Genomic DNA, 54,872 nt, shown 5'->3' on the forward strand with positions numbered 1-54,872 from the left:
GAGCGCGTTCAAAGAGCTCAAGACGACGTTCGACCCCGACTGGCGGATGAACCCCGGAAAGGTCGTCTTCCGGGACGACGCGGACATGCGCGAGCACCTCCGGTACGGCGCCGAGTACTCCTCCGTCGAGCCGACCACCGTGCAGGACTTCTCCGAGGAGGGCGGTTTCTCGCACCTCGTGGAACTCTGCAACGGCTGCGGCACCTGCCGCCAGACGGGGAGCGAGACGATGTGCCCCTCCTACCGCGGGATGAAAGACGAGATGGCGACCACGCGCGGGCGCGCGAACCTCCTTCGGGCCGCCATCAGCGGCGAGATTCCGACCGAGGAGCTGTTCACCGACCGGTTCCAGAACGAGGTGTTGGACCTCTGTCTCGGCTGCAAGGGCTGCGCCCGCGACTGCCCGACCGGCGTCGACCTCGCCAAACTCAAGGCCGAGGTGAAACACGCCAAGCACAGGAAGGAGGGCGCGAGCCTCCGCGACCGCCTGTTCGCCGACATCGACCGCGTCTCGGCGCTGGGAAGCGCGCTCGCCCCCGTCTCGAACTGGGCCGCGAAGCTTCCGGGCGCGGACTACGTCGCCGAGAAGGCCTTCGGCATCGCTCCCGAGCGCGACGTTCCCCGATTCCGCAGGGAGACGCTCGCGGATTGGTTCGACGCGCGGGGCCCCCGAATTCCCGCGGACGTCGCAACCGAGCGCGTCCTCCTCTTCCCGGACACCTTCACGAACTACAGCCACCCCGCCCCCGGCAAGGCCGCCGTCCGGGTGCTCGAAGCCGCGGGCGTCCACGTCGAGGTTCCGACCGACCTCGCGCCGAGCGGTCGGGCCGCGTACTCGGAGGGTTTCCTCGATAGAGCGCGCGAGCAGGCCGAGGCGAACGTCGCCGCCCTCGAATCGCGCGTCGCCGACGGCTGGTCGGTGGTGTTCGTGGAACCCTCCGACGCCGTGATGTTCCAGGACGAGTACCGCGACCTGCTCGCGGACTCGCCGGTGGCGGGGGCCGTCGAGGAGGTCGCGGCGAGCGCCTTCGGCGTCTGCGAGTTCGTCGACCGCAGGCGACTGGACGACGACATCGAGTTCGACTCGGTGGACGAGTCGCTCGCCTACCACGGTCACTGCAACCAGAAGGCCCTCCGCCGCGACCACCACGCGGTCGGCGTCCTCCGGCGCGCGGGCTACGAGGTCGACCCCCTCGATTCGGGTTGTTGCGGCATGGCGGGAAGCTTCGGCTACCGCGCGGAGCAGTACGACCTCTCGCAGGCCATCGGTCGAATCCTGTTCGACAAGGTCGAGGAGAGCGACGCGGAGCGCGTCGTCGCGCCCGGCGCGTCCTGCCGGACGCAACTCGAAGGGTACGAGACCCGTCCGCCCCACCCCATCGAGAAGGTCGCCGAAGCGCTGAACCGACCGTAACTTTTTATCGGAGAACGCTCCACCTTCGGCCATGTCAGCCGACACCGTCGCCGCCTTCCGAGAGTCGCTCCGGGAACTCGGCGTCGAGTTCGTCCGGACGACGAGCGCGGACGCGAACGACGCGCTCCGCGAGCGCGTCGTCGAACCCGCGGTCGGGACGCCGCTTCCCTTCGACGGCGTCTCGCTCCCCGCGTCCGTCACGCGCGACCCGACGCTGGACGAGTTGGAGCGGGCGCGGACGGGAATCACGCCCGCGACCTTCGCCGTCGCGGACTACGGAACGGTCGTCGTCCAACCGACCGACGCGGGCGAGGACAGCGCCAGCCTCCATCCCGACCGCCACGTCGCCGTGGTCGCCGAGAGCGACGTGGTGCCCGGCATGACCGCCGCGTTCGACCGCCTCGCCGACGCCGCGGCGTCGGGCGGGAGCGCCGTGTTCGCCACCGGGCCGAGCGCGACCGCCGACATGGGCGCGCTCGTCCGCGGCGTCCACGGCCCGAAAGAAGTCCACGTCCTCCTCCTCTCCGACCGATGAGCCGAGCCGACGCCATCCGCGAACTGCTCGCGACCGAGGGCGGGAGCGTCGAGACCAACACCCGGACGTTCAACGAGGGGCGGTACGAGTCGGTCGCCGACCTCGAGGAGTACGAGGCGCTGAAAGACCGGGCGCGGGAGATAAAGGAGGACGCCATCGAACGCCTCCCGGAACTCGTCGAGCGGGTGCGCGAGTCCGTCGAAGCAAACGGCGGGACGGTGTACCTCGCCGAGGACGCGGACGACGCGAACCGGTACGTCGCCGACGTCGCCGACGACGCCGAGGTGCTGGTCAAGAGCAAGACGATGACCGGCGAGGAGATAGCGGTGAACGACCGCCTCGAAGCCGCCGGAGTCGACGTGTACGAGACCGACCTCGGCGAGTTCGTCCTCCAAGTGGCCGACGAGGCCCCCTCCCACCTCGTCGCGCCCGCCATCCACCGCTCGCGCGAGGACATCGCCCGCCTGTTCGAGGAGCAGTTCGACGCGGACGAACCGCTCGAAACCGCAGGGGACTTGACCCGGTTCGCCAGCGACTACCTCGGCGAGCGAATCCGCGAGGCCGACGTGGGATTGACGGGCGCGAACTTCGTCGCGGCAGAGACGGGGACGCTCGCGCTCGTCACGAGCGAGGGCAACGCGCGAAAGACCGCCTCGGTACCCGACACCCACGTCGCGGTCGCCGGGGTCGAGAAACTCGTTCCGACGGTCGCCGACCTCCAACCGTTCGTCGAACTCATCGGGCGCTCCGCGACGGGTCAGGACATCACCTCCTACGTCTCGTTTCTGACGCCGCCGGTCGAGACGCCGACGTTCTCGGGCGACGACCGGGACTTCCACCTCGTCCTGCTGGACAACGGCCGGACGGCGATGCGCGAGGACGACGTGCTCCGCGAGACGCTGTACTGCGTCCGCTGCGGCGCGTGCGCCAACTCCTGTGCAAACTTCCAGCACGTCGGCGGTCACGCCTTCGGCGGCGAGACCTACACCGGCGGCATCGCGACCGGGTGGGAGGCGGGCGTCCACGGACTCGACAGCGCCGCCGAGTTCAACGACCTCTGCACCGGTTGTTCGCGCTGCGTGAACGCCTGCCCGGTGAAGATCGACATCCCGTGGCTGAACGCCGCCGTCCGCGACCGCATCAACCGCGAGGGGGACGACGGACTGGACTTCGTCTACCGCGGTCTCACGCCGGACGACGAACCCTCCGGCCCCGACCGCCAGAAGCGACTGTTCGGCAACTTCTCGACGCTCGCCAGACTCGGCAGTCGGTTCGCGCCGCTCTCGAACTGGGTCGCGGACTCGACGCCGGGGCGTCGACTGCTGGCGCGGGCGTTCGACGTCGACCCCCGCCGCGAACTGCCCCGATTTCGACGCGAGACGCTGGTCGACTGGTTCGCCGGGCGCGATCCGCTTCCCGCGGACGTGGCGGAGCGCGAGGCCGTCCTCTACCCCGACCCCTCCACGAACTACATCCACGTCGAACGCGGGAAAGCCGCGGTGCGGGTGCTCGAATCGCTCGGCGTCGCGGTGCGCGTTCCCGAGTTGCCGCCGACGGGGCGCGCACCGCTCTCGCAGGGGATGGTCGAGACGGCGCGGGGGCACGCCCGCGACCTCGCGGACGCGCTCTCCCCGCACCTCGACGCGGGGCGGGACGTGGTCGTCGTCGAACCCAGCGACCTCGCCATGCTCCGGCGCGACTACGACCACCTCCTCGCCGACCCCGACCCCCTCCGCGAGAACAGCTACGAACTGCTGGAGTACGTCTACGGCCTGTTGGAAAACGGCGCGAACGCGGGGATCTTCTCGCCGCCGGACGGCGAGCGACGGGTCACCTACCACGCCCACTGTCAAGCGCGAACGCTCGGCCTCGAACCCTACACCGTCGCCGTGCTCGAACGGCTGGGCTACGACGTGGCGACGACCGAGGCGGAGTGCTGCGGCATGGCGGGGAGTTTCGGCTACAAAGCCGACTACTACGAGTTGAGCGTCGCCGTCGGCGAGTCGCTGGCCGAAGAGATAGCCGACGAAATCGTGCTGGCGAGCGGCGCGTCATGTTCGGAGCAACTCGACGCGCTCCCCGTCGAATCGCCGCGTCATCCGGTGGAGCTCCTGAACCGCTGCATGGAATAATTTTAAATCCGATGACTGAATTGTAGTTGACGGATATCGGGGCCGACAGATCAGATGCAACCTATCGAAATCACCTATATCGTACTCAGCGTCGTCCTCGCGGCGACCGGTCTCACCATGGTGGGACTGGCGATGCGGGCGTACCTCCAGACCTCCCGTCGGTCGATGCTCGTCCTCTCGGTCGGGTTCTCGATTCTCGTCGCGGCCGCCATCGCCACCACCTTCAGCGCGTTTCTCTACAACTTCGAGAACAGCCGAGTGCTGTTGACCGTGAACTACGGCGTCTCGACGGTCGGCTACCTGTTCGTCATCTACAGCGTGACGGGTGCCGACTGACCGAGGAGAAACGACGGGTCGACCGAATCGCACCGGGTGGCTATTTTTCCCTCCCGCGCGTTCGACGGCGTATGAGCGAACTGAGACGAGCGGTGCGCGCCGGCGAGTCCGTCGTCGGGACGTGGCTCTCCGTCGGCCACCCGACGGTCGCGGAGTTGAGCGCCGAACTCGGCTTCGACTTCGCCGTCATCGACGCGGAACACACCTCGATGTCGATGGAGACGGTCGAGAACCTCGCCCGCGCGGTGGACGCCGCGGGCGGCGAGACGGAACCCGTCGCCCGCGTACCGGACGACGACCCGGCCCGAATCAAGCGCGTCCTCGACACCGGCGTTTCCGGTGTTATCGTTCCGATGGTGGAGACGGTCGAACAGGCCCGCGGAGTGGTCGAAGCGACGCGGTATCCGCCGGACGGGATTCGAGGCGTCGCCGGCGCTCGGGCCTCGACGTACGGACTCGGACTGGCCGACTACTTCGAGCGGGCGAACGACGAACTCCTCGTCGTCGCGCAGATCGAGACCGCGGAAGGAGTGGAGAACGCGGCCGCTATCGCCGCCGTGGACGGTATCGACGCCCTGTTCGTCGGCCCGGCGGACCTCTCGGCGTCGGTCGGCCGGTTCGGCGAGACCGACTCGTTGGACACCGAGATTTCCGCTGTCTTGGACGCGGGACGAGAGACCGACACGCCCGTCGGAACCATCGCGTTCGACCCCGACGACGTGGCGCGGTGGGCGGACGCGGGATTCGACTTCCAGGTGGTCGGCGTCGACGTCGGGTACGTCATCGACGGCGCGACTCGGGCGAAGCGAGCGTACGAGGAGGCCACGCGATGACGCTGGTTTGCTATCGGTGCGGCCGCGAAGCGGCGGCGGGCGCGCGCTGCGAGTGCGGCGAACCGCTCTGGACAGCGGTCGACGCCGGCGATTTCTCGTGGCCGGACTCTCGCCAGCGGGGGATGTGGCGCTACGCCGACCTGCTTCCCGCGGGGCCGCCGCCGGGCGTCGGGTCGGCGGCGGGCGGGACGCCGCTTTTCCGCGCGCCGCGTCTCGACGAGTACGCCGGGTGCGCGCTCTGGGTCAAAGACGAGGGGCGGAATCCGACGGGCAGTTTCAAAGACCGGGGGAGCGCGGTCGGCGTCGCCCGCGCCCTCGAAGCGGGCGACGACTGGGTCGGCACCGTCTCGCACGGGAACATGGCGATGAGCACGGCCGCCACCGCGGCCGGCGCAGGGCTGGACTGCCTCGTCCTCGTCCCCGACGACATCCCCCAAGAGCGACCCGCCCACATCGCGCGGTACGACCCCGAAATCGTGCGGGTCGAGGGTGATTACGGCCGACTCTACGACGAGAGCTTCGAACTACGGGGCGTCCGGTTCGTCAACTCCGACACCCCCGACCGAGTCGCGGGCCAGAAGACGACGGCGTTGGAGGTCTGCGAGGCGTTCGCTGACTCCCGCCCCTCGCGGCGTTCGTCGCGCGCCGACTCCGAGGAGACCGACGGGCGCGACGCTCCCGACGCCATCGTCGCCCCCGTCAGCAGCGGCGGGCACGCGAGCGCAACCTGGAAAGGACTGCGCGAACTCCGCGAGGCCGACTTACTCGACACCGTCCCGCGCTTCTACCTCGTGCAGGCGGCGGCCTGCGACCCCATCGCGCGGGCGTACCGCTCCGGCGCGAAGGAGGTGACGCCGGTCGACGGGGGCGAGACGGTGGCGTACTCCATCGCCAACGCCGACCCGCCGAGCGGTAATCGCGCGCTGGCGGCGGTTCGCGAGACGGGCGGGGCCGCCCTCTCGGTGTCGGACGACGCCATCCTCGACGCGAAGCGGCGATTCGCCCGCCGGGCGGGTCTCAGCGTCGAACCGGCCTCGGCGACGACGCTGGCCGGAATTCGTCGTCTCTCGGAGCGCGGCGAAATCGCGCCCGACGATCACGTCGTCGCGGTCGCGACCGGCACCGGCTTCCGCGAGCGGTCCGACGCGTCCGCGACTCCGCGAGAGGCTCGGATGGAGGACCTCTCGAGGCTGGTTCGGTCGCTCGTCCCCGGGTCGTCCGGATAGCAGCGCGCCGGGAGGTAGCCGGTCTCGATGCTCGCGCCGTTGCTCACCACCTCGACGCTCGTGAACACGAACTCGGGGCCGTACGGCTCGGTCACCGTCCCGTTCATCGGCCCGACCAGCGCCTTCCCCTCGTCGCCCGTCGCGGTGTCGCGGTAGGTGACGACGAGGCTGTAACTAACCCATTTCGGCTCGACCGACACGGTCACGTTTCGACAGGTGTAGTCGACGTCGGCCGTCGGCGAGACGACGTCGGGTTGGTTCGTCGCCGCGAGCGCGGAACCGAACCCGACCCCCGCGGCCGCCCCCACGGCCGCCACGACCAGCAGCGTCAGCGTCGCTCCCCCGGGTTGCATACCGCTAGCACGGCGCGAACGCAGTTAGCGATTGTTGCCGGTTCGGTCGGCGTCGGCTGCGACGTCGCTACTCGTCGGCGTAGCGAATCTCATCGACGACGCGGCGCTCGCCGTCCTCGTATCGGTAGACGACCCCCTCCTCCTCGTCCCTCGTCGCGCGGTGCGTTCCGTCGCAGAAGGGGTAGTCGTCCGAGAGACCGCACAGGCAGAGCGCGACGTTCCCTTTCTCGTCGTCGAAATCCTCCTCGTCGAGTTTCAGCGGACCGGTCGCGGCGTGCCGGACTTCGCGGGCCATGGTCCGGATTGTATCCCTCGGTACTTCAAACTCGCCGGACGCCGACCGGGTCGCGGGCGCTCAGTCCTCGGCGACCGCGTCTTCCGAAACGTCGTCCGCGACCGTTTCGTCCGCGACCGCCTCCTGAACCCTGATTCCTTTCGAGGCGAGGTGGCGCAACTGCCGGCGGGCGAACTCCTCCTCGCGGGTGCCGCGCGTGGCGAGCACGTACATTCTCGCGCGGCCGGCGGGTCGCATGGTTCGCCCGGCGCGCTGCGCCCCCTGCCGCCGGGAACCGCCGAGACCTGACGCGACGATGGCTAACTCGGCGTCCGGCAGGTCGATTCCCTCGTCGCCGACGCGGGAGACGACGAGGGTGTCGAGGCGGCCGTCGCGGAACGCCTGCAGGTGACGCTCGCGCTCGGCGTGGCGCATCTGCCCGCTGACGAAGGGGACGTCCAGCGCTTCGGCGATGTCGTTCCCCTGCTCCAGGAACTCCACGAACACCAGCGCCTTCGCGGTCGGGTGTTCGGCCAGCAGGTAGCGAATCTCGTCCACCTTCGCTGGGTTCGACGCCGCTATCTGGCGCTTACCGTGCTGGGTGGCGCTGGCGTACTCGCCGTGATACGCCTCGTCGTCCCAGCCGACGTACCGAATCTCGACTTCGGGTTCGGCGACGAAACCGGCCTCGAACAGGGCGTCCCAGTCCGTCCCGATGGGCGGGCCGACGAGCGTGAAGATGTCCTTCTCCCTGTCGTCCTCCCGGACCGGCGTCGCCGACAGTCCGAGTCGGTGTTTCGTCTGGAGGTCCGCGCTCCGGCGGAAGACCCGACTCGGAATGTGCTGGCACTCGTCGTAGACGATGAGCCCCCAGCGCCGCTGGTCGAACAACTGGCGGTGTCTGTCCATCCCTGCGGTCTGGTAGGTTGCGACGGTCACCGGTCGCACGTTCTTCTCGCCGCCGTGGTACTCGCCGACCTGTTCTCGGGAGAGGTCGGTGTGCGCGAGCAGTTCGTCGCGCCACTGCCCCGCGAGTTCTCGGCTCGGCACGAGTATCAGCGTCTCCCCGGAGACGGCTTCGAGGACGCCCATCGCGGCGACGGTCTTCCCGCTTCCCGGCGGGCCGACGAGGACGCCCGATTTCGCGTCGACGAACTCCTCGACCCACTCGCGCTGGTAGTCGCGCAGGTCGAGGCGGAGTTCGACGGGGAGTTCGTCGCCGGCGTCGAGGTCGCGCTCGTCCCGCACGGGGTAACCCGCCTCGTAGAGGATTCGCTTGACCTCGGCGACCTTCTCCTCGGCGACCCAGCTCTCGTCGTCGGCGATGGCGGCGCGCAGGTGGCTCTCGTCCAGTTTCTGTCGCGCGACGTTCCCCATCAGGTCGTCGCTCGCGGCCTGCAGGACGACGTAGCCGTCCTCGTGGGTGTAGAGGCGGAACTGTCTGGCGCGCTTCCACTGCTGTTCGACGAACGCCTCCAGGTCCGGCGACTGCTCCGGGAGCACCTGCCGAACCGTCCGCATCAGTTCGTCGAGCGAGTCGTAGGGGGCGGACCAGACGTCCTCCTGTCGGATCTCGTAGGAGTACCCCCCGGTCCGCGTCGTGTCGGTGAGGTGCGCGAACTGCGATAGCTGCGCGCGGGTGAACTGCCGAGGCTGGTCGGCGATTATCTCGCGGCGCTTCGGGAAGACGACGATTCGCTCGCGGTCGGCCAACTTCTCCCACTCTGTCGGGAACCAGACGACCGGGTCGCGCTCCACGTCGAGACGGGCCACCTCGCGCTCGTCGGCCAGGCGCTCCAGCGCGCGATTCGCCGCCTCGTGCGAGCAGTCGAGGGCGCGCGCCACCTCCTCGGCGGTGAGCACCGGTCGCCCGATCTCCTCGACGGCGTCGTAGAAGTCCGAAATCTCGTAGTCCTCGTCGGTCACTGTCGGGTGGTTGGGGCTCCCGCCGAATACCCGTTACGACTCCTCACGGTCCTCCGGTTCCGCTCGGCCGGACGCCTCCGCTCGGTCGTAGGCGCCCGCATCGCGGAGCGCCCCGCGCTCTTCGAGGACGCTCGGGGTTCGGCACACGCCGCGCGCGCCGGCCGCCTGCGGGACGGTGCAGTTGTTGCAGTTCTCGCAGACGACGGCGGTTTCGCGGGTTTCGGCTCCCCCGCCGAGGATTCGGGCCGGAAGCCGCGGTTCGGCGTAGAACGGCCGTCCCATCCCCACCGCGTCGCAATCGCCGGCGGACAGCAGGCGGTCGATTTGACTCCGGGTTCGAACGCCGCCCTCCGCGAGCACCGGCACCGAGACGCGCTCCGCGACCCGCCGGGTGTACTGACGGTTCCACGCCGGTTCGAAGTCGTACGCCTTGGACTGTATCCAGTTGAGCAGGGCGACCAAACCGGTTCGCGCCCGACTCCCGAACGCGTCGGCGTAGCCCGCGCGGAATCGGTCGTCGCGCCACGCGCGGTCGGGAAACTCGCCACGGACGATGCTCGCGTCCCAGAACACCGACACCTGCACCGGGACGAGGGCGTCGAACCCCGCTTCGGCGAGTCGCTCGCAGGTTCGCACGCCGTCCGCGAGCGAGATGCGCCGCCGGACGAACGGCGGCGCGGCCGTCTCGGCGGGCACCTTCGTCACGACCGGCACGTCCCGTCCCGCTCGGCTCCGTATCTCCTCGAGGACGAGTTCGAGGAACCGGGTTCGCGCGGCGAACGAGCCCCCGAACTCGTCGTCCCGTCGGTTGTAGAACGGCGACAGGAACTGCTGGACGATGCCCGCGTTCGCCCCGGCGATGTGGATTCCGTCGTACCCCGCCGCCACGGCGTACTCGGCGCTGCGCCCGAAATCGGCGGCGAGGTCGTACACCTCCTCGGTGTCGAGGACGCGCGGGTCGTAGTCGAGAAAGCCCACGCGGTCGAGCGCGCGAAGCGCGCGCGGCGGGCGCGAGACGGCGAGTTGCGTCAGGTGAGGGTGTTCGGCGCGGTAGCCCGCGTGCCACGTCTCCATGCTCCGCAGGCCGCCGTGTTCGAGTTGCAGGAAGATTCGACTCCCGTGGTCGTGGACGGCGTCGGTCAATCGCTCCAACCGCGCGACGAACGCGGGGTCGCTGACGCGGGTCATCCCGGGCGCGGCGCAGCCGCCTTCCTCGCGGACGACGGTCGCACCCTGGCATATCAACCCCGCCCCCGCCTCCGCGGCGGGTTCGAGCTCTCGAATCAGCGTGTCCACCGCGTCGGAGCCGTTTCCGGCGCATTCGAGAAGCGGCGCGCGATAGAGCCGATTTCGAAGTTCGACACCCCCGACGTCGAGCGGGTCTTCGAGTGCGGGCACTACGGATACACGTTCGGCGCGTTCGGGCGTAAAGGTTCGTGATAGTACGATACGATAGAGAATCCTCGCGCCGCCGATTCGTCGCCGACGGTCGCGCCCCTGCGGTGCTCCCCGACCTTCGTCTCACTCGCGAGCGATTCCGGCCACCGCGCCGTACAGCCACCGGAAGGGAACGAAGAGGAGGGCGGCGACGTCGACCAGCGCGACGACGAACGCGTCGCCGGCGACGTCGAAGGGAACGGTGACCGCGACGGCGATACCCAGCGTCAGCAGCAGGTAGGCGGTGAACAGCAGCGCTCGACCGGACCGCCCTTTCGTCGGGAACGCCGTCGACGCACACACCACGCTCCCGTCTTCGGGGCGAGACCGCATCAAGGTGACTCTCGCGTGCTCCGCCGCCAACGGTGTTTCGCGCGTATCGAACGCCGAGCGCTGCGAGTGCATTTATCCGTCTCGAAGTCGAGTTACCCTGTATGCGCTCCGTTCGCTTCCAACGCGCGTTGAGCCGTGCCCGTCACGCCGCCATCGGCGCGGCGATAGGCGGTGCCGTGGGTGGATTGATCAGCCGAGACGCCGCGAGCACCGGCGGTGCCGTCGGTGCGCTCGTCGGCGCGACGATCGGCGAGAAACGGGCGACCGCCCGCTCCCGTTTCGAGCAAGCGAAAGAACGCGGGCAAGTACGAATCGAACGGGTCCGCAGATAGAATCCGGAGCGGACCGCCGCGGTTGACGAAACCCTACTTCTTTCGCTCCCCGATTCCGAGGAACGCGAGGGCCGCACCAGCGAGCGCGGCGTTCTTGAGGAAGTGGTTTCGCTCGTTCTGTCGCTGCTGGCCCTCGTGGCTCCAGAAGTCGTGAATCGTCGGCGTGACGCCGACGAAGAAGGCCACGACGGAACTGGCCGCGAGCGCGGGATAGCGCCACAGGCTGATACCGACGCCGCCGACCAACAACAGCCAGTGCGACGCGACGACGGAGAGTTCCGGCTTCGGTATCCCCTTCGACTCGGCGTACCCGCTCTGGGCGTCGACGTTTCTGAACCCGGAGATTCCCGTCAGAATGAGCACGCCGCCGTAGAGCAGTCGAGCTATCCTGAAGGCGGTCGTGTCTGATACTTCGTCGTTCGTCTCGGACATGCGGATGCCGGTTGTCCGCGCTCGCGTAAAGGAGGCTCACAACCGGTCCGATTTACCGCCTCACTTCCACTTGATAGAACAGCCTCGCGAGGGCATGAACTCCAGGTCCACGTCCTCGCCCGCCAGCACCGAATCGATGGCGTCGCGGACGTAGAACTCGGTGGGTTCGTCGTCCGGATTGAGCGCGTCGTCCAGTCGCCCGTGGTACGCGAGGGTGAACGCGTCACCCTCGTTTCGCAGGAGGAAGGGGTCGGGCGTACACACCGCGCCGTACGCCTCCGCCACTTCCTGCGTCTCGTCGCGGAGGTAGGCGTCGTACCGGATGCGACCCTCCTCGACCCACTCCCGCATCGTCTCGAACGAGTCGTCGGGGTACTCCTCGGCGTCGTTCGGGTTGACGCCGACCACGGCGACGTCGTCGTACTCCGCCGCCACGTCGTTCAGCAGGTCGAACTTGGCCTGCGCGTAGGGACAGTGGTTGCAGGTGAACACGAGCAGCACCGCGTCGTACTCGGCGAAATCGGCGAGCGTGTACGTCTCCTCGTCCGTGCCTCGAAGTTCGAAGTTCGGCACCGGGTCGTCGCGCCCGATCTCCGCCTCGGACTCTTTCATAACCATACCAGAAAGTTCCCCCCGAGCGTAAAAATACGTTGTCCCGACCCCGCGGTCGCTCCCGGTCGTGTTCCGCCCCAAGTCGAGTCTCGGTCCCTCGAGACGATTCGCTTCGGGTCGCCTTCGCCGCGAACCGTCGGCTCCACAGCCTCTCTTCCGAAACTCGACCGATGCAGAGTTCGGAGGGTTTCGTCGGTAGAACCGGACAGAAATCTCTCCAGATAGCTTTTCGGATATCTCTTCGGATAGCTTTTCGGGAACCGCCGCGAATGCCCTCTCGGACCGGTGTTTTCGGTCCGTAGCGATCGGGCGCTCGAACCGGTCTTCTAGTCCCGTGCTACGGGTCCCGTGAACCGTCGCTACGCGCTCCGAACGACGACCGGTCGATTTCGCGGGCGCGCATCTCCTCGTCGAGCGATATCGTCACGGTGTCTCCCGACTCCTCGACGGTCAACAGCACCTCCAGCGGGTCCTCCGAGACCAGTTCCACGCCCTCGTCGGACGTGCAAAAATCGAGTTCCCAGTGCGGTATCTCGGTGATATCGACGCCTCGTTCGTAGAAGAACGCAACGACGGCGGGATGGTCGACGACGTTCTCGCCCGCGGTCGTTCGAAGGAACCCCCCGCAGCGGTCGCACGCGTGGGTGATGCGAACGGAGCGCGGAGAACCGTCGGTCGAATCGGTCGATAGTTCGTGGGTTACCGTGCTCGCACACCACGGACAGACGCCGTCGCCGAGGAGTCCTATCAGCCGCCGCGTCCATCGGTCGAACGCCCGAAGCCGCCCCTCGTCCGTTCGATTTTCGAGTCCCGCCGGGGGAAACGGCGAACTCAACACCGTCTCGCCGCACGCGGAACAGCGCGCGTAGAACACCTGATTCTCGTACGCCAGTTCGAGTTCTTCGTCGCACGCGGGACAGACGTCGCCGAGCGGAATCGAGTCGACGGTCTCCGGCCCCGCGACGCTTCCGAGCATCGCTCTGTAGAGGGCGATTCCCCCGGCGAGGTGGGCGTACCCGTCCTCGGTTCGGCGGACGAACGTTCCGGTCAGTTCGTTCAGGTGATACTGAAACTGGCCGCTGTCGCGCATCCCGACGGCCTCTTTCAACTCCGAAAACGTCGCCGTCCACTCCGGCGCGTTCCAGAGAGCGTGGAGAATCTCGAGCCTGGTTTCGCTCGCGAGGAGTTGAAAGGCGGTCCGAAGGCGCTCGTCGGTCGGTTCGGGCGTCGTTTCGTCCATCCTGAGCGGGGACGCGACGACCCGAACAAAAGGTATCGTATCGGCTTCGAGAACGACGCCGGAAACTGTCGACAATACAACTGAACGGATGTTCTACGAACCGTTATTAACTCCCGGAACTCGTGTTCGACCGCGAACTTCGTGTTCGCGATTCGACATCCATGAATCGGAAAGAATCGTCTCGATGCGACGTATCGGAGAGCGAGCCGTATCGGCGTGCTCGGGTGTGAGATGACGCGTCTCCGTTCCCTACGCCATCGGTTTTACGGGTATCGCGGACTCACCTCCGAGGGGTTCGTATTCCCCATCATCACGGTTCACGCGCTCGCGCAGGGACTCGACCTCGCGGGCGTCGGACTCGCCGCGGGGACGTTCTTCGCCGGAACCCTCCTCGGAGAGGTTCCGACGGGGTACGTCGGCGACCGAATCGGACGAAGAAACGGCCTCGTCGTCGGTTCGGTGCTCGTCTCCGTCACGCACTTCGGCTTCGCGTTCGCCGATTCGTTGTCGGCGTTCGTCGTCCTCTGGGGCTTCTGGGGCGTCGCCGCGACGTTTCGCTCGGGCAGCGTCGACGCGTGGCTCTACGATACGCTCGTCGACCACGGCGCGACCGATTCGTACGCTCGCGTCCGCGGTCGCGCGACCGCCGCGTTTTACGCTTCGGCGGCGGCGTCCGCCCTCGTCGGGGGTCTGCTCTACGAGCGCTGGGCCGCCCTGCCGTTCCTCGCGGCCGGAACGCTGACGCTCGCCGGCGCGTTCGTCGTGCTCTCGCTACCGGAACCCGAAGCCGCGCACTCGAACGAGGGTTTCTCGGTCGCCGAAGCGCGGCGCGCGCTTCGGGCGGTCGTTTCGAACCGACGCGTTCGGTCGTTCGTGCTCCTTTCGGGGGTCATCCTCGCGGTTCCGGAGACGGTCGACGTGTTCGTTCAACCGATCGCCCTTTCGATAGGATTCGATCCCTCCTCCCTCGGCTTGCTGTACGCGGGTCTCATGCTGGCCGCCGCTGTCGGTTCGGCGGTCGCCGCGCCGGTCGCTCGCCGGGTCGGAATCGACCGGTGGTTTACGCTCGGTCCGACGGTGCTCGCGGGCGTTCTGTTGGCCGCCAGCGCGACTCCCGTCGTGGCGCTGCCGGCGTTCTTCCTCTCCCGAGGGACGAACAGCGTCACCGATACGCTCGGGAGCGCGTTTCTCAACGACCGCGTCGCCTCGCACGGTCGGGCGACGACGCTCAGCGGCGTGTCCATGGTCCACGCGGTCATCTTCCTCCTCGCCCGAACCGCGGGGGGTGCGGTGGCGAACGCCACGACGCCGCTCTCCGCGCTCGCGGGGTTCGCCTGTATCGCGGTCGGGGCCGTCTTCTGCGTTCGGACGATGGCGAACCCGTTCGGGGAACGTTCGAAGGTGGCGGCCGGAGAAGTCCGATGAACGAGGGGCGGAGCGCGGTGGCCGACGGTCGGTCTACCCGACTTCGGGGTTCTACTCGTCTTCCGGTCGCGGGAGCGCGACGAACGACACCTGCTCGATGGAGAAGGGGTCGTACACCGACTGGTGGCACGGACAGTAAATCTCGTCCGCGGCGTTGAACTTCGCGCTCGTCGGGTCGGCTTTGAACAGCGGGACGCAACAGAAGTGCGTACACTTGTCCATGATGGCGATGAAGCCCTCCTCGGTGCTCGCTTGGAGCCACTGGTTGTTGTTCGCCATCTGCTTGACTTGCTCGCTTCTGATTATCTGCACCGGAATCGTCCCGCTGGCCGGGACGTCCTGCGAGCGCCACGTCGCCATCGCGGGTTTTCCGAGCCCCGATTTGCCGATACCGTTCCCCCACGACTGGTAATCGTCGAAGTCGGAGACGTTCACCCTGCTCCCGCCCGAAACTTCCTGCGACTGCCACTCGTACTGCGACGACGTCGTGTAGCGGAAGTAGTTGTCCTGGTCGGCCTCGGGGTCGACGCCGGGATACGTCTGCACCCCGCAGTACTGGAACCACTCCGAGGAGTAGGTGACGCCGCCGATCTCCTGTTCGGCGACGGTGACGGTTCGACCGCCCTGCTCTTTCTGTTGTACCTTCGGCCAGACCCCGCGGAGGTTGCCCTGGTCGTCTATCTCGATCGGAATCTGCGGCATCGGTCGCGGTGCGGGCCCGGCGACGTTCTCGACGCCGAAGTACTGGACGATACCCCCGCCCGCACCCGACGGTGCGGTGGCCGTGTTCAGCATCGCCGCCGTTCCCGTGCCGATTCCCGCCAGCGCCGCGCTTCCGACGACGCCCTTGACGAAGCGACGACGCGACGTGTCCTCCGGATACTTGTCCGCCTCTGACATTGTTCGTTCACCCTCGCGCGACGAGGTGCGGGCGCGTCGTCCGCACCGTCCGCGCGTCGATTCGGCTAGGGAGGCACCGTTCTTTGTTATTCGTCGGCCCACTCGGCGGATTGCCCGGCTTACTTCCCGCCTCCGCCGGGAAATCGGACGTTTACCGGGCGCGACTTCTGTTCGGACCGACTGCCGCCGGACGAACGACGGCGAGCGACTTCACGATTTTTTACACTTCGACGCAACCCCGATACCTCGCACGTCCGCGATTCCCGCTCTCACGCCCAATAGAGATATATGCCGAGTGTGGCGACATTGTACTAGTATGAGCCACGATCCCCCGGCGAGGATATCGAGTGGCGTGTCCGGACTGGACGAGATACTACAGGGCGGGCTCATTTCAGGCCGGAGTTACCTCGTTCGCGGCGACCCGGGAACCGGGAAGACCATCTTAGGGATGAACTACCTCACCGCCGCCGACGCGGACGAGACGGCGCTGTTCGTCAATCTGGAGGAATCCGAGGACGATATCCGCGCCAACGCGGCGGCGGTCGACATCGACCTCTCCGACATTCGCTTCTTGGATTTGAGTCCGGACTCCGACGTCTTCACCGAAGAACAGTCCTACGACGTCTTCGCGCCGAGCGAAGTCGAGCAGGAACCGCTGACGCAGGCGATCACCGACCGCGTCGAATCGCTCGACCCCGACCGCGTCTTCATCGATCCGTTAACGCGACTCCGCCATCTCACGTCCGACGAGTACCAGTTCCGAAAACAGGTCATCGCGTTCATGCGCTACCTAAAAGAGCACGGAACGACCGTCCTGCTAACCTCCGAGAACACCGCGCTCTCGCCGGACGACGACCTCCAGTACATGACCGACGGCACCATCGAACTCGAACGCGCGGAGGCGGGTCGCACCGTCACCGTCCCGAAGTTCCGCGGGTCGTCCATCCGCGAGGGAAGCCACTCGATGCGAATCGGCGCGGGCGGCATCGAGATACACCCGGAACTCGAACCGGGCGGACGAGGGGGCGGGTTCGCGGCCGAACCGACGCCGTCCGGCGTCCCCGAGATGGACGAACTGCTCCACGGCGGACTGGATCGCGGGACGGTCACGGTGATAAGCGGGCCGACCGGCGTCGGCAAGACGACCACCGGCACCCAGTTCATGAAGGAGGCGGCGGGCCGCGGCGAACGCTCGGCCATCTACATGTTCGAGGAAGCGACCGAGACGTTCATGCGCCGGAACGAGGCCATCGATATCCCCGTCGAGAAGATGCTCGAACAGGGGACGCTGTCGGTTTCGGAGGTCGAACCCCTCGACCACACCGCGATGGAGTTCGCCCGAAACGTGCGTCGGGAGGTCGAGGAGAACGACATCGGCATCGTCATGATAGACGGATTACAGGGGTACAAACTGTCCGTCCGGGGGGAGGACGAGGAAACGTTGGTCCGCAAACTCCACACGCTCTGTCGCTACCTGAAGAACGCGGGCGTCACCGTCATCCTCGTCGACGAAATCGACACCGTCACCGGCGAGTTTCGAGCGACCGAGGCCGGCATCAGCTACCTCGCCGACAACATCGTCTTCCTCCGCCACCTCGAAATCGCCGGCGAGATGCGGAAGGCGGTCGGCGTCCTGAAGATGCGAACCAGCGACTTCGAGCGCACGCTCCGGGAGTTCCGCATCACGGAACGCGGAATCACCGTCGGCGAACCGCTCACCGGTCTTCGCGGCGTCCTCACCGGGTCTCCGGAGTGGACGCCCGCCGCGGAACCGAGTGATGGCTGACCGCTCGCTCGTCCTCGCGCTGGGCAAGAACGAGCGGAACCTTCAGCTACTCGCCGAGCTGGTGGACGAGGAGGGCTGCGAGACGTACGTCGCCTCGACGGTCGACGAGTTCGACGCCGTCCTCCGGCGACGCGACGACGTCGCCATCGCCGTCCTCGACGCCGAAGGCTTCTCCGAAACCCTCTGGAAACGCTTCGAATCGCTCGACACGCGGGACGTTTCGACCGTCGTACTCACCGCCGCGACGCCCGCCCGCCTTCGGCGCGAGGCCATCAGTCGGGGCGTCCGCGCCATCCTCGAAAAGCCGGTCGAGCGGGCGGACCTCCGAGCGACGATTCGCGGAATGCTCCGAGAGGGATGAGCACGCCCCGCGCCGGGACGGCGGCGTTCGAGACGCCCCGGCGCGCGCTCGCGACCGTGGTCGCCGTCGTCTTCATCGACCTGCTCGGATTCGGCATCATCATCCCCATCCTCCCGTTTTACGTCCGGAGCTTCGGCGTCAGCGACGTGTACATCGGGCTGCTCGCGGCGTCGTACTCGCTCGCGCAGTTCGTCTTCGCACCGATTCTGGGACGCCTCTCCGACGAACGCGGACGCCGACCGGTGTTGCTCCTCTCCATCGCCGGAAGCGCGGTAGCGTGGACGCTGTTCGGCGTCGGCGGGTCGATACTCGTCCTCTTCGCCTCCCGGATACTCGCGGGGGCGATGGGCGGCAACATCGCCACCGCGCAGGCCTACGTCGCGGACGTGACGCCGCCGGAGGAGCGGGCGAGCGCGCTCGGCCTCATCGGCGCTTCGTTCGGGCTGGGGTTCGTCTTCGGTCCGGCCCTCGGCGGTCTGTTCGCCAGCGAACCGGTCGTCTCGGCCGCCCGGAGCGTCCTCCCGGCCTTGGTTCCGGCGACCGCGTTCTCGCTCCCGAGCTTCGCCGCCGCCGCCCTCAGCCTGCTGAACCTCGCGTTCGCCCTCGTCTTCCTCGACGAACCGAACGCGCGGCGAACCGGGCCGACCCGGAGAACGTCGTTCGTCGGCCAGTTCGAAACCGCGCTCCGCGACGCGCGGCTTCGAGGACTGGTCGTCTCCTTTTTCGTCCTCTCGGTGGCGTTCTCGGGCGTGCAGGTCATGTTCATCCCGTTCGCGGCGGACGCCTACGGTTACACCGAGAGCCAGACCGCCATCCTGCTGACCTACGTCGGCGTCTTCGGCGCGGTGAATCAGGGGGTGGTGGTCGGAAGGCTCGCGCGCCGCTACGGCGATACGCGGCTCGCCATCGCGGGCGTCGTCTGCCTCGCCCTCGCGCTCGCCGCCATCCCGTTCGCGCCCGAACTCGGCCGAACCCTCGTTCCGTCGCTCCCCGATTCGGCGCTCCCCCGCTCGCTCCCCGTCCCGGCGTTCTTCACCCCCGAACTGCTCGGGCTGCTCGTCGTCCTCCCCGTGCTCTCGTTCGGCAACGGGACGCTCTCCGTGGCGCTCACGACGCTCGTCTCGAAGGAAACGAGCGACGAGACGCAGGGGAGCGCCTTCGGCGTCACCCAAGGCGCGGGTAGTCTCGGGCGAACGGTCGGGCCGCCGGTGATGGCGAGCGGCTACGTCCTCGCCCGCTGGTCGCCGTTCGTCGCGGGCGCGACCCTGCTCGTCCCGGTCCTCCTCATCCTCGCGCGCCGGCGGTGACGGGTTCGCCCGCGGTCGCCGGTCTCGCGCCCGGCGATCACTCGGTGGCGTTTCGGCTCGTGAACGGGTCCGGCCCGTTCCCCCACGAGTCGGCGTTCGACGCCGCGACCGTGACGGTGGACGTCGAACCGCCGGAACTCACCGTCGAGGCCGGTCGAGAGCAAGTGCGCCCCGGAACTCCGCTGCGCGCAATCGTTTCCGACACCGCGATTTCCGATGTTTCCTACCGGACGAATCGGAGCGAGAGCGGTTCTCTCGCCGTTTCAGAGACGCTCGACGAGCGGCGCTCGTTCTACGAAATCGACACGGCGGGGTGGCCCGCGGTCCCGACCGAACTCGTCGTCACCGCCCGCGACAGGTCCGGGAACGTCCGAACCGAGCGCGTCGTCTTCGACTTCGGCGGTGCGGGCGGCAAGGGACGCGAAGTCGGTGCGGACGTTGGCGGAGGTGGCGGCGGCGGTCGGAGCCGAACCGTCGTCCAGGTCGCGCCGGGCGACGACGGCGTGGCCGTCGACCTGCTCAACGGACGCGACGGCGTGGGCCGACCTCGGCGGTGCGAGCGCGAGCGGCGTCCGGTTCTCGGCGTTCGGCGTCACCTTCGACCGGAACGACGCCAACGCCGCGGTCACGCTCTCCGCCCGGACGCCGCCGAGCGACTCCCCGGCGGCGCCCTCGCCGCTCTCCGCGTCGAGAAGCGCTACGTCCGAACCGGGGACGTGGCGTCCGCGACGCTTCGATTCTCGCTCGGGGCGGACGCACTCCCGTCGGGCGCGTCGCCCGCCGACGTGGCGCTCTACCAGCGACGAGACGGCGGGTGGCGGCGACTCGCCGTTTCGCGGGAGGGGCGGAACTTCTCCGCGACCGTCTACGACCTCTCGACGGTCGTCGTCGGGGTCGAGCGGGGCGGAGCGGACTCCGCGGCGTCGGGTGCGGGGAACGCTTCGACCGGCGAACGGGGAGGAGACGGCGGCGGAACGGACGACCGTGAGACGACCGAAACGAGCGTCGGACCCGCGACCGCGACCGACCGACCCGCGCCGACGACCGAGGGGTCGACCCCCGCGGCCCGAGACGGAGGGCGTCAGGAGCGACGGCCAGCCGGGCTTCGGATTTCTCGCCGCGCTCGTCGCGTTGATTCATCTCGTCCGTAAGAGACAACGCATTTAACCCTCTCGCGGTATCCTTCGGCAATGCGAATCGAGAACAGTTTCATTCCCGTCCGCGGCGTGGGCGAGAAGACGGAACGAAAACTGTGGCGGAACGGGGTCACGCACTGGGACGAGTTCGACCCCTCCTTCGTCGGGAGCAAGACGGGCGACCGAATCGAGTCGTTCATCGCCACCGCCAGCGAGCAGTTGGACGACGGCAACTCGCGTTTCTTCGCGTCGGAGTTTCCGAGCGGCGAGAGCTGGCGACTCTACGAGAACTTCCGCCCGAACACCTGCTTTTTCGACATCGAGACGACCGGCCTGAGCCACCACTCCAGCGTCGTCACCACGGTCAGCCTCCACCGCGACGGCGAGACGAAGACGCTCGTCCGCGGCGACGACCTCACGCGGGACGCCCTCCGGCGCGAACTCGACGGGGCCGACCTGCTCGTCTCGTTCAACGGGAAGCGATTCGACCAGCCGTTCCTCGAATACGAGTTCGACCTGTCGTTCGACACGCCCCACGTCGATCTCATGTACCCCTGCAAGCGCCTGGGGCTGACCGGCGGGCTGAGCGCGGTCGAATCGGAACTCGAAATCGGCCGCGGCGGGATGGACATCAGCGGCGAGGACGCGGTTCGACTCTGGTATCGGTACGAAGCCGGCGACGAGGGCGCGCTCGATACCCTCGTTCGGTACAACCAGTACGACACGCGGAATCTGGAGACCATCTTGGACCACGTCTGCGACACGCTCCACGAGGACGTGTTCGCCCGTCACCTGCCCTGAGTCGGTTCGACAGCTGAATTTTCGACGGCAGAATTACTCGGGATTCCACTCCCCTTCGAGGAACGTGGCGAGGGCGAAGAACGCGACGAAGAACAGACACGCCACGGAGATGGCGTCGCTCCCCGCCGCGTCGACCGCAATGGCTCCGAGCAACGACGCGATGACGGCGAGAAAGAAGACGACGAAGTTCAGTCGAATCCGGAGGGCGGTTTCGTCCATACCTTCACTGCGAAAACGAGCGCGTCAGTCCGGCGATTCGGTCGCGTCATCGCCGTCTCGGAACTCCGCCACCGCGCGAACCGGCGCGCCGTCGACGCCGCCGACCGACAGCGGGAACGCGTACAGCGCGAACCGCTCCGGCAGGCCGGCGAGGCCGGTCAGGTTCTCCACGATGAGGCGGTCCGCTCCGAGGAGTTCGCGGTGGGCGGGCAGGCCCTCCGGTTCGTCGCCGCCGGCGTTCTCGGTCGGCGTGGGGTCGACGCTCGGGGCGTCGACGGCGACGTGGTAGTCGTGGTCGGCGCACCACGCGGCGGCGTCGCTCGCGAGGTACGGGTGGTCGAAGTAAGCGTCCGTTCCCCAGCGGGCGTCCCATCCCGTATCGAAGACGAGCATGTCGTCCTCGGTCGGTTCCGGAAGGGCGTCGCGCTCGATTGCGTCCCGCGCTCCCTTCCCGCGGCAGTCCACCAGCAGGGCGTCGAAGGAGAACGTCCCGATGGGGAACGAATCGAGCGGCCGCCCGTCGGGTTCGATGTGACGGGGGGCGTCGACGTGCGTGCCGCTGTGGGTTCCAAGTCGGAGGCGGGAGACCCGGTACCCGTCCGTCTCGTGGGTCGCGTGAGGTTCGATTTCGACCGAAGGGTCGCCGGGGTACGCCGTCGTCGTCTCCAGCGGGTGCGAGAGGTCGCGGTACATCCCGTCCCCCTACTCGCGTCGGCGCGATAAATCCCGGCGCTCGAGCGTCGATTTATAAATCCCTTTACCATTACCGTCGAATCCGCCGTCGGGCTTCCTACTCCGATAGAAATATACTCTCAGGGTGGTCAAATACGGCAACGTCGCACATGACTGATGATTCACTGACGAGGATATCCACGGGAACGCCGGGACTGGACGAGATCGTGCACGGTGGGTTCATCGCAGAGCGAAGCTATCTTCTCCGCGGCGACCCGGGAACCGGGAAGACCATCTTGGGAATGAACTACCTCACCGCCGTCGACGCGGACGAGACGGCGCTGTTCGTCAATCTGGAGGAATCCGAGGACGACGTCCGCGCCAACGCGGCGGCGGTCGACATCGACCTCTCCGACGTCCACTTTCTCGATTTGAGTCCGGACTCCGACGTCTTCACCGAAGAGCAATCCTACGATATTTTCACGCCGAGCGAAGTCGAGCAGGAACCGCTGACGCAGGCGATCACCGACCGCGTCGAATCGCTCGACCCCGACCGCGTCTTCATCGATCCGCTGACGCGACTCCGCCATCTCACGTCCGACGAGTACCAGTTCCGAAAACAGGTCATCGCGCTGATGTACTATCTGAAAGAACAGGGTGCGACCATCCTCTTCACGTCGCAGCACAGCGACGAAACGTCGGACGACGACCTCCAGTACATCACCGACGGCACCATCGAACTCGAGCACGCCTCCTACGGACGAACCATCACCGTCCCGAAGTTCCGCGGGTCGTCGGTCAACGACGGGGTACACGCGATGCGAATCGAATCGGGCGGTATCTCGGTGTCTCCCGGACTCTCTCTGGACGCCTCTTCGCGCTCGTTCGACCTCGAACCGCTCTCGTCCGGCGTTCCGGAGTTGGACGAACTGCTCCACGGCGGCATCGAACGCGGCACCATCACCATCCTCAGCGGGCCGACCGGCGTCGGCAAAACCACCGTCGGCACGCAGTTCATGAAGGAGGCGGCGGGCCGCGGCGAACGCTCCGTCATCTACATGTTCGAGGAGACGAGCGCGACGTTCTTCGAGCGCAGCGAGGCCATCAACATCCCCGTCAGCCGGATGCAAGAGCAGGATTCGCTCACGGTCGAGGAAGTCGAATCGCTCGACCGCTCCGCGACCGAGTTCGCCGATACGGTTCGGCAGGAGGTCGAAGCGAACGACACCAGTATCGTCATGATAGACGGTATCGACGGCTACAAACTCTCGCTCCGGGACGACGACGAGCGCATGCTGATCAGCAAACTCCACACGCTCTGTCGCTACCTGAAGAACGCGGGCGTCACCGTCATCCTCGTCGACGAAATCGACACCGTCACCGGCGAGTTCCAGGCGACCGAGGCCGGCATCAGCTACCTCGCCGACAACATCGTCTTCCTCCGCCACCTCGAAACGACGGGCGAGATGCGGAAGGCCATCGGCGTCCTGAAAAAGCGCACGAGCGACTTCGAGCGCACGCTCCGGGAGTTCCGCATCACGGAGCACGGTATCATGGTCGACGAACCGTTGAACGAGCTCAGCGGCGTCCTCACCGGTTCACCCGAGCAGGCATCGGAACAACCTGCGACGCGGCCGGGAGACGCTCGATGAGCGACGCGGCTCTCATCTTCGCGCTGGGAAAACAGGAGCGCAACCTCGAACTGCTCGCCGACCTCCTCAAAGACGGCGGTTACGACGTGGAGATAGCGACCTCCATCACGGAGTTCGACCGCCTCCTCGAACGGCGGGACGACGTCACCATCGCCGTCCTCGACGTGGACGGGTTCACCGAGGATATCTGGAAGCGGTGCAAGCAACTCAACGACCGCGACATCTCCATGCTCGTTCTCGCCGCGCAGATTTCTCCTCACATGCGTCAGAAAGCCATCAGTCGGGGCGCGCAGACGCTCCTCGAGAAACCGATCGAGAAGGCGGACCTGCAGGCGACGATACGGGGACTGATGGAGTACATCCGGATGAACCGATAAACGACCTCGGTTTCGTTCGGCGGGGGGACCGATGACGAGTAGGCGACCGTCCGAGGGGGGCGGCGCGGAGAGGGCCGAAGCGGTGCGGGGGACGGGACGGTGTTCGCTACGTCGTCATCGATTAGTGATTCTCCGACGGGGTAATTCAGTACTACCCGAAAACTATCGATAGTATAGAAACTAACCGTACTATTCAGACCGTCGGAGTTTGTGTCGGAACGCCCGGAGCACGTCCCTCCCCGTCTCGGTCAGCGTCACCTGTTTCTGTCGACCCACCTTCCGGACTTCGACGTATCCGTCCTCGGTCAGCGGGTCGACGATGTTCGCGTTGAGCAGGGCGAACTTCGCCTTGTCGTTCGCGGGGTTGCTGTCCGCGATGAACGCCAACCCCGATTCCTCGGCGAACTCGATGATGTCCTTCTTCTTCGGCGTGTACACGTCCGTATCAGCCTCGTCGAGGTAGTCCATCGCGGCCACTTGGTCGCGCGTCGGCGACTCGATGGGGTAGGTCGGGAGCACCTCCTCGCCGACGTAGCCGTAGCTCTGGCGTTCGTCGCGGTCCTCGTACGTGTACCCCTCGGGATGGACGTAGTAGGCGGTCGCGTCCGTCGCCATGCAAGCGATGGCCGCGCCGACCGCGGAGAGCTTCGACCCGCTGGCGACGTTCACGCGCACGATGTCGTCTTCGTGTTCGGAGACGAGCGTGGTGACGACGCCGAGGACGGCGTAGATGTCGAGCAGATCGACGGTTCGCGTCCGCACGTCGACGCCTTCGTCGTCGAGCGCCGCCTTCAGTTCGTCGTGATAGTTGGGTCGTTCCGCCGGCGATTCGTCGTGTTCGAGGAGGTAGAGCACGTCGACGCCGTGCTCCCGGACGGGGCCGAGTATCCGGTCGTACTCGAACCCCAACGGCGCGATGTGGACCTCGTCGATGGAGCGCATCGTGCGGCCGTTCGCGTCCGTCCGCTAAAAGCCGGCGGGTTCCGCCGGCGCGAGGCGTTTCGTCACGATACCGCGGTCAGCGACCCGGTCGCTCGCCGGTCGGATCGGAAGACCTAAGGTGCTGATAGTTTGACGAATAGAGAGTAGAGGCTCATGACCCGCTGGCTCGTACTCCGGGCGGTTTTTGATCCCCACAAGCGCCACGCTGCGTGAGAGGTCGGCTAGCAGCAGCACCCGGGTCGCCTCACTACGTGTTCCGTAGTCGCAACTTCTTCGTAGAACACACACGCACATGCCGACACTCACCGAGTTCCCGGCCACCGAGCGGTCGGAACGAAGCCGAAGACGGGACCGGTTCACGACTCGAACCGACTCCCGTCGACGTACAGCCAGCAGCTATCGCGTTCGATCACCCGCCTGCCGCGTTCGACGGAGCGGGCGGTCCGGTCGCCTTCACCGACGGGACGAGCGCGCAACCGACGTTCGTCGAGGTCGCGGAGATGAGTGACCGCGTAGCGCCGGCGCAGGCGACGGACGAGAGTCGCCCGTCGCTCCGAAGAAATCGGAATTTCCTGCGACTCCTGTTCGGGCGGTTGGTGACGAACGCCGGGGATAGCCTCTACGCCGTCGCGGCGATGTGGTTCGTGTACGAACTCACCGGTTCGACGGTGTACACCGGCATCGCCGAGTCGTTGCTCCTCCTCCCGCTGGTGTTGCAGTTCCTCTCCGGGCCGCTCGTCGACCGGTGGCCCATCGTTCGCGCGCTCGTGTCGATACAACTCGTCCAAGCCCTCGCCGTTCTCTCGCTCCCCGTCGCCGCGCACACGGGGAACCTGACGGTCGAACTCCTCCTGGTGACGATTCCGCTCCTCGCGCTGCTGAATCAGTTCGTCTATCCGGCACAGAGCGCCGCGCTCCCCCGAATCGTCTCCGACGACCAACTGACGCGCGCCAACTCGGCGTTCTCGTTCACGCTCCACGGATTGGATATGCTCTTCGAGGCGCTCGGCGGGATGCTCATCGCCCTCGTCGGCGCGGCATCGCTCTTCGTGCTCGATTCGGTCACGTTCGTCGTAGCGGCGCTCTCGTTCGTCGGCGTCCGGCTTCCGCCGACGGAGAGCCCGGTCGAAGGAGCCGACGAAATCGACGTGTCGGAGTATCTCGCCGACATGGCCGACGGAGTCCGGTGCTTGCGCGGGTCGGTGTTCGTCGAAATGACGCTCGCGACGATGGTCGTGAACTTCGGTACCGGGATGACGCTCGCGGTCCTGCCGAGTTTCGCGGACCTCCGGGCGGGACCGGCCCTCTTCGGAGCGATGCTCGGCGCGCTCGGCGTCGGAAGGGTACTGGGCGCGGCCGTCGCACCGAAACTGGAGACCGTGAAACTCGGTCACGTGAAAATCGTCGGCTCCGCCGGCGGTTGCCTCCTGTGGCTCGGGGCGGTGTACGCACCGTGGCCACCCCTCGCCGTCGGCCTGTTCGCCCTCGCTTGGGTTCCGGCCGGCGTGTCGAACGTGATGGGGAACACGCTGGAGCAGACGGTCACGCCGAACCGCCTGCTCGGTCGCGTCGCTTCCGTCACCGCCAGCGCATCGACGCTCACGTTGCCCGTCGGTGCCCTGCTCGGCGGCGTGGCGGGAAGCGTGATCGGAACTCCGAGCACGATGGCGATAGCCGGGTCGACGCTCGGATTCGCGAGCCTCGTCTACGCGGTACGGCCGCGTTTACGTCGCCTTCCGGCGATGAACGACATCGATCCGGAGGAGTTCGATATCGGTCTCGATTCGCCGCCGGAATCGGAAGAATCCGACGGAGGGTAGGCGCACGGTACGGCCAAAACGTCGACCCTCCGGGCCGCGCCGGAACCGACCTTTCGGCTCCGCGGGAACGAGAGTTCTCCGTCGTAGGTTTTTCCCCGGTGAGCCAGCGCCGATCCTCCGTCGCCAACGTCGCATTCTTGCGGCATGCCGTGCTCCAGTTCCACCGATATCGCCCCCGGCGGACAAGGGTAACTGTTCGAAATAGCGGAACATCCTACACCGGTCCGAAACGCTATTTATTTCGATGCGCGAGTATGGACGTGACGGGGTGGCAATCGGCGCGCAACCAGCGTCGTACCGGACCGGGGTTACTAGGAACGAGCACGAATGAGCGAGACGAAACGCGAAGCGACTCGCCGGTATCGGGGGCACGCAACGCCGGACAGACTGGTGGAAATCGCCCTCTTCTTCCTTAAAATCGGTATCGTCGGCTTCGGCGGGCCGCTCGTACACATCGCCATGATGGAAGACGAACTCGTCGGCGAGGGGAGCAAAGGGTGGACGGACGAGGGCATTTTCATGGAGGGCTTGGCGATTTGTAACATGCTCCCCGGCCCGGCGTCCACGCAACTCGGAATCTTCATGGGGTGGGTGTACGCCGGTATCGCCGGCGCGCTCGTCGCCGGGTTCTGTTTCATGCTTCCGACGTTCGTCATCGTCGTCGGCTTCTCGTACCTCTACTTCGCCTACCGAACGCTCCCGTCGCTCGAAGCGTTCTTCTACGGCATCAATCCGGTCGTCATCGGACTCATCGTCGGCGCGTCGTACTCGATGGCCCGCAGTGCGCTGAAAGAAGCCGACGACGATATCGAGTTTTTCATCGGGAGCGACGAGTGGGTCGTCGACTACAAACTCCTCGCGATACTCGTCGGGGCGCTCGTCGCGACGATCGCGCTCAACCCGAATCCGGTGATCGAATTCGTCGTCGCGGGCGTTATCGCGGTCGGCATCTATCGTCCCGATTGGATTCGGTCGCACCGACGAACCGTGTCGGTCGCCGGCGCGGTCGGGGTCGTTCTCGCGGTCGTCTCCCTGCTCTGGAATCGAATTTCGGCGTGGCTCGGGCGGTCGGCGGGGCGCGCGCTCGAACGAAGTCCGCTCGCCGGACTTTTCCTCGCACTGTGGGCGAACCCGTGGATCAAGCTGTTCCTCTTCATGGTGTACACCGGTTCGTTCATCTACGGTGGCGGGTTGGTGCTCATCCCGTTCATCGAGAAGTACGTCGTGGGGGAGTTCGGATGGATGAGCGGCAAGGTGTTCGTCGACGGGATCGCGATCGGGCAGCTGTCGCCCGGTCCCGTCGTGATGACGACGGCGTTCATCGGCTACGAACTCATGCTCGACACGTACGGGAGCGTTCCGATCGCCGTTCTCGGGGCGTTCGTCGCGACCGTCGGTGCGTTCGGCCCGTCGTTCGTGTTCATCGTGGGATTCTTCCCGTACTTCGCACGAGTTCGCGAAAACCGGGTCGTTCGAACGGCGCTGGTCGGCGTGAACGCGGCGGTCGTCGGCGCAATTCTCGGTGCGACCGTGACGCTCGCGCGGGCGGGCATCGTCGATGCCGTCACCGCGCTGCTCGCCGTCGTCACGTTCGTTCTGTTCGTCCGCGGAGTGAGCGCCGTCTACCTCATCCTCGGCGGCGGCGGACTCGGTATCCTCGTCGGATACTTGGTCGCGTGAACGGTGGACGTACCGTTTCAAAACCGGTTACGAGATTTCCAATCCTGCTTCAAAAACACGAATTGAAACCAACAACGCTACCTGTAAGGTACGGTAGTATCGAACATGAATCGACGAACTCGGCTCCTCTCTCTCGGCGCGATACTCCTCCTTCTCGCGGCCGCGTTCGGAGTACAAGCGTACACGGCGGACACCTCGGCTCGAACGAGCAGAACGGATACGGGGGCGTACCCCGGAAACACGCTCATCAGCGTCCAAGATTACAAATTCGACGGATGTCTCGTCGAAGTCACCCCGAACGGAAACGTGGCGTGGGAGTACGACCCGCCGAACTCGCGGGTGTTCGACGCCGAACAGCTCGAAAACGGCAACATTCTCGTGGCGGTGACGACCAAACTCGCCCCGAAAAACTGCCCCGCGGAACAACTCGAAGTCAATTCGGATCAGTGTATCAAAAGCCGGGTGCTCGAACTCGATTACGAGACGAAAAGCGTCGTCTGGAAGTACACGTGGTACGACGAGTACATCACCCATCACGAAGTACACGACGTTGACCGCCTCGAAAACGGCGAAACTGCGATCATCGACATGGGGAACGACCGAGCGTTCACGGTCGATCGGAAGGGCGAGATTACGTGGGAATGGCACGCCGAGAACCATCTCGAAAACGGGACGACGTTCTACCAACGATACGGCGGTGATCCGAATCCGGGCGGTGAGAAAGACTGGACACACATGAACGACATCGACCGACTGGAGAACGGGAATTTCCAGATTTCGGTTCGGAACTTCGACGTCGTCATCGAGGTGAACCCGAAAACGAACAAAATCGTCGACGTCATCGGCGAACCGGGGAACCACAGTTTCCTCTACGAACAGCACAATCCCCAACGACTCGAAGAGTGGGGGACGGTACTCATCGCGGACAGCGAGAACCATCGAATCGTCGAGTACGACGTCGCGAGCGGCGAGCGCGTCTGGGAGTACGGCGGCGACGATATCCTCCTGTGGCCACGGGATGCCGACCGCCTGCCGAACGGGAACACGCTCATCACGGACTCGCTCCACAATCGCGTCTTAGAAATCGACGAAAACGGAGACATCGTCTGGGAGTACAGCGGCGTGGATTTGCCGTACGCTGCCGACCGGTTGAGCGTTCCCGAGGAGGGCGGAGAGACCGTTCCCGGTTGGCAACTCGAAAATCGCACGGCGAACGCCGGTAGCGTCGTCGGAACGGTGCGACAAATCGAAGGGTGGGCGTCTTACGTCTTCCCGACGTGGGTGAAATTGCCGGAGTTACTCACGCTCGTTGCGGGCGCTCTCGTGCTCCTCGCGATGGTAGTCGACCTGTCGATTTACGGCCTATCGGCCCTCAAACGGTATCGGGACTAGTTTCCGTTCGTTACGCTATCGGCGAGTAGACGATGGAACAACCGCTTCACTGTCGTGATAGCGGGGCGAAGATTCCGAATTCGCGCGCCCGTCGAACCGCTGAATGTGGACTCTCCCGATTCGATTTCGCGGACGCCGAGGTTCGCGGAGAACGTCGCAGTTGTCAGCGGCTAACGCTGCGCGATTCGAGAAAACCGACCTGTTCGAAGGACGAGGGCACGGCGTCCGTCGTATCGCTCTCCTCGGAAGAACGCAATTTGATATAGCGAAAAGAAGTTTATATAATCGAAATCGGACGGCCCGAGTCTTCAGAGCGATGATTTCGACGTACCCCCGTTTTCTCGATACACTTCCGCTTAGTTCCATAAGCGGAAGTGAAACCACCAGGTCGCTGCCCTCTGAGAAGCATACAACCGACTATCGCCAGTGTGAGCCGGTTCTCCGTTGCAGATTCAGGATCAGAGTGAGAGTTCGTTCCACGCGACGGGGCGTTCTCGGCGATGTACTGTGGAGCCACTCTAGGAGCTGTAAGCACTCATCGTTGAGAGAGCGCGACTTCCCCCTCGATGTATCTGGAATCGATCTCCCCTTCTTGAGAATGAGAATACGGCCATCCATCACCGAGACCGAGATGCGGAAACTGAAGATGTGGTAACACCAGGGGAATTGATAACGTAGCTGTGGTTCTTAAGCAGTAGATTGACATCCGAAAAATCATTAGCAAAAACAATATTATACACTTTAATACCAGCGGTTGATGAAATAACTTCTTAATCTAGTAGCTTATCCTAATAGCTGGATGTTCAGGAAAGTTAATGGCGTTTCGAGGCGGAACATACTCAAAGTAGCAGGCGGCTCCCTCGGTGCAGTCAGCATCGGAGGGTTTGCCACAGCAAAGCCAGACGAGACTGTCGAAGTGAATATCGGCTACAAGTCACAGGCGGGCCGGCAAGCTGCACAGAACGCAGCCAGCGACGTTGTTCGTGAGTTTAAGTTTGACGCGCTCACAATTCGTGCACCAAAACAAGCAATAACAGGACTCCAACAACGTGGTGACCTCCGCTATGTTGAGGAGAATGGAACAGTCAAGGCACTCGCACAGACCCTCCCATGGGGAATCGATAGAGTTGACGCAGAAGTCGCTCATTCTAACGGGGAAACGGGCAGCGGCGCCGACATTGCCATCATTGATACTGGTATTGATAGCACTCACCCTGACCTACGAGCGAATCTTGGTACAGGCCAATCTTTCGTGACGACAGGCGGGTATCCAGCGTGGCAAGATGATAATGGGCACGGTACGCACTGTGCAGGGATCGTAGATGCAGTAAACAATAGTCAAGGAGTCGTCGGCGTCTCCACAGAGGCGACACTCCACGCAGTCAAAGTGCTCACCGCCGCTGGAGCTGGCTCGACTTCTGATGTCGCTGCAGGGATCGAATACACGGCTGACCAAGGGTGGGACGTCGGCAGTCTGAGCCTCGGTTCTGATTCTAGTTCCCAGACGCTCAAAGATGCGTGCCAATATGCACAGAACAAGGGTGTTTTACTCGTTGCGGCAGCAGGTAACTCCGGGCCGTGTACTGACTGCGTTGGCTATCCGGCTGCAAACTCATCAGTAATGGCCGTTAGTTCAACAAACAAAAATGACGGCCTCTCGTCGTTCTCCAGTCAGGGTTCAGAAGTCGAGATCGCTGCCCCAGGAAGTGACATTTATTCGACGTATATCGGAGGGACATATGCAACACTTTCGGGGACCTCAATGGCGTGTCCACACGTCTCCGGCGCCGCTGGGCAGCTCATGGCAAACGGCTACACCAACGACGAGGCCCGACAACAGTTGATAAGTACTGCCGAAGACATCGGTCTTTCCGCGAATGAGAGTGGCGCAGGTCTCTTGGACGTGGCCGCCGCACTTGGCTTTGACTCCAGCGATAGCACCTAAGCTCCTATCCATTTTCGCCGTAAGCGGCAGTGAAACTACCCCGGCACCTCCGAATTAATCTGTGCGCAGTCTGTGTGTGTGTAGTTCTCATTCCACAGTTGCTGATTGCTTTTTCTGCCCTAACAGCTACCTTTCTGAACAGTGAGTTGTGATCATGAGTATCATTGTAGAGTTCACCATCGACAAGGAGGATCTGGCATTGGGACGGGCCTTGGCTGGTGCTGGCGATGTCCACATTGAACTTGAGAAGATTATCCCCGCCGGAGATACCCTTATCCCATTTTTCTGGGTAAGTGATCCGGATGAAAAGGGATTGGATGTAAGTGCCACCGAGAGCAAGCACGTCAAAAATCTCGTGCTGCTCGACACTCTGGGCAGCCACGCTCTCTACAAAGTCGAGTGGACGGGTGAGTACGAAGACCTCTTGGCCGGCATCGTTGAAACCGAAGGGACGATCCTTGAAGCGACGGGAACCAAGACGTGGCACTTCGTCCTTCGATTTCTTGATCACGACCACGTCGGACAGTTCTACAACTACTGTACCGACCACGGGATCCCGGTTCATATCGATCGCGTGTACACATTAACCGAGGAAGCACTGCGTGGGCGGATGTTCAAGTTGACGAACGAACAGCGCGAGGCGATTGTATTGGCACTCGATCGTGGGTATTTCAGTATTCCACGGGAGGTACAGATGCGAGCATTGGCCGACGAGCTTGGTATCAGCCAACAAGCGTTTTCGGAACGCCTCTGGCGTGGTCTCGAGAAGGTGCTCGCAAATCTCTTTCGATAATTCAAGCTTCGTTTTCTGGACGGAGTAATAAATTGCCTGTGCCCACAGCCAGTTTTCCTTTACCCCCTTGTCACCACTACCGAACTTATGATGAGGGAGACGATATTAGAGACGCAACTCAGGATACTGGCGAATGAGGATCTTCGCGACGGATGAAGTATACGATCAGTTTACAGGATGGCGCGGAGCTGGAACTCACCGAGATCGGAGTGGCGACCGAAGGTGATACAATCGCGTTTTCAGTCGAGGGCCGCATCGAAGAGATTAATGACGACCTCATAGAGGTCTTCGAGGGCAAGACACTCCAGCCGGTCGCGATCACGTTCGAAGCCGAAGAACCTGAGGAAGAATGAGCGGACCCTGAGAGTTATTCATGGTCGTCGTGGGGTATGAACTGGACGGACTGACGCTTAGAGAAATAGAGAGAAACGACGTTAGTTAGTATGCAATACTAACGGAAGATCTCTGCCCACTGATTCTAATCGCTCATCATCCACCGGCGTAGATCACGAGTATAGGGGTAGTGTCTGTGTTCCATAGAGGCCAGAACTTTACAACTAACACAGCCACCATGTTTATTTGTACCATGGCAGCAAGCCAACGAACAGTGTACCTTCGTCTGGTGTTGATGATTCAGCTAATTTTGGGTCGGACTCCTCCTGCCCGTCTGGATAGCTGCAAGTGGTGTGTTCTAAACCGACTCGATATTTTTCTTCACCACCCAAGAGTGCCGCTGTAATGATGCACGTTGGTTCGACGTAACTGGCAGTGAGATCAACCCTCTGGATTCATGCTACTGGAACACACACACCACACACTCGTGGGGAGAGTGTTTTGCCTGTCATCCACATGTCACTCACTTCCCCACCTTTCCCCCGATTTCTCGCGTGCCTTAGCCGATCGGCGTCGTTCTTCACCAACAATCCCAGTACCACCGCTCAAACATATGCGCAGGTGCTATTCGAGAATTTTTGACGGGCACTTCTATTTACCGGTGTAGTGAATTGTTCGAACAGAAGTAAGGTCAAATGACAACGACAGATACTAAAACAGACAAAAAGACAGCAAAAGACTCCGGCCCATTCACGGGCGGCCGGAGTTTTCTCACAGCGTGTATGGTTCTCCTCATCGGGGTTGCAGTGGCTCACTAGGCGTTCACGGATAGCAACTTGAGCGGGGTTATCTTCGCGCTTTAAATTTCCGTCTTCATCTTAACGGGAATCGGAGGACTTTGGTTCATTAACGTAATTCTGAGCTATCTTAAGAATTAGTACAAAATACTAACCAAAACTACCGGCTTGATCATGACGATCTTCTTTCTGGAAACGGCGAAGTGGCGCAGCTGACAATAGACTAATGTAATTTTGTTGGGCGGCCAGAGGCGGTCAGGGATAGCCATGCACAGCAGAACGGCGACTATAGTTACGGGCTGTGGGTTCACTGGTGCTGGTTTGAAGAGAGCGACGATCGTCCCCACACAGTTTTCGATCCGAGAGGGTAATAACGAGGACTTCTAGACAGATGGTGACATGGGACAATACGAAGAGAACTTGAGAAGCTTCCTGAGCGTCGCATGACTGGGTTGGAAGTGTACATTGAGGACGTGACAGGGGTACCGCTGTAACTGAGAATCGGCATCGACGGATACCGAGGGTGATGCCGAACGGGCTACGCAGTAGCCGGTGTTCGCGAGCACTGAACGCGTACGCCGGTGAGGGAACAGACCACCCTCTCAATTAGTAATGTGGTTACTCATCCTCGCGGACACGGGCGTAAAACCCGTCATCCTCCCATATTTCGAGCGTAACCCCTTTTATCTCGAGCTCGACGGAATGAATTGTGTCCGGGTGGTGAGCGAACAGGTCATTGAGGGCATCGGGATCAACGTGGTCGTAGAATCGGAACTCTGGTGAGTCTAAGTCAATGCTGTCGCAATCGGCCAGTGCTTCGAGGGCGATCTCACACGCGTTTGTTGGGGTTCGCCCGGTCGGTGTCTCATGCACAGCATCCGAATTTGAATGTCTCATGCTTTTCTCCGGGGTCCCAACACTGAGTGGTACACCTCTGGGAAAATTATTAAAAATAACGGCTAAAGTGAAACTGATGCGTGATACCACGACTCTCAGGTGAGGGCAAGATCATTCGCACTATTTAGTGATATACTCCGGGAGACGCCCCTTCGTGAAGTGCTCTTGCATCCCGTCTCTGGTTTTGGCGAGGTCAATTCTGATGTGAAGAGTCACGATCCGGCGGCTGTGCGGATTCCCAGTAGTAATCGAGCAGGTGGTCACCCCAGTGTCGTGCTTCGTCCGTTTCAGCGATGAATTCCGTTTGTGAGTCGTAGGTACCGTCCACTGTCGGAAGCGACAGCAGAAGACAATCCTCCGTAACGGTGACTGCAACTGACACATCGGTCACTCGAATCAGTTCGGTGGCGTCGAGCTGTGCAGAAGCCGTCTCCTTGAGTGAGACTCAATAAGACGGATTTCTGGATTCTCGACATTTTAACGGAGGGGAGAAATATCGCCGCCAACATCTCAATCCGTCTCGACCGTACCCGGACTTATATCAATTCGTGTATGCCGATTTTAACGGATTACGGTCTCATTAAGAAAATCGGGCCAAAGAAGAATAGCGGGCTATACGAACTCACTGAGAAAGGCCGTATCGCACTTGAGAGCCAGAATCAATACGACCCCGACGATACACAAGCGTTCGACGACCTCCTAGAACAGAAGCTCGCCGAGCGCGATGAGTAACACATTGCCGCGTACCGACCCTATGAGCACTCTACTGATCGTTGACGCGTGCAGAGATTTCACCGTTGGACCTCCAGACCGTCACGGTCACGTCGTGAATATCAAATTGGACGGATACATCTTCATCATGAGTATGAGCGAAAAGACTATTGAGCGCGTCCGGGTTGACGAAATCGTAGAGCGTTGAATCTCGCCTCTTAAAGCTAAAGCCATCGTACTCCTCCAGTGCCTCAACGATGATGGTACTCGCTTTAGGTTGCGTATCCTTCATTTGTTTTCTTGGACGGTCAAACATCCACTCTCGCGCTACGATTGGAGAGGAAAGCGAAAAACTGTTGGTAAATATTCATCAGTGAATAAGGATTGCATTATGGCAATGTTCTGTCCTTATCTCTAATTGGTTGTTTTTGTCACGTTTGATGGTACCTACGGCAGAACCGTTATCGCTCTGAGGTGGCTAAGGGGAGTGATGGCAGCGTTAGATAGAGTGTTTGACCTCTTCAGCGAAGAACGACGGCGGTACGCTCTTTACTTTCTTGAGCAAGAAAATGGCCCCGTCTCTGTAGATGAGGTGGCCGAGCAAATCGCTGAGTGGAAAACAAATCCCAGAACAGTACCTATCCCTGAGGAAAAATTCGACCAGATCGAAGTCGAACTCCGTCATAACCATCTGCCGAAAGCATCGGAAGCAGAGTATATCACCTATGACCCCAAGGAGGAGGTGGTGGAAATTACTGGGTCTCCTCCAGAGTTTAAAGCTATTATCTCTGTCGCCAAGGTTATCGAGCGACCTGAACGTGATCCCTAATAGGTTCTCGGAAGTTTTCTCTTACTGAGATCGCTGAGTTGCGGTCGAAGTATAGTGACACTATTGCATTCTCAATTGTTAGTATCTCGAGGCATAATTTGAATTTCCACCCCTCCATCACCCCAAAGCCTGACTGTTACATCATCGGTAGAAAACTCGACAGTGGTATTGGCATTAGCATTTTTTTGAAAGAGATTATTAAGGGCGTCTGGATCAATATCATCGTAAAGCCGAAACTCGGCCTTGGTTAAGTCCTCTCCCTTCTCTTTCTCAATTGCCTCAAGAACTGCGGTGCTCAATGTTTGGTCTTCGTTTGGATGGTAGCGGTCAACCTCGTCTTTCTCTTGAGTATCCATTGCATACTACCCTCGTAGGCAGTCTGCATAACCCCTCTGGCCGTTTACCTTTCTCTGATCGGCTATCGATTATTAAATGGGTTACTCCAAAGAAATCGACCTTTAACAGTCAGTGGGAAACGACGAGCGGCTGGTGTCCAAAATTAGTGACCGATCGTCACCTCTGGCGGACTACTCACCGACGATACGTCGGACTTGGTTGTATACGATGTCGAAACACCAGTAGAACACAACCACGCTCAGAAAAACACCGTTTGTGAACTTCGCCATATATTTTTCCCAAACAAGTCCAGTGAGATAATGTTCGGCGGATGGCAACCTCCGAACGGATCGAAGACGTTAGAATAATTTGTAATATATTGGTGTTGAATTTCCACCATTTCTGGAAAGATTAAATAGGATTGGAAAAGTCTCTAGACTATCCACGATGGAAAGAACAGAGTCACTCATCACGTACGTGCTTCGATCGACAGCACGAACAGACGTCCTCATAGCCATCGCAAATGGACAGTGCTCTGTTCAAATGCTGTTGGAGCAAGGACTTATGAGTGATTCAGCAGTGTACAATGCTCTTTCGGAACTCGAGAATCGAGGATTGATTTCCACTTCGGAGGCGAATGAGTACCGACTAACTGGAATCGGTTCGATTATCGTCAATTTCCTTCGTCGCCAACAGAAAATGGAAGAACTCATTCAGACCGATTCAGAATTCTGGCAGTCTCACGATATCACTGTCCTCCCACGCTCGTTTCAGTTTGATCTAACCGAACTGGTTTCTGGGTGGGTCGTTCGAGCAACTGACACCCGGCCCTCACGAGCAGAGTATGAGGTCGAAGACCGTCTAAAGGCGACAACTTCTGCATGCGTTGTGGAACCAGTGTATGACGACCGGCACATAACCGCATTACTCGATAACTGCGAGAGCTGTCGACTAGTGATGCCAGCGAACGTGCTTTCCTCGCTGCGTAACGACGAACTCCCAATCTCTGATTTTGGTGAGGATCTCGACATTCGTGTCGCCGATGTCTCGTTTGAGTTGGCAGTGACTGATGAGAATCTCTTACTCTCGCTTCCATTCTTCGATGGCTCGTACGACACGCATTCTAAGTTCGTGGCCGATTCAGAGCGAGCACGTAACTGGGGAAGAAAGGTATTCGAACAGATCTGGAGCGATGCAGAACGCGTCGATGACTTACACTGAGCCGTCTCGACCGAACGGCAAGTCACGAAGCGAATTGTAGAGTGCCCGCTTGCCATTATCGGCTAACCCGACCAGATGAATTGAGCTGTCTACTCGGCGCAGGACGTTGCTCGCCATCACCTCTGCCTCGTCATGCGAGGTTTCACGCAGCTCGACGATGTGCTCGGTGAGTTCGGTAAACACCTCTTCGCGTCCGAATGGAACGAGCGTGCGATTCATGGACAAAGGACGGAGCAGAACGATATTAGAGATGAGCCATCCCCAGAGTGAAAGTGTCGTCCTCAAAGCACGGAGGCTTGCACTTCGATACAACCAGAGAGAAAGCGGTTTGCACGTGATGGGACTACGGTAAGCTATGGCGGCTGCGTGGGCACAGTGGGAGCACGTCACGAAAGTTGACCCAGATAAAGCACTGCACGAGGGAGATACTTACGCAGCAATCGCTACCACGGGAACAGATGCACTCATTCTCGGTGGCACCACGAACGTCACCGAGTCTAGCATTCAGTCGATTCTCGCTGCACTTACTCCGGCTGAGATCCCGATCTTCGTCGAGCCGACCTATCGCCCAACTCAATTCCATCGTGAGGGACTCGCTGGCTACCTGGTTCCGATCGTCCTGAATGCCGGTCACCCACCGTGGCTCATCGGTGCTCATCACGAATGGGCTCGCTCCTCCGATCTCGAGTGGGATTACGTGCATCCAGAAGCCTATATTGTTCTGAATCCAGCGTCGTCAGTGGCGACGTACACGCAGGCAGACTGTGATCTCGACAGAGATGACGTCGTTGCTTATGCGGAACTCGCCGAACAGATCCTCGGCCAGGAAATCGTTTACCTCGAGTATTCCGGCATCTTTGGCGATCCAGCTATTGTCGCTGCCACACGCGATGCACTCTCATCAGCGCAGCTCTTCTATGGTGGCGGGATTCACGACTACGATTCGGCCTATAAGATGGCGAGTGTCGCTGATACAGTCATTGTCGGCGACGTGCTCCATGAGGCTGGTATCGAGACGGTCGAGGAAACCGTTCGCGGAGTAATGAATGCGCAGCACAAGTCATAATCATGCCCTCTACGATCACAGCGGGGATTGAGGAGATCGAGAGTCTGAGTCTGCAACCAGTTGCTCTTTGGTTAGTATGTACTGCTAACTACTATCGCCCACCGATTTAACCCGTTCGCGCACAACCACTCGGTATGAGCGAGAATGCTGCACTCATCGCCCGAATTATCGAGCATAATACGGGCGGGCACAACCGTGCGACAATTGACCGCCCCCATATTGGTGTGATCGCAAGTCAGCATAGCCGCTTTGACGGCGATCTCGACGACGCGATAGCCGAGGCCCTTGCCGAAGAATACATCGAGGAACAGGATGGCGAGTACATCGCGACGGAGCAAGTCTGGACTCTCATTCCCGGTACGACTCGCTAGCGCGTCGTTCGATCTGACTCCGTTTTGTACTCTTCTACCTCTCTGCCTCTCTTCGACCATACCCAGTAGTGGCTCTGTTGAAACTCTCACAGTCTGCCAAGAGGTGCGTCCTTCACACAGAATGGCGGTTTCACGGCCAACTAATACGGTGTGATCACCAGCCATCGTCAGGAACATCGTAGGTCCCCTTTGCAAGATCCTCAAGACTCATAAATCCCTTATCAAGAAGCTCGGCGTACAACCTTTCTGGATCCAGATCTACTGCAGATTTCGACGGAGTATCGGCCACCTCTAATTCGGACTCATTTACAGGTTTGTTGATATTCAGCTTGTCGTTGAGTAGTGCTTCTACTGTTTGTACCTCCCAAGGGCTGGCATACGGGGACAGCCGTATCTCCTTGATAAGCATGTCTAAATCGACAGAGACGATAATCGGTTCCTCCCGATAGTTGTCGCTATCTCCACCAGTTGTTGGCTGAGCCCCACGTCTATACTGCTGATAATCATCGAAATTTTCGACGATGTCGTTATGTTTCAGCGTTTTATATTCGGATCTGTCGAATGGCTTTTCGAAGACAACCGCGCGAATCTCCTGTTCAGTTGCATATTCACTATCCTTGTAACTGAACGGAGCACGTGCATATTCGTGTAAAGATGGTTTATGCCCATTTTCGAAGTCACGGTAGACGACACGTTTGATTGCCAGTTGATCCTCACTGAGATCTTCAATTGCTTTGACTAACCCCCCGACAGTCGATTTGATGACGACACCCTCTCCACCGGGTGTATAGTCTACCCATTGCTCTATTGCTTCATGATCAAGGCCAGTCCAACAGCTAATGAACGCACAATTGTTCTGCTCCTGAACTACCTCAACTGGGTTCCTATCCAGCAGGTCTTGCACCAAATCAACTTCATCCCCCGAATCCCACGCTTTCGTCCACCTCTGGTTTGTTTTCTCTGCTTTATCCGCCCGTCTTAGCATCGACTTCAGAGGCAAATATCCCTCCAATGGGTCAGCAAAGTGATCTGGTCACGGATTCCGTTGGATGGTGGCACTCGGTTCTCTGGTGCGCTCAAGCTCAAGACGTTCGCGCCGTATCCGAATATTCGCGACGAAGACGGTGCCGAAGAGATCATCACCAAGAGTCTGGAGCGGTTCGCTGCCCCACCACTCACTGACGACGAGATGATGCGCCAACTCAAGTTTGGTGGGATGAACGAAGCCGTCACGCCGGAGAAAGCCAGCGCCAAAACACTCGATACGGCCAACGATGAGCGGGCACGTGATGCGGCACTGAAAGCCATCTACGACGAGAGCATTCGGCAAGGACGGCCTGGTGAGTTCATCCCGATTGAAGCATGTCTTGATCGACTCACCGACTATCTTCCCGCGAGGGGCGGGGTTGAGACCGCCGAACGAGCATGGCGACATGTTCTCAAGGATATTCCCGAAGCTTACCTCGAACATCGCGAAGAAAACGGGCAAAACCAGGTCAAAGTTCGCTCTCGAAGCTTCATGAACATCGGAAATACGGAGAACGACGGTGGCGTGGACCACTGGGCACCGATGGCCGACGCCTACGTGCCACTGACACAACTCGGCTTCACCGTTGACATCCTCGCACAGGATACCGGCGATATGCCAGACGCGCTTGCCAGCGTTGATGACGCATTAGCTATCCCAGACGATGCGGATAACGAAGATATCGCCGACGCTGTTATGCGCTACCGAAAGCAGCATCCCGTAATGAATCGGTTGGCTGGTGCTCGTGAAGTCTTCATCGAAAGTGAACACACGACCGGTGATAGCCAACCCTCACAGACTGTTCGAAACGTCATGCAGGCAGTCAACGAAGGAAAGCGATGTCTACTCGTCTCGCGGGAACAGACGGCCAGACGTGTCCATACGACGCTTCTCAAGGAGCCGAAGGGCTGTCACAAAGACCATCCCGTTGATGGTGAACAGCGCTTCTACACGCTTACCGGTGACGTGACGATCGACGGCGACCCAATGACCCGCCCCGGAAGCAAAGATAACGTCTGGGTGTACGAGGAAGCGACGGGCGAGTACGTTCTTCGCGACGACGACGGAACGGAGCACGCCCGCTTTGAGAGTGCCGACGCCATCTTTGAGGACGCGACCGCCTACCCGAAGGGTGGTGATCGGTCAGTGAAAGCTCCGATCATCCCCGAATACGACACGGACATGCTGGATATCATCGTCGTCAAAGAGGAGGCGAAAACGCCAGCAGACTTGTTCCTCTATCGTCCTAATGGCGATCATGTCCCGCTGGATATGGCCGCCGATGTAGAACCAGTGAGCCCCACTGAAGAGCCCGATCCCGACACCGAGGACGGAGGCGGTGCATCAGATGTGTTCGACCGACTGAACTCACTTGACACCTGATTCAGTTCACTTGTTCTGCCGAAGATATTCAAGGATCACATCGCCGTGGCACGCTTTTGGCGTGCACCAGCACCCCAACACCTCGCCGAGTAACTCCTCTTTTGCCTGTTCTCGTAGTTCTGCCTGCTCGTTAGCATACCACCACTCCCGATAGGCGTCGACACACCCCTCCCGCGTGTGTTGTCCCCCATCCTTCTCCATACGGAACGGGTTTCCGTACTTCGTGGAGCGGTCAATCATCGTCACGCCGTTGCGACCGTGGTTTCGGACGTTGACGAGAGTTGTCTTGGGACTCCCTGTAAGGGTGGTTTGTGTGGTGTTATTCATCGTTCTCTCTCCGGCTTCGAATCAATGCCTCGATCGTGTCAGCGACCGGGATACCCTCATCTTCCAGGGCAGCAGTGAGCGCCCGGAGTTCCTCTTTCAGATGCTGGTTCTGCTGCTCCAATTCATCGACACGACGTGCTAAGTCGTCTACTGAAGCTGCTGGGCCGTGCTCGCTATTGAGATACTCCTCCACGAACGTCTCTCCGTCGTCGGTAAACGCCCACACTCTCGCCCGAGAGCCACGGCCAGCATACTCCCGTCCGCTTTCCTCGATCAACCCCCACCGCTCCAGGAGCTCCAGATGGTGTCCGATGCTCCCCGTTGGAACGCCAGCACGCTCCCGAAGTCGAGAGGTATTAAGCGTTGAACCATCAGATTGTTGAAGTACCCTGAGCAGGGCACGGCGACGGTCGCCTAAATTCTCAGCCATCTCCTCAAACGTCGGTGCATCATCGTCACTTGTTTCAGGTTCTGGAGAGGTGCTCATAGTAGCCATATTTTCCCCGGAAGGCCATAATAATATCGCAAGGGATAGCTATATTCACACTTCCCGAAGGAAAAAGACTACACAGACAATCATCGGTAAGCAATAGAGAACAGACAGGGAACCAAACGAACTACCAACCAACAAACATAGACGGAACACTGGAAATCCAGGGGGCGACCGACAGGGCGGCACCCCCCTCATACGAAGAGAAAATGGCACCCCAAACTGTCGAGAAAATGAACACCCCACAGAAGCAGATGATGAACAGTATACGCGAAAAGGGCACCCCAATGGGCTACCAGCAGAGGCAGCTGCGGTCAGGCGACAGAGCAAACATCCGGGAGCAACAGCACCCGGACAGTCTGCCATGAGCGAATCCTCGAGGTCGACCAGGACACGAAGAAGAGGACAGTCCACCATGCAGAACAACCGGGAACGAAGAACACCGAGAGATGGGACAGTCAGGCCGTGCCGGACAACCGTGAGAAAACGAACAACGAAAGGGGGACAGTCCAAGAGTGCGACCAGCGGATCCGCTGAGAACAGCGTGGTGCCAACAGCAACAGCGATACAGCACTGGCGGCAAGCCGCCATGAGGAGCACCGGGAAATGTGTCGGACAGCAAGAAACCGCACAGCGGGAAGGCCGCAACAGCAACAGCACAGCGACCGCGACAGCGGAAGTGGAATGACGGCCAGCACAAGCGAGTATGGCCGCGACATCCTTGGAATAGCAACAGACGAGAGTACAGGGGACAGTCTGCCCTGCTGGGACAGAAGAGGAAACCACTGAGCGCCTGTATGGGGTGCCAGTCTCCGCACTGGAGTGGGGTGCCGACGAGCGACACGCAGTCAACCAATCTTAGTGCACTGACTGGGGTGCCAGCAGCACGCACTCACGGAATGCCCGTGTGACAGCAGAGGTGGGGTGCCACATAGCGCCATATTGGAGTGCCAACAGGAGAGCGACCGTCTTCCACAGAACGCACGAGGGGGCGGCAGTGAGCAGCACTGCCAGACTGTCCACAGGAAGTCAGGGGAAACCGCCCCTGAGACGGTACAGAGCAGCACTCTGGACTGTCGAAGACTGAGCAGTACTCCACAAGTGAGAGTGCTAGAGCCGATTGGACTGTCCTCTTAGTACCAGCAGGAGTGAGTCATCTCCAGTGACGGTGGGACTGTCGAGCGAGCTCTACGTACATCGGAACTCCGGTGTGTCACCAGACGGGACTGTCAGAAGCACTGCGACTGACTGTCTGCGGGTCGAACAGACTGATGAAAACCGGTGTGTTTCATCTGGGTGGGTACCCGTCTGTGCCGGCCGACTGTCCACCGATCGCCAGTGGCGGTCATTCGGCGCTGCTGGGAGGTCAGCTGAGGCTGGTCGGTGCGGAGCGTTCGGTTCGGCGTGCGTCCATTCGCTCGCCCTCGCGCATCATTCGGTACCCGCAACGTTGAACTAAACAGAGTGACGACCACCGGTATGCATCGGTCGCTCCCCGCGTTCAGCCTGATACTGCTCATCGTGTGTGCAGGCTGTCTTGGTGGTCTCGGATTCGGTAGCAGTAGCGAGACTCCACCGCCGACCACCACGAACAAGGAGACCCAGACGACTACGACCGTCAGCACGACCACAGCACCGGCGGAATCTACTACAGCGACCACGACAATCACGGAAACCCAGACGCAGACACGGACGCAGACGACGTCTCTGCGGCAGCCAACGACGGCAAACATTGATACCCCAGAGGGTAGCAAACGCTTCCAAGCTCGTGTTATCAAGGTCATCGATCCGACAACGCTCAAGATCAAACACGATGGGAAGAACCGGACCGTTGATTTGATCGGTGTGAGCGTTCCTAACAGCGGCCAGATCCACAAGAAGGCAGTTCACTATACGAAGTCACAATTGGATCATCAAGTGGTGACAGTCGTCTCTGATCCACAGGTGGGTGCAACAGGCGACGGCCAAATGCAAGCGTACGTCTACATTGGGAATTTCATGTTCAACAGTGATTTGGTTCGTATCGGCTACGCTCGTGTACCAGACAGTCAGTCAGCAAACGAGCGGAGTTTGAGCGGACACAACAAGAGGCTAAGCAAGGCGGCTACGGCCTGTGGAAGAACACGACGATAACGGTCTAGCTAGGTCAGCACATATTATTAGAATAAAAGTATTTATTCCATGGGGAACAATATTTCAACCACTATACACCCCCAGTCATGGTTACGTCCTGCGGTCTACGTGAGCGCTATCGGCCTGTTTGTCCTCGGACTCGGGATCACTGGCGTTGCTGTCTCCGGTGAAATCGACGGCGATTACATGGTTCAAATTGACCACGTGAGCGCATCGACCACAGAGTCGACGGTTTCCTATGCTGATCTCACATCGGCAGAGAAAACCGTCTTCGACCGAGTGAAATCAGGACAAGCAGCAGCCCCCGTCGAGGGAGCAACCTTGGAGACGTTCGCCAACAACGCTGTTCAGTATCAGGGAGACGTCTACACTCTTGAAACGGTGTATGATCCAACCACGCTCACACCACTTATGGCTGGATTCGGGATCGCACTGGCTGTGGCTGGGGGCACACTCTTCTTCTTGAGGCGCTTACTTGATCGGCGGTCGATTTCCATGCCAGCTACTATGTTCTAACTCCAATAGCTCTGACATTATCCTCTTAGATGACCGATTTCGGTGTCACTGCCGGTTGTTGCACTAAGCAGAACTAAGAGAGTCTGGCAGTCGTATCGAATTTGCGTACTTCCGTCTGTAGTTTGAATGGGTGCTAGCCGAGATCCTGCCACTACCTACTAAAGCCAATAGTAGCGTCCACGTTGTGACTTTGATACTCTCAGTAATTAGTGAAGATACTATTCTACTGATTGGAGTGGTTCCTTCGGCTTCACGAGACGGTCATGCACATGCCGTACACCGACTCCAAGGATGAAGGCTGCTGTTCCGACGACAACGGTGTATAGCCCGACAGAAAGAAGAAGAGTGTTAATCGCACTGATTATCGTTGGCTCTCGACCGAGCGGAGCATCTGTGAGTGCGAACGAAAACGCGAATGGAAGTAACCCTGATGCAGCAAGGAACCAGCTTAGAAAGAACCCACTGTTAAGATAAGCGTTCACTGTCGCAGCACCAAACGTGACGATGACGAGTAGCTGGGAATAATGTGTACTCGAAAGCCACTGGCCAGCAGGCGTGTAAGTAAGCACCGTAAACAAAATTGCGATAGCTAGTCCAACAATCAAGGAACTAATCGATACACGGTAGTTCCGACCAAAGAGGGATGTGTACAGACTAGTTCCTGCCATGAATACATGATGAAAATTCAAGATAATAAGCTTTCTCTGCCACTTAGGTGTTTGAAGGATCTCAAAAAGCGCTATTGTTGGTTAGTAGATTATACTAACTCAAAAACCTCCGTTTCCCTCGAATTGAGGTGAAAAAGAGAGAATTGACGGCAGGTTACTCCACTACCTCCCAAATAGATTGATTACTTCGGCATAGATTGGCCTCATGTTAAATAGAGAGCGTCTATCATTCAGGCTTGTCAGACGACGGAGTATCTGATCCTATCACGTCCTCATAGCCAGCGTGGAGTTGTTGGCGGAAGACGTAGATGAGGATCGAGACGAGGGCGATGGCGATGACTGAGAGACCAGGACCAAGGGCGAACAGAAGCGTTGCAAGGATGAGGAACAGGATGAAGAGTGGCCAATCGTCAGCGCTGATCACAGTAGTCAAAGAGTAAAAATACTCCATAAGAGAATATAAGCTTTGTATCATGAGCTACACATGCATTCGTACCACAGGAATCACACAGATTGATAACAAGGTACCATGGGGAGCTCTTGAGTAAACGAACTCCATTAAATTGGAGAGAGGGGAACGGGATTACGGAGTTCCCACGTATTTGTGGCGTTCATAGAGATACAGGTAGGGGAGCACGAGTGCGAGCGGCGGGACGATCATCCAATAATACCAGCCAGACGGGTCCCAGTCAGAAACGGTGGTGACATATTGTTTATCGAAGTACACAATGAGCGGGGACAAGAGCATTATAACACCCCCTAGGAGGGCGAATGGAGCCGCGATCAACGACGAGTAGACATCGGTTGGGAAAGCAACTGCAAGGAAAGCTAAAATCGGAAAGATCGCTACAAGCACACCGATGAGCATCCACCACTTTTCAGTGGGTGGGTGTTCAGATGTCGAGACAACTGTTTCGCTCATAATATAGTGAACGACATCTCTAATCATTAATTTATGCACAGTCACGGGTAGCAATCAGGGGTCGCGTCGCCAAGGGAGAACACCTCAAGAGAAGTCTTCCGTCGGTGGATCATATCGTCCGTTTTAATCACCACACACTCGCTCCTCATCTGGCGGAACGAATTCTAACTCAACAATTGCTTGCGAAGGCGCACTACTATCTCTTAATTCCCACTTCTCAAATCTTCCAACCAGTACTGTTGGGGTGCCAAATGCCTTCTGTGCTGGCCACTGCTTGAGTGGCAGTTTGAAAAGAAACTCATCGTCATCAACTTGGGATGTAGGACACCAACTCATGCTTGTTGTCGGAGCTACAAGCTGAGTGTCTGCCACGAGAGCCGCAATGAAGTGCGTAGAAAAATCGATGGTACGACACGTATGGCGGATGGTAACTGGTAAGGCGCTCAAATCGAGTTGTTGGTCGATATCGCTTTTTGTTGTGAAGAGTGCTGCATGAATTGTTGCGCCGTCAGTAGATGCAGGTGCAGCTTTGAGAGGTTGTTCATTAAACGATGCTTGTGAAGTTTCTATTTGCACTGGTTTTTGTGATGAGCTACCAAGTGAGAGACCTGCACATCCACTAAGCGCCGTCATTCCTAGCAAAGAAACGCTGCTAAGAAATGATCGTCGCGATTTACCGGGAATATCCATGACAGAGTATAGATATTGGAGAATATGAACTTTGCTCTTAATAGAAACTCGGGTGATTTTGAGACAGATGGAACAACTCGTTGCTAACTACAGAGCGTAGATTTATCGCAGTAGAGAATCAGTTAGTTCCATGAATAGACTCGGCGTCAATAGTCGGTGGCTACTCACCGAAAGCCTCCGCATCGGAACAATCCTCTTAATCGGCTTTCTACTTGCCCATTTTCTCGACGAATTCATCGCAGCATTCGGTATTGAACTCCTCTATGGGCTGCGGAGTACCCTCACTACCGTCATCCAATATACTGCTCTTCTTACTGGATTACTCTACACGATTACGAAGGGGATTGATGCCTCTTCGTCATCTGCTATTCATCGTGGCGATTAGCAGTTAGAAAGCAGAAAACCGGCTTCATACGTCTTTTGTACTATCTGTAGCTACAATTTGTAGTATCTTTGGATTAATTATTAAATGCAACGCGATAATTATCAGTTAAAATATTTAGAACTGAGATAATAACTGAGAAAAAGGATAGGGGCGATGAGAACAAAGACAAACCAAAGACCAGGATCAAAGAGGATAGTTCCGACGGAACGATGAGGATAGTATATTTTTGCCCAGATCAACATTCCAATGAGGAGCATGCCAAGGACGGTAAGACCACCGAGTGCAGGTCTTTCCTTAAGATATTCATTGAGAGCGTTGGTCATTTGTTACCGATTATTTCTTTGTTGGCAAGCGTTAAAAATCTATCATTGATCCGTCCTCGCTCACCTTCATCTGAGGAGTGTGGAGTTTTACAGCCCAAGGAGCAATAGAGAGCGTCTATTTACCCAACAAGCCGGCCTTGTGTACTCCGAGAACTAAAATCGAAATAGCAGCGAACCAGAAAATCGGATCAAAGCCGAAAATATCTGGGAGTGGAGATCCACCGAGGAGTCCTACCAGTGCCATTATTAGAATAGACACAAGGCCTACGATCTCTCCCAAGACTTTCCTCTGTTCGGTAACCGTTATCCCTATAATTGTGCCGATAGTGTGATAAATTCCTGTGCACGGTACACCACGGATTGCACATAAATCAATTTGGGGTCACGGAGGTGTTCTACTTCCGCTTATACTGCTCACAAGCAGTAACCCGCCTTAAATCAAGGTGTTCAAGAAATCGACCTCGCTGCCGACGCCCATTCTCATCCAAACTATCAGCTTTCTCGGCGTTCTCGTGATCGAATTCAGTAGCCGATTGGAGGTGAGAATCGCGTTGCAAGTCGATCAGCGTCGATCTCGTCGTCCCGCGCCTCCTCCAGGACGATCGCAAGCTCACTGTGGAGTGTATCGAACAGGGCCGTCTCACAGAGCAGACACGGACGGTTTGCTCCGAATCGCTGTAAACAGTCGCCAGCCAGAGCGAAAGTGGAGACGTCAAAGGTAGTATACTCTAATAGCTGGTGCCAGCCCCAGTGCCGTTCGGAAACAAATGGATGAGAGAATGGGGAGGGCCGAAGCGGCAGGGGTGGTAGTCGTCAGAGGCGGCAAGGAATTGCGTAAGCCACTCACCATCGACGTGGTCTATCTCTTCTCTGGATAGGGGTCTTCGAGGGCCTTGAGGAGTGTGACGCGTTAGCGAAGGTGGGATAGAGGTCAGAGACGAAGCGCTCATCAGACTCGTTGTCCTAGCTTGAAGAAGTGACGCAGGAGATCGTCGAAACACTGTCCATTGATCCATTCGCCGTGATGAACACGGTTGGGCTCATCGCGTTCGCGCTGGTTGGCGCAACAAAGGCAATACGCGAGGAGTTTGATATGTTCGGGGTTACCGTGGTCGGCCTCGCCACGGCATTCGCTGGCGGGATGACCCGTGACATCCTCGTCAATCGGATTCCGCTCGCACTCAAATCCCCCGTCGAGATCGGTCTCGGCTTGCTCGGAGTTGGGCTGGCGATAGGGGTGAGCGCTGCACTCGAGTCAGCCGACACTCATCCACTGACACTGCTCTCGGATGCGATCGGGCTCGCCGCGTTTTCTACGACAGGCGCCATCGTTGCAACGCAGGCCGACATCTCGGCCTTCGGCGTGGTTGTGATTGCGACGGTCAACGCGGTCGGAGGTGGTGCCGTCGCGGATATCCTGCTAGATCGCTCACCGTTTATCCTCCTCGACGATTTCTACGCCAGTTGTGCGGTACTGGGTGGCAGCACATACTGGGTCGTCGCCACTGCCGGCGGCTCAGACGAAACCGCTGCAGCGGTGTGTGCAACGATGGTCGTTGGAACACGAATAACTGCACTCATCTACGGATGGACGCTCCCGACAGCACAAGTACTAGGGTTAACACGGAACTAGAGGGGCTCAACAGTCAAGCGAGGGGGAGACAGATGGCGGATGAATCTTTCGTCGCTCAACCCGTCCGAGTGTTTCGGTCAGCATCGACTAGCTACCGTCGGTTGCACCGTTCTCACAGCCAGTCATCCCTCCAGGCGTCGAGTGACTCGAATACGGGACAGAGGGCGTCCCCCTCCCACCGCGAGCGGTACTAAGCTCGACCAACCATTACTACCCTGGCTCCATTCCTTTATCGATAAGATTTCTAAGGGCGGATTCTGATTTTTCGAGCTCCCCAAGCCCCATCCTTTGAAGTTTGTAGTCTGCCTTCGAGAACTGGATTCTGATCACAGCATGCTTCGGACCACGGTGGGTGTTCGAAATCCATGGCAGAATTTTATATAAGATGTATTGTTTACGGTGCTTTTACATATCCGTATCCTTCGTCCTGCAGTCGCGCAAGTTCACCTGAGCCAGTTGGCACTCCTTCAACGCCAGAAAGTAAATCGTCGTCCGATGCCCCCATTCCGCGGAGCGCGTTACGACATGCACGAAGCGAAACGTCTTGGTTGAGGAGATCTTTGATCATCTCGCGATCCGCTGCCGTTTCGCTTACAAACATGCGCACACCAGCCGCATTTGCGACGATTGCCACATCGTCGTCTGGTGACGACACACTCTGATCGGCGATGAGATTCAGCGCATTCACCATCGCCTCTCGCTGATCAGCAGGCTGGACACTGGAAACGTGGAATACTGTTTTCATCTTCTATTGGCACATCGTGGTCTTCAATAGGTTTTTGTGCTTTTTCTTTTGCTAATCTCGATTGAATCTCATGAGAAGGGCTAACATAGTTGGCGCTGTTTACTTGAGAAGGGGAAATGAAATGACAGAGACATCATCAGGAGAGTTTACGTCGTTTGTCACGCCGGAGAGTTCCGGTGAACGTCTGACCTTCGATGGCTGTGACGTCCACGTCGTCCGCCACGATGCAGGAACGCAACGGGAAGCTCACACTCACGGCGAAGAACATATCATCTTCATCAGATCAGGAACGATGCGATGGGGAGTCGATGGAGAAACGCGTGAAACAACGCCAGGGGATACGATTGTAACGCCGGCAGATGTCCCGCATAGTTGGGAAGTCATCGGTGATGATCCAGCATTCGTTGTGTGCGTTACTGCCCCACCAGAATCGGAGAGCCAGCCTGGCGAGATATAGCCCTCAATATACATGAGAGTCACTCGGGAACACTCACCCGAGACGAATAATTGACACAAAGGACCATGAGCCAAGCAAAGAACATTCCAGGAATTCATCACGTAACAGCGATCGCGACGGATCCACAGCAAAACTTCCAATTTTATACCGAGGTTCTCGGATTGCGATTCGTGAAGCGAACCGTCAACTTCGACGATAAATATACGTATCACCTTTACTACGGTGACGAAGTCGGCCATCCCGGAACGGTACTGACGTTTTTCCCGTGGCCAAATGCCATGCCAGGGCAGCGAGGATTCGGAACCGCAGACACAACCGCATTCCTCGTTCCCCCCGATTCGCTTGACTACTGGATTAACCGGCTCGATACCAACGATGTTGATTACTCGGAACCGACAAGGCGATTCGATGAACAAGTACTCGGATTCACTGACCCAGACGGTCTCCGTTTAGAACTGGTTGGCCACCGAGGTGCCACCACCAGTGAGCCGTGGCACGAGAGTCCCGTCCCAGCAGACCATGCCATCCGAGGATTCTATGGCGTCACACTCGCGTTGGAAGGGTACGAACAAACCGCTGATTTGCTTGAGAACACGATGGGATACGAGTACGTTGGTGACGAAAATGGACAGCGCTTTCGCTACCAATCAACGGGTGCAGACCTCGGAACAGTAATCGACCTGCACTGTGTACCGAATCTTCAGCCAGGGCGCGTCGGTACTGGAATGGTTCATCATATCGCGTATCGGACGGCCGATGACGACGAGCAATTAGAGTGGCGTGAAGACCTCATTGAGCGTGGACTCAATGTGACGCCAGTAATCGACCGTCAATACTTCCATTCGATTTACTACCGGATTCCGGCCGGTGTACTCTTCGAAATCGCCACCGATCCCCCTGGCTTTACGAAAGATGAACCCGTTGAAGAACTTGGAAGCACTCTCAAATTACCACCATGGTTTGAGCCGGAGCGCGAAGCAATCAAGGCACGGCTTCCTGAACTCTAATCGAATACGTACCTAACAGCTGTTCCAGCAGAAAAATGTCGAACCAATAGAATTCCAACAGAGCCCGGCATCCTGAACTCCACCTCGCGTACCGAGCGTGTTGGGAACTGGATCACAAAACGTGAACCGAGGTGGTCATGTATGCGAGTACAGCGCCGTGTCCGATGTGTGCCGATGGAATGGTTACAGCTGACTTCGGACGAGTTGTCTACAGCGTCGGCAACGACGAGGTGGCAAATTCCACGGCAACGAACCATCAGTTCGATCGGCAATTTCTATGGTGTGCAAGGGATCGTCGCAAGAGAGCGCGTGTAGAATACTTCGTTTCAAGTTCGTCACTTCGGCTGTCACTCTTGTATTTCGAGGAGTTCTTGGTAACGGTTTCTAATCGCGACTTTACTGACGTGAGCAGCGTTGCTCACCGTCTCTTGTGTGAGGGCTTCGTTCGTCAGATGGGTTGCAGCGTAGAGGGCAGCCCCCGCGAGTCTGGATGGACTCTTACCACTATGGACACCCTGTGCCTTCGCCGTTTTCAGAAGCTCACGTTCCTGTCTCCTTAGTGGTGTCACTTGTGTCCGTCCCCAGGGAACCGGACGAAATCGGAGTCCACACTATCTTAATCCTCTGGCAACGAAACACTCTCTATGGATCCGGATGAGAATCTCCGCGGTTGGGCCGAACGCTCAGGAGAGTTTTCGCCTGCGTACTACGCCCAGATTGGGTCAAACGAGGTAAGTGAGACCCTCGCTACGGTGTTTGAGTACTATGTGCGTGAGGATGCCGCGATTCTTGAAGTTGGTTGTAGCTCTGGTCGTCATCTCGCTCATCTCCGTGACAATGGCTTCAAGAACCTTACTGGGATCGACATTAACGATGAGTCGTTCGACGTGATGGCCGACCAGTATCCGAAACTTGCCGCAACAGGGACATTTTACACTGGAGCGATTGAAAATGTCCTCTCAGAGTTCTCTGAGAATGCATTCGATGTTATCTACTCAGTGGAAACGTTACAGCATATTCACCCTGAGAACGCGAGGGTGTTCGACGAATTAGCTCGCGTCACGAGCGATTTGCTTATCACCGCTGAAAACGAGGGGAACAGCCCACAGCGTGGCCGGGAAGGTGCTGAAATGAGCTACGTTCATGACGAGTTTCCGATTTACTACCGTGATTGGGAGCGTGTTTTTTCTGACCTCGGCCTTGCCCAACTTGTGTGCGAACCGAGTAACCGTGATACGGTTCGCGTGTTTCGGGTGCCCTGACGGCTACAAAGACATTTCCGCTTCATCACCCTCCACGCCTGAAAAGAGTATATGCGCTCGTAGTCGTGTTCCTACTTTCAGCGCACGATCGCCGGGCAACCGATTCCTGTCGGCAATTCCATGTGGTTTCGCGTCGTACACTAAGTGATCCGAGATGACCGTAATTACCGGGATGACCATGTCTCTGGACGGGTTCGTCGCTGACCGGGACGGTGATGCGAGCCCGCTGTATCCCGACCTCACCGCGTTCGATGACAACGAGATCCTTCAGGAGTCAATCGATTCGACTGGCGCGGTCGTGATGGGACGGGGTGCCTACGAGATGGCCGAGGGTGATCTGACCGGATATGAGTATCAGGTGCCGATCTTCGTCCTGACGCACCACCCACCCGACGAGGAGCCAAAAGGTCAGTCGGAAGGGGGATTGACGGTCGAGTTCGTTACTGATGGACTCGAGCGGGCGATTGAGAAGGCGAAATCTGCGGCAGGTGAAAAGGATGTCACGGTGGTCGGCGGGGCGGACGTCACCCAGCAATGCCTCCGGACCGGGCTGTTCGATGAACTCCATATCGCCCTTGTTCCGATATTTCTTGGGAAGGGCCTCAGGCTATTCGAGAATCTCGGTGATGACCTCCCCGAGGTTAAACAGGAGCAAGTGATCGAGACGGACTGGGCCGGCCACTCGGACGCCACGTATTTCGTATTTCGAAACAGCGCCTGAGGAGTACTCGTCGAAAGGAAGCGAGATGAACATCTTGGAATTGATAGGGAGGAGACGCAGGATGAAACCCGAGTTCGTGTGTATGACTAACGATTAGACGACCTATTCTACTGTTTCATAACGGGCAAAGTAAAGGAGAACAGCGACGATACTACTAGCGAGTAGAGCATCGCTTCAAAGAGTGCGATTGCCTTCCAGACGGTGACGAACTCTTTTTTGGATAGTTGATGAGATGCTTCTCCGGCGTACTGTTGTACTTCTGAGGTTACCGCCGTGTTCTCGGCGACGAGTTTTCGGAGATGGCCGTCCGGCCAGACTTTGAACACGTACGGCGAAAGTTTGAGGCCAACGCGTTCCAAGCGAGAAGGGAGCGTCGTGATGTCTGTTGCGCCGATCACGACCAGCGCGTCCACCGCTCCGGGTACTGAAATATAAGTTCTTGGGAGACATGCCCCCCGAACGAGTGCCCCCATTAGTTTTACCGTCTCATGGTCAAGGTGATCGATTAGCGCTCGTAAATCTTCAGCCACCGATACCACGCTGAACTCCTCTCCAATGGGCTTGGAGGCTCCGTGTCCACGGACGTCCCCAGTCAGAACGCGATACCCTGCAGCGACGAGCGGTGGACTTGCGGGTCGAACATGCGGTGATCCATCGATGCACCGTGAGTGCAGGCAACCAGTGGCCCGTCTTCCGGGCCCGTGATCCAGTAGTGGATTTCAGAACCTGATCGGCGGAGCTGGCCACGTTCAGTCCGCGATTCATCGGGTCGCTCACTCATCCCCTCTTCCGTGTTCATACTTGATTGAACATAAGTTTGCGTCGGAAACGTTTAATTTGGTTAATGAACGCGTGAACTCTCGTGTAGTCCATCAGTCACTCCTGGGGGAAAGATTCTCTACTGATTATAGAGTCTGATTCGCGAGTGAATCGACTTCTTCGTAGTACTCGATAATTTCCTTCATACACCATTGATTGAGTCCTTGTGACGCGAGCGTG

The 54,872-nt window shown here is 59.9% G+C and carries 61 protein-coding genes and 3 pseudogenes (2 of these 64 cut by a window edge); 36 read left to right on the forward strand and 28 right to left on the reverse strand.

Features of this window, described 5'->3' with window-relative positions:
* The 6 genes from LIX00_RS21320 to LIX00_RS21345 form a co-directional block, all read left to right on the forward strand.
* On the forward strand, positions 1-1,414 hold the 3' end of the coding sequence (locus tag LIX00_RS21320) for an FAD-binding and (Fe-S)-binding domain-containing protein (RefSeq protein ID WP_227357051.1). 1,562 nt of this gene lie to the left of the window's left edge; 1,414 of the gene's 2,976 nt are visible here — the last part of the coding sequence; the start codon falls outside the window, past its left edge; it ends in the stop codon at positions 1,412-1,414.
* Between the two features lie 31 nt (positions 1,415-1,445).
* Entirely contained in the window at positions 1,446-1,949 is a 504-nt protein-coding gene (locus tag LIX00_RS21325) for a LutC/YkgG family protein (protein WP_227357052.1), read from the forward strand.
* A complete protein-coding gene (locus LIX00_RS21330; RefSeq protein WP_227357053.1) occupies positions 1,946-4,081 on the forward strand; it encodes an LUD domain-containing protein in 2,136 nt (711 codons plus the stop codon). Before LIX00_RS21325 ends, LIX00_RS21330 begins: the two co-directional genes overlap by 4 nt.
* 54 nt (positions 4,082-4,135) lie before the next feature.
* Positions 4,136-4,417 (forward strand): hypothetical protein, encoded by a 282-nt coding sequence (locus tag LIX00_RS21335; RefSeq protein ID WP_227357054.1) that lies wholly within the window; start codon positions 4,136-4,138, stop codon positions 4,415-4,417.
* Positions 4,418-4,488: 71 nt separating this feature from the next.
* Complete coding sequence (locus LIX00_RS21340; RefSeq protein WP_227357055.1) at positions 4,489-5,250, forward strand: HpcH/HpaI aldolase family protein; 762 nt, start codon at positions 4,489-4,491, stop codon at positions 5,248-5,250.
* Complete coding sequence (locus LIX00_RS21345; RefSeq protein WP_227357056.1) at positions 5,247-6,476, forward strand: threonine synthase; 1,230 nt, start codon at positions 5,247-5,249, stop codon at positions 6,474-6,476. The genes LIX00_RS21340 and LIX00_RS21345 overlap by 4 nt, the downstream gene beginning before the upstream one ends.
* 420 nt (positions 6,477-6,896) lie before the next feature.
* On the opposite strand, the gene LIX00_RS21350 is transcribed toward LIX00_RS21345, so the two are convergent.
* The 4 genes from LIX00_RS21350 to LIX00_RS21365 all read right to left on the reverse strand — a co-directional run bounded on the left by LIX00_RS21350 (position 6,897) and on the right by LIX00_RS21365 (position 10,871).
* Positions 6,897-7,124, reverse strand: a complete 228-nt coding sequence (locus LIX00_RS21350; RefSeq protein ID WP_227357057.1) for a CDGSH iron-sulfur domain-containing protein — start codon at positions 7,122-7,124, stop codon at positions 6,897-6,899.
* 60 nt (positions 7,125-7,184) lie between these two features.
* Positions 7,185-9,029: a DEAD/DEAH box helicase gene (locus tag LIX00_RS21355; RefSeq protein ID WP_227357058.1), complete on the reverse strand. Its 1,845-nt coding sequence runs from the start codon at positions 9,027-9,029 to the stop codon at positions 7,185-7,187.
* Between the two features lie 33 nt (positions 9,030-9,062).
* Positions 9,063-10,427: an oxidoreductase gene (locus LIX00_RS21360; protein ID WP_227357059.1), complete on the reverse strand. Its 1,365-nt coding sequence runs from the start codon at positions 10,425-10,427 to the stop codon at positions 9,063-9,065.
* A 123-nt stretch (positions 10,428-10,550) separates the two neighbouring features.
* Positions 10,551-10,871: a hypothetical protein gene (locus LIX00_RS21365; RefSeq protein ID WP_227357060.1), complete on the reverse strand. Its 321-nt coding sequence runs from the start codon at positions 10,869-10,871 to the stop codon at positions 10,551-10,553.
* Between the two features lie 29 nt (positions 10,872-10,900).
* Between LIX00_RS21365 and LIX00_RS21370 the strand changes: the two genes are divergently transcribed.
* On the forward strand, positions 10,901-11,131 hold the full coding sequence (locus tag LIX00_RS21370) for a glycine zipper 2TM domain-containing protein (RefSeq protein WP_227357061.1): 231 nt from the start codon (positions 10,901-10,903) through the stop codon (positions 11,129-11,131).
* Between the two features lie 33 nt (positions 11,132-11,164).
* Here the strand turns inward: LIX00_RS21370 and LIX00_RS21375 are convergent, their stop codons facing one another.
* The 3 genes from LIX00_RS21375 to LIX00_RS21385 form a co-directional block, all read right to left on the reverse strand.
* Positions 11,165-11,563, reverse strand: coding sequence for a DoxX family protein (locus tag LIX00_RS21375; protein WP_227357062.1), 399 nt, complete (start codon positions 11,561-11,563; stop codon positions 11,165-11,167).
* A gap of 60 nt (positions 11,564-11,623) precedes the next feature.
* Positions 11,624-12,181: a thioredoxin family protein gene (locus tag LIX00_RS21380; protein WP_227357063.1), complete on the reverse strand. Its 558-nt coding sequence runs from the start codon at positions 12,179-12,181 to the stop codon at positions 11,624-11,626.
* 331 nt (positions 12,182-12,512) lie between these two features.
* On the reverse strand, positions 12,513-13,415 hold the full coding sequence (locus tag LIX00_RS21385) for a winged helix-turn-helix domain-containing protein (RefSeq protein ID WP_227357064.1): 903 nt from the start codon (positions 13,413-13,415) through the stop codon (positions 12,513-12,515).
* A 231-nt stretch (positions 13,416-13,646) separates the two neighbouring features.
* Between LIX00_RS21385 and LIX00_RS21390 the strand changes: the two genes are divergently transcribed.
* A complete protein-coding gene (locus LIX00_RS21390; RefSeq protein WP_227357065.1) occupies positions 13,647-14,840 on the forward strand; it encodes an MFS transporter in 1,194 nt (397 codons plus the stop codon).
* Between the two features lie 51 nt (positions 14,841-14,891).
* Here the strand turns inward: LIX00_RS21390 and LIX00_RS21395 are convergent, their stop codons facing one another.
* Positions 14,892-15,740 carry a Rieske (2Fe-2S) protein gene (locus tag LIX00_RS21395; protein WP_227357066.1) on the reverse strand — a complete coding sequence of 283 codons (849 nt, stop codon included), beginning with the start codon at positions 15,738-15,740 and terminating at the stop codon, positions 14,892-14,894.
* Positions 15,741-16,056: 316 nt separating this feature from the next.
* Here LIX00_RS21395 and LIX00_RS21400 point away from each other — a divergent pair, with 316 nt between their 5' ends.
* Genes LIX00_RS21400 through LIX00_RS21420 form a run of 5 tightly spaced genes read left to right on the forward strand, consistent with a single transcriptional unit; the run spans position 16,057 to position 21,131 of the window.
* Positions 16,057-17,526 (forward strand): ATPase domain-containing protein, encoded by a 1,470-nt coding sequence (locus tag LIX00_RS21400; protein WP_227357067.1) that lies wholly within the window; start codon positions 16,057-16,059, stop codon positions 17,524-17,526.
* Positions 17,519-17,887 carry a response regulator gene (locus LIX00_RS21405; RefSeq protein ID WP_227357068.1) on the forward strand — a complete coding sequence of 123 codons (369 nt, stop codon included), beginning with the start codon at positions 17,519-17,521 and terminating at the stop codon, positions 17,885-17,887. Before LIX00_RS21400 ends, LIX00_RS21405 begins: the two co-directional genes overlap by 8 nt.
* Positions 17,884-19,194, forward strand: a complete 1,311-nt coding sequence (locus LIX00_RS21410; protein ID WP_227357069.1) for an MFS transporter — start codon at positions 17,884-17,886, stop codon at positions 19,192-19,194. Before LIX00_RS21405 ends, LIX00_RS21410 begins: the two co-directional genes overlap by 4 nt.
* On the forward strand, positions 19,191-20,345 hold the full coding sequence (locus LIX00_RS21415; RefSeq protein WP_227357070.1) for a hypothetical protein: 1,155 nt from the start codon (positions 19,191-19,193) through the stop codon (positions 20,343-20,345). Before LIX00_RS21410 ends, LIX00_RS21415 begins: the two co-directional genes overlap by 4 nt.
* A 39-nt stretch (positions 20,346-20,384) precedes the next feature.
* Positions 20,385-21,131, forward strand: coding sequence for a ribonuclease H-like domain-containing protein (locus tag LIX00_RS21420; RefSeq protein ID WP_227357071.1), 747 nt, complete (start codon positions 20,385-20,387; stop codon positions 21,129-21,131).
* Positions 21,132-21,164: 33 nt separating this feature from the next.
* On the opposite strand, the gene LIX00_RS21425 is transcribed toward LIX00_RS21420, so the two are convergent.
* On the reverse strand, positions 21,165-21,350 hold the full coding sequence (locus LIX00_RS21425) for a hypothetical protein (protein ID WP_227357072.1): 186 nt from the start codon (positions 21,348-21,350) through the stop codon (positions 21,165-21,167).
* 24 nt (positions 21,351-21,374) lie between these two features.
* Positions 21,375-22,043 (reverse strand): cyclase family protein, encoded by a 669-nt coding sequence (locus LIX00_RS21430; protein ID WP_227357073.1) that lies wholly within the window; start codon positions 22,041-22,043, stop codon positions 21,375-21,377.
* Positions 22,044-22,192: 149 nt separating this feature from the next.
* On the opposite strand from LIX00_RS21430, the gene LIX00_RS21435 reads away from it, so the two are divergent.
* Positions 22,193-23,674 carry an ATPase domain-containing protein gene (locus tag LIX00_RS21435; protein ID WP_227357074.1) on the forward strand — a complete coding sequence of 494 codons (1,482 nt, stop codon included), beginning with the start codon at positions 22,193-22,195 and terminating at the stop codon, positions 23,672-23,674.
* Positions 23,671-24,051 (forward strand): response regulator, encoded by a 381-nt coding sequence (locus LIX00_RS21440; RefSeq protein ID WP_227357075.1) that lies wholly within the window; start codon positions 23,671-23,673, stop codon positions 24,049-24,051. The genes LIX00_RS21435 and LIX00_RS21440 overlap by 4 nt, the downstream gene beginning before the upstream one ends.
* 189 nt (positions 24,052-24,240) lie before the next feature.
* On the opposite strand, the gene LIX00_RS21445 is transcribed toward LIX00_RS21440, so the two are convergent.
* On the reverse strand, positions 24,241-24,993 hold the full coding sequence (locus tag LIX00_RS21445) for an HFX_2341 family transcriptional regulator domain-containing protein (RefSeq protein ID WP_227357076.1): 753 nt from the start codon (positions 24,991-24,993) through the stop codon (positions 24,241-24,243).
* Positions 24,994-25,493: 500 nt separating this feature from the next.
* On the opposite strand from LIX00_RS21445, the gene LIX00_RS21450 reads away from it, so the two are divergent.
* From LIX00_RS21450 to LIX00_RS21475, 6 genes are all read left to right on the forward strand, one after another.
* Positions 25,494-26,813 carry an MFS transporter gene (locus LIX00_RS21450; RefSeq protein ID WP_227357077.1) on the forward strand — a complete coding sequence of 440 codons (1,320 nt, stop codon included), beginning with the start codon at positions 25,494-25,496 and terminating at the stop codon, positions 26,811-26,813.
* Between the two features lie 327 nt (positions 26,814-27,140).
* Positions 27,141-28,493, forward strand: a complete 1,353-nt coding sequence (chrA, locus tag LIX00_RS21455; protein WP_227357078.1) for a chromate efflux transporter — start codon at positions 27,141-27,143, stop codon at positions 28,491-28,493.
* Positions 28,494-28,598: 105 nt separating this feature from the next.
* Complete coding sequence (locus tag LIX00_RS21460) at positions 28,599-29,885, forward strand: aryl-sulfate sulfotransferase (RefSeq protein ID WP_227357079.1); 1,287 nt, start codon at positions 28,599-28,601, stop codon at positions 29,883-29,885.
* A 799-nt stretch (positions 29,886-30,684) separates the two neighbouring features.
* Positions 30,685-31,830, forward strand: coding sequence for a S8 family peptidase (locus LIX00_RS21465; protein WP_227357080.1), 1,146 nt, complete (start codon positions 30,685-30,687; stop codon positions 31,828-31,830).
* Positions 31,831-31,984: 154 nt separating this feature from the next.
* Complete coding sequence (locus tag LIX00_RS21470) at positions 31,985-32,623, forward strand: helix-turn-helix domain-containing protein (RefSeq protein ID WP_227357081.1); 639 nt, start codon at positions 31,985-31,987, stop codon at positions 32,621-32,623.
* Positions 32,624-32,775: 152 nt separating this feature from the next.
* A complete protein-coding gene (locus tag LIX00_RS21475) occupies positions 32,776-32,976 on the forward strand; it encodes a hypothetical protein (protein WP_227357082.1) in 201 nt (66 codons plus the stop codon).
* Positions 32,977-34,371: 1,395 nt separating this feature from the next.
* Here LIX00_RS21475 and LIX00_RS21480 read toward each other — a convergent pair.
* Positions 34,372-34,650, reverse strand: a complete 279-nt coding sequence (locus tag LIX00_RS21480; RefSeq protein WP_227357083.1) for a HalOD1 output domain-containing protein — start codon at positions 34,648-34,650, stop codon at positions 34,372-34,374.
* A 193-nt stretch (positions 34,651-34,843) separates the two neighbouring features.
* Positions 34,844-35,056, reverse strand: a pseudogene (locus LIX00_RS26175) (transcriptional regulator FilR1 domain-containing protein); the annotation flags it as partial.
* 146 nt (positions 35,057-35,202) lie between these two features.
* Here LIX00_RS26175 and LIX00_RS26180 point away from each other — a divergent pair.
* Positions 35,203-35,382, forward strand: coding sequence for a hypothetical protein (locus tag LIX00_RS26180; protein WP_368410782.1), 180 nt, complete (start codon positions 35,203-35,205; stop codon positions 35,380-35,382).
* A 31-nt stretch (positions 35,383-35,413) separates the two neighbouring features.
* On the opposite strand, the gene LIX00_RS21495 is transcribed toward LIX00_RS26180, so the two are convergent.
* Positions 35,414-35,677: a HalOD1 output domain-containing protein gene (locus tag LIX00_RS21495; RefSeq protein ID WP_227357086.1), complete on the reverse strand. Its 264-nt coding sequence runs from the start codon at positions 35,675-35,677 to the stop codon at positions 35,414-35,416.
* Between the two features lie 174 nt (positions 35,678-35,851).
* Here LIX00_RS21495 and LIX00_RS21500 point away from each other — a divergent pair, with 174 nt between their 5' ends.
* On the forward strand, positions 35,852-36,190 hold the full coding sequence (locus tag LIX00_RS21500; protein ID WP_227357087.1) for a DUF7344 domain-containing protein: 339 nt from the start codon (positions 35,852-35,854) through the stop codon (positions 36,188-36,190).
* 71 nt (positions 36,191-36,261) lie between these two features.
* Here LIX00_RS21500 and LIX00_RS21505 read toward each other — a convergent pair whose 3' ends face one another.
* The gene (locus LIX00_RS21505) at positions 36,262-36,546 is read right to left on the reverse strand and encodes a HalOD1 output domain-containing protein (RefSeq protein WP_227357088.1); all 285 of its coding nucleotides are present in this window, start codon (positions 36,544-36,546) and stop codon (positions 36,262-36,264) included.
* A 544-nt stretch (positions 36,547-37,090) separates the two neighbouring features.
* Between LIX00_RS21505 and LIX00_RS21510 the strand changes: the two genes are divergently transcribed.
* Entirely contained in the window at positions 37,091-37,747 is a 657-nt protein-coding gene (locus LIX00_RS21510; protein ID WP_227357089.1) for a helix-turn-helix transcriptional regulator, read from the forward strand.
* Here the strand turns inward: LIX00_RS21510 and LIX00_RS21515 are convergent.
* Entirely contained in the window at positions 37,739-37,966 is a 228-nt protein-coding gene (locus LIX00_RS21515; protein WP_227357090.1) for a hypothetical protein, read from the reverse strand. The two genes, LIX00_RS21510 and LIX00_RS21515, sit on opposite strands and share 9 nt — an antisense overlap.
* Positions 37,967-38,102: 136 nt before the next feature.
* Between LIX00_RS21515 and LIX00_RS21520 the strand changes: the two genes are divergently transcribed.
* Positions 38,103-38,813 carry a phosphoglycerol geranylgeranyltransferase gene (locus LIX00_RS21520; RefSeq protein WP_227357091.1) on the forward strand — a complete coding sequence of 237 codons (711 nt, stop codon included), beginning with the start codon at positions 38,103-38,105 and terminating at the stop codon, positions 38,811-38,813.
* Positions 38,814-38,947: 134 nt separating this feature from the next.
* Positions 38,948-39,184, forward strand: coding sequence for a hypothetical protein (locus LIX00_RS21525; protein WP_227357092.1), 237 nt, complete (start codon positions 38,948-38,950; stop codon positions 39,182-39,184).
* A gap of 154 nt (positions 39,185-39,338) precedes the next feature.
* Here the strand turns inward: LIX00_RS21525 and LIX00_RS21530 are convergent, their stop codons facing one another.
* Entirely contained in the window at positions 39,339-40,088 is a 750-nt protein-coding gene (locus tag LIX00_RS21530) for a hypothetical protein (RefSeq protein WP_227357093.1), read from the reverse strand.
* 120 nt (positions 40,089-40,208) lie between these two features.
* On the opposite strand from LIX00_RS21530, the gene LIX00_RS21535 reads away from it, so the two are divergent.
* Positions 40,209-41,594: a hypothetical protein gene (locus LIX00_RS21535; RefSeq protein ID WP_227357094.1), complete on the forward strand. Its 1,386-nt coding sequence runs from the start codon at positions 40,209-40,211 to the stop codon at positions 41,592-41,594.
* Between the two features lie 6 nt (positions 41,595-41,600).
* Here LIX00_RS21535 and LIX00_RS21540 read toward each other — a convergent pair whose 3' ends face one another.
* Together LIX00_RS21540 and LIX00_RS21545 are read right to left on the reverse strand one after the other, a co-directional pair.
* Complete coding sequence (locus LIX00_RS21540; protein ID WP_227357095.1) at positions 41,601-41,921, reverse strand: DUF4326 domain-containing protein; 321 nt, start codon at positions 41,919-41,921, stop codon at positions 41,601-41,603.
* A complete protein-coding gene (locus LIX00_RS21545) occupies positions 41,914-42,408 on the reverse strand; it encodes a helix-turn-helix domain-containing protein (RefSeq protein ID WP_227357096.1) in 495 nt (164 codons plus the stop codon). The genes LIX00_RS21540 and LIX00_RS21545 overlap by 8 nt, the downstream gene beginning before the upstream one ends.
* A gap of 1,482 nt (positions 42,409-43,890) precedes the next feature.
* Here LIX00_RS21545 and LIX00_RS21550 point away from each other — a divergent pair.
* Positions 43,891-44,544: a thermonuclease family protein gene (locus tag LIX00_RS21550; protein WP_227357097.1), complete on the forward strand. Its 654-nt coding sequence runs from the start codon at positions 43,891-43,893 to the stop codon at positions 44,542-44,544.
* Between the two features lie 48 nt (positions 44,545-44,592).
* Positions 44,593-45,060, forward strand: coding sequence for a DUF7979 domain-containing protein (locus LIX00_RS21555; protein WP_227357098.1), 468 nt, complete (start codon positions 44,593-44,595; stop codon positions 45,058-45,060).
* 218 nt (positions 45,061-45,278) lie between these two features.
* Here the strand turns inward: LIX00_RS21555 and LIX00_RS21560 are convergent, their stop codons facing one another.
* From LIX00_RS21560 to LIX00_RS21575, 4 genes are all read right to left on the reverse strand, one after another.
* Positions 45,279-45,728, reverse strand: coding sequence for a hypothetical protein (locus LIX00_RS21560; protein WP_227357099.1), 450 nt, complete (start codon positions 45,726-45,728; stop codon positions 45,279-45,281).
* 226 nt (positions 45,729-45,954) lie between these two features.
* A complete protein-coding gene (locus LIX00_RS21565) occupies positions 45,955-46,161 on the reverse strand; it encodes a hypothetical protein (RefSeq protein WP_227357100.1) in 207 nt (68 codons plus the stop codon).
* Positions 46,162-46,311: 150 nt separating this feature from the next.
* The gene (locus LIX00_RS21570; protein WP_227357101.1) at positions 46,312-46,650 is read right to left on the reverse strand and encodes a DUF4407 domain-containing protein; all 339 of its coding nucleotides are present in this window, start codon (positions 46,648-46,650) and stop codon (positions 46,312-46,314) included.
* A gap of 123 nt (positions 46,651-46,773) precedes the next feature.
* The gene (locus tag LIX00_RS21575) at positions 46,774-47,340 is read right to left on the reverse strand and encodes a hypothetical protein (protein ID WP_227357102.1); all 567 of its coding nucleotides are present in this window, start codon (positions 47,338-47,340) and stop codon (positions 46,774-46,776) included.
* A 130-nt stretch (positions 47,341-47,470) separates the two neighbouring features.
* On the opposite strand from LIX00_RS21575, the gene LIX00_RS21580 reads away from it, so the two are divergent.
* Both LIX00_RS21580 and LIX00_RS21585 read left to right on the forward strand, forming a co-directional pair.
* Positions 47,471-47,725 carry a hypothetical protein gene (locus LIX00_RS21580; protein ID WP_227357103.1) on the forward strand — a complete coding sequence of 85 codons (255 nt, stop codon included), beginning with the start codon at positions 47,471-47,473 and terminating at the stop codon, positions 47,723-47,725.
* A gap of 1,347 nt (positions 47,726-49,072) precedes the next feature.
* The gene (locus tag LIX00_RS21585) at positions 49,073-49,681 is read left to right on the forward strand and encodes a trimeric intracellular cation channel family protein (protein WP_438267116.1); all 609 of its coding nucleotides are present in this window, start codon (positions 49,073-49,075) and stop codon (positions 49,679-49,681) included.
* Positions 49,682-50,075: 394 nt separating this feature from the next.
* Here the strand turns inward: LIX00_RS21585 and LIX00_RS21590 are convergent, their stop codons facing one another.
* Positions 50,076-50,426 carry a DsrE family protein gene (locus LIX00_RS21590; RefSeq protein ID WP_227357105.1) on the reverse strand — a complete coding sequence of 117 codons (351 nt, stop codon included), beginning with the start codon at positions 50,424-50,426 and terminating at the stop codon, positions 50,076-50,078.
* Positions 50,427-50,496: 70 nt separating this feature from the next.
* Between LIX00_RS21590 and LIX00_RS21595 the strand changes: the two genes are divergently transcribed.
* From LIX00_RS21595 to LIX00_RS21605, 3 genes and pseudogenes are all read left to right on the forward strand, one after another.
* On the forward strand, positions 50,497-50,883 hold the full coding sequence (locus LIX00_RS21595; protein ID WP_227357106.1) for a cupin domain-containing protein: 387 nt from the start codon (positions 50,497-50,499) through the stop codon (positions 50,881-50,883).
* Between the two features lie 65 nt (positions 50,884-50,948).
* Positions 50,949-51,890, forward strand: a complete 942-nt coding sequence (locus tag LIX00_RS21600) for a ring-cleaving dioxygenase (protein WP_227357107.1) — start codon at positions 50,949-50,951, stop codon at positions 51,888-51,890.
* Between the two features lie 65 nt (positions 51,891-51,955).
* A pseudogene (locus tag LIX00_RS21605) lies at positions 51,956-52,161 on the forward strand (deaminase); the annotation flags it as partial.
* A gap of 76 nt (positions 52,162-52,237) precedes the next feature.
* On the opposite strand, the pseudogene LIX00_RS21610 reads toward LIX00_RS21605, so the two are convergent.
* Positions 52,238-52,444, reverse strand: a pseudogene (locus LIX00_RS21610) (transcription initiation factor IIB 2); the annotation flags it as partial.
* A gap of 90 nt (positions 52,445-52,534) precedes the next feature.
* On the opposite strand from LIX00_RS21610, the gene LIX00_RS21615 reads away from it, so the two are divergent.
* Both LIX00_RS21615 and LIX00_RS21620 read left to right on the forward strand, forming a co-directional pair.
* Positions 52,535-53,152, forward strand: a complete 618-nt coding sequence (locus tag LIX00_RS21615) for a class I SAM-dependent methyltransferase (RefSeq protein ID WP_227357108.1) — start codon at positions 52,535-52,537, stop codon at positions 53,150-53,152.
* 154 nt (positions 53,153-53,306) lie between these two features.
* On the forward strand, positions 53,307-53,873 hold the full coding sequence (locus LIX00_RS21620; protein ID WP_227357109.1) for a dihydrofolate reductase family protein: 567 nt from the start codon (positions 53,307-53,309) through the stop codon (positions 53,871-53,873).
* A 107-nt stretch (positions 53,874-53,980) separates the two neighbouring features.
* Here the strand turns inward: LIX00_RS21620 and LIX00_RS21625 are convergent, their stop codons facing one another.
* The 3 genes from LIX00_RS21625 to LIX00_RS21635 form a co-directional block, all read right to left on the reverse strand.
* Positions 53,981-54,547, reverse strand: coding sequence for an alpha/beta fold hydrolase (locus LIX00_RS21625; RefSeq protein ID WP_368410784.1), 567 nt, complete (start codon positions 54,545-54,547; stop codon positions 53,981-53,983).
* The gene (locus tag LIX00_RS21630; RefSeq protein WP_227357110.1) at positions 54,466-54,672 is read right to left on the reverse strand and encodes an alpha/beta fold hydrolase; all 207 of its coding nucleotides are present in this window, start codon (positions 54,670-54,672) and stop codon (positions 54,466-54,468) included. Before LIX00_RS21630 ends, LIX00_RS21625 begins: the two co-directional genes overlap by 82 nt.
* Before the next feature lie 106 nt (positions 54,673-54,778).
* A protein-coding gene (locus tag LIX00_RS21635) for a DUF6653 family protein (RefSeq protein WP_227357111.1) crosses the window boundary here: on the reverse strand, positions 54,779-54,872 show its 3' end. Its footprint extends 386 nt past the window's final position; 94 of the gene's 480 nt are visible here — the last part of the coding sequence; its start codon lies beyond the right edge, outside the window; it ends in the stop codon at positions 54,779-54,781.

The organism is Haladaptatus salinisoli (genome assembly GCF_020614375.1).
Taxonomy (GTDB): domain Archaea; phylum Halobacteriota; class Halobacteria; order Halobacteriales; family Haladaptataceae; genus Haladaptatus; species Haladaptatus salinisoli.

Coding starts and splice junctions, on each gene's coding strand:
- LIX00_RS21340 (WP_227357055.1), top strand. CDS start 4,489: ATGAGCGAACTGAGACGAGCGGTGCGCGCCGGCGAGTCCGTCGTCGGG.
- LIX00_RS21510 (WP_227357089.1), top strand. CDS start 37,091: ATGAGTGATTCAGCAGTGTACAATGCTCTTTCGGAACTCGAGAATCGA.
- LIX00_RS21540 (WP_227357095.1), bottom strand. CDS start 41,921: ATGAATAACACCACACAAACCACCCTTACAGGGAGTCCCAAGACAACT.
- LIX00_RS21450 (WP_227357077.1), top strand. CDS start 25,494: ATGAGTGACCGCGTAGCGCCGGCGCAGGCGACGGACGAGAGTCGCCCG.
- LIX00_RS21410 (WP_227357069.1), top strand. CDS start 17,884: ATGAGCACGCCCCGCGCCGGGACGGCGGCGTTCGAGACGCCCCGGCGC.
- LIX00_RS21575 (WP_227357102.1), bottom strand. CDS start 47,340: ATGGATATTCCCGGTAAATCGCGACGATCATTTCTTAGCAGCGTTTCT.
- LIX00_RS21520 (WP_227357091.1), top strand. CDS start 38,103: ATGGCGGCTGCGTGGGCACAGTGGGAGCACGTCACGAAAGTTGACCCA.
- LIX00_RS21395 (WP_227357066.1), bottom strand. CDS start 15,740: ATGTCAGAGGCGGACAAGTATCCGGAGGACACGTCGCGTCGTCGCTTC.
- LIX00_RS21330 (WP_227357053.1), top strand. CDS start 1,946: ATGAGCCGAGCCGACGCCATCCGCGAACTGCTCGCGACCGAGGGCGGG.
- LIX00_RS21525 (WP_227357092.1), top strand. CDS start 38,948: ATGAGCGAGAATGCTGCACTCATCGCCCGAATTATCGAGCATAATACG.
- LIX00_RS26180 (WP_368410782.1), top strand. CDS start 35,203: ATGCCGATTTTAACGGATTACGGTCTCATTAAGAAAATCGGGCCAAAG.
- LIX00_RS21620 (WP_227357109.1), top strand. CDS start 53,307: ATGACCGTAATTACCGGGATGACCATGTCTCTGGACGGGTTCGTCGCT.
- LIX00_RS21435 (WP_227357074.1), top strand. CDS start 22,193: ATGACTGATGATTCACTGACGAGGATATCCACGGGAACGCCGGGACTG.
- chrA (WP_227357078.1), top strand. CDS start 27,141: ATGAGCGAGACGAAACGCGAAGCGACTCGCCGGTATCGGGGGCACGCA.
- LIX00_RS21385 (WP_227357064.1), bottom strand. CDS start 13,415: ATGGACGAAACGACGCCCGAACCGACCGACGAGCGCCTTCGGACCGCC.
- LIX00_RS21580 (WP_227357103.1), top strand. CDS start 47,471: ATGAATAGACTCGGCGTCAATAGTCGGTGGCTACTCACCGAAAGCCTC.
- LIX00_RS21380 (WP_227357063.1), bottom strand. CDS start 12,181: ATGGTTATGAAAGAGTCCGAGGCGGAGATCGGGCGCGACGACCCGGTG.
- LIX00_RS21545 (WP_227357096.1), bottom strand. CDS start 42,408: ATGAGCACCTCTCCAGAACCTGAAACAAGTGACGATGATGCACCGACG.
- LIX00_RS21345 (WP_227357056.1), top strand. CDS start 5,247: ATGACGCTGGTTTGCTATCGGTGCGGCCGCGAAGCGGCGGCGGGCGCG.
- LIX00_RS21505 (WP_227357088.1), bottom strand. CDS start 36,546: ATGGATACTCAAGAGAAAGACGAGGTTGACCGCTACCATCCAAACGAA.
- LIX00_RS21550 (WP_227357097.1), top strand. CDS start 43,891: ATGCATCGGTCGCTCCCCGCGTTCAGCCTGATACTGCTCATCGTGTGT.
- LIX00_RS21475 (WP_227357082.1), top strand. CDS start 32,776: ATGAAGTATACGATCAGTTTACAGGATGGCGCGGAGCTGGAACTCACC.
- LIX00_RS21335 (WP_227357054.1), top strand. CDS start 4,136: ATGCAACCTATCGAAATCACCTATATCGTACTCAGCGTCGTCCTCGCG.
- LIX00_RS21515 (WP_227357090.1), bottom strand. CDS start 37,966: ATGAATCGCACGCTCGTTCCATTCGGACGCGAAGAGGTGTTTACCGAA.
- LIX00_RS21560 (WP_227357099.1), bottom strand. CDS start 45,728: ATGGCAGGAACTAGTCTGTACACATCCCTCTTTGGTCGGAACTACCGT.
- LIX00_RS21495 (WP_227357086.1), bottom strand. CDS start 35,677: ATGTTTGACCGTCCAAGAAAACAAATGAAGGATACGCAACCTAAAGCG.
- LIX00_RS21500 (WP_227357087.1), top strand. CDS start 35,852: ATGGCAGCGTTAGATAGAGTGTTTGACCTCTTCAGCGAAGAACGACGG.
- LIX00_RS21430 (WP_227357073.1), bottom strand. CDS start 22,043: ATGTACCGCGACCTCTCGCACCCGCTGGAGACGACGACGGCGTACCCC.
- LIX00_RS21370 (WP_227357061.1), top strand. CDS start 10,901: ATGCGCTCCGTTCGCTTCCAACGCGCGTTGAGCCGTGCCCGTCACGCC.
- LIX00_RS21615 (WP_227357108.1), top strand. CDS start 52,535: ATGGATCCGGATGAGAATCTCCGCGGTTGGGCCGAACGCTCAGGAGAG.
- LIX00_RS21405 (WP_227357068.1), top strand. CDS start 17,519: ATGGCTGACCGCTCGCTCGTCCTCGCGCTGGGCAAGAACGAGCGGAAC.
- LIX00_RS21480 (WP_227357083.1), bottom strand. CDS start 34,650: ATGAGACATTCAAATTCGGATGCTGTGCATGAGACACCGACCGGGCGA.
- LIX00_RS21375 (WP_227357062.1), bottom strand. CDS start 11,563: ATGTCCGAGACGAACGACGAAGTATCAGACACGACCGCCTTCAGGATA.
- LIX00_RS21390 (WP_227357065.1), top strand. CDS start 13,647: ATGACGCGTCTCCGTTCCCTACGCCATCGGTTTTACGGGTATCGCGGA.
- LIX00_RS21630 (WP_227357110.1), bottom strand. CDS start 54,672: ATGAACACGGAAGAGGGGATGAGTGAGCGACCCGATGAATCGCGGACT.
- LIX00_RS21460 (WP_227357079.1), top strand. CDS start 28,599: ATGAATCGACGAACTCGGCTCCTCTCTCTCGGCGCGATACTCCTCCTT.
- LIX00_RS21420 (WP_227357071.1), top strand. CDS start 20,385: ATGCGAATCGAGAACAGTTTCATTCCCGTCCGCGGCGTGGGCGAGAAG.
- LIX00_RS21585 (WP_438267116.1), top strand. CDS start 49,073: ATGAACACGGTTGGGCTCATCGCGTTCGCGCTGGTTGGCGCAACAAAG.
- LIX00_RS21350 (WP_227357057.1), bottom strand. CDS start 7,124: ATGGCCCGCGAAGTCCGGCACGCCGCGACCGGTCCGCTGAAACTCGAC.
- LIX00_RS21325 (WP_227357052.1), top strand. CDS start 1,446: ATGTCAGCCGACACCGTCGCCGCCTTCCGAGAGTCGCTCCGGGAACTC.
- LIX00_RS21440 (WP_227357075.1), top strand. CDS start 23,671: ATGAGCGACGCGGCTCTCATCTTCGCGCTGGGAAAACAGGAGCGCAAC.
- LIX00_RS21470 (WP_227357081.1), top strand. CDS start 31,985: ATGAGTATCATTGTAGAGTTCACCATCGACAAGGAGGATCTGGCATTG.
- LIX00_RS21600 (WP_227357107.1), top strand. CDS start 50,949: ATGAGCCAAGCAAAGAACATTCCAGGAATTCATCACGTAACAGCGATC.
- LIX00_RS21570 (WP_227357101.1), bottom strand. CDS start 46,650: ATGAGCGAAACAGTTGTCTCGACATCTGAACACCCACCCACTGAAAAG.
- LIX00_RS21595 (WP_227357106.1), top strand. CDS start 50,497: ATGAGAAGGGCTAACATAGTTGGCGCTGTTTACTTGAGAAGGGGAAAT.
- LIX00_RS21425 (WP_227357072.1), bottom strand. CDS start 21,350: ATGGACGAAACCGCCCTCCGGATTCGACTGAACTTCGTCGTCTTCTTT.
- LIX00_RS21445 (WP_227357076.1), bottom strand. CDS start 24,993: ATGCGCTCCATCGACGAGGTCCACATCGCGCCGTTGGGGTTCGAGTAC.
- LIX00_RS21465 (WP_227357080.1), top strand. CDS start 30,685: ATGTTCAGGAAAGTTAATGGCGTTTCGAGGCGGAACATACTCAAAGTA.
- LIX00_RS21365 (WP_227357060.1), bottom strand. CDS start 10,871: ATGCACTCGCAGCGCTCGGCGTTCGATACGCGCGAAACACCGTTGGCG.
- LIX00_RS21590 (WP_227357105.1), bottom strand. CDS start 50,426: ATGAAAACAGTATTCCACGTTTCCAGTGTCCAGCCTGCTGATCAGCGA.
- LIX00_RS21400 (WP_227357067.1), top strand. CDS start 16,057: ATGAGCCACGATCCCCCGGCGAGGATATCGAGTGGCGTGTCCGGACTG.
- LIX00_RS21555 (WP_227357098.1), top strand. CDS start 44,593: ATGGGGAACAATATTTCAACCACTATACACCCCCAGTCATGGTTACGT.